Source organism: Bacillus sp. FSL K6-2865, assembly GCF_040311405.1.
GTDB classification, from domain to species: Bacteria; Bacillota; Bacilli; order Bacillales; family Bacillaceae; genus Bacillus; species Bacillus velezensis.
The window spans coordinates 518,529-574,155 of sequence record NZ_CP152036.1; the positions used below are offsets into that span (position 1 = coordinate 518,529).

Below are 55,627 nucleotides of genomic sequence, written 5' to 3' on the forward strand. Positions count from 1 at the left end.
ATGACTGAGCCGGAACACGTAAAAGTAAAAGCGAAAGAAATGACTGTATCAAACATTCAGCAGTTCTACTTGGAAGTGCAGGAGCGCAAAAAATTCGATACGCTGACTCGTCTTCTTGACATTCAGTCTCCGGAACTTGCGATCGTATTCGGACGTACGAAACGCCGTGTCGATGAGCTTGCTGAAGCCCTGAACCTTCGCGGATATGCGGCTGAAGGAATTCACGGCGACTTAACGCAGGCGAAACGTATGGTTGCGCTTCGTAAATTTAAAGAAGGTGCGATCGAAGTGCTTGTAGCGACTGATGTTGCCGCCCGCGGACTTGATATCTCAGGCGTTACCCACGTTTATAACTTTGACGTGCCTCAAGATCCTGAAAGCTACGTTCACCGTATCGGAAGAACGGGCCGTGCAGGAAAAACGGGTATGGCGATGACGTTTATCACACCGCGTGAGAAAAGCATGCTTCGCGCGATTGAACAAACGACAAAACGCAAAATGGACCGCATGAAAGAGCCGACGCTTGACGAAGCATTAGAAGGACAGCAGCAGGTGACGGTTGACCGTCTGCGCACGGCGATCAGCGAAAACAACTTGAACTTCTACATGACGGCAGCTGCGGAATTGTTAGAAGATCATGATGCAGTGACAGTTGTGGCTGCAGCCATTAAAATGGCGACAAAAGAGCCGGACAGCACGCCTGTACGCCTCACTGATGAAGCGCCGATGGTCAGCAAACGCTATAAAAACCAGCGTACTTCTAAGCGCAGAGACGGCCAAGGCGGCGGCTACCGCGGCGGCAAAGGGAAAAACAACAACCGTTCTTCCTACGATAAAAAACGCTCAAGCGACCGCCGTTCTTCAGGTGACAGACGCCAGAAAAAATCATACTAAAACACAGGAAGCGGACCCTTTTACGGGGTCCGCTTTTTTTTGATATGCCGGAAAGTGAATCTTTTTTGCAAATCAGCCGTATTTGTATGTATGATAAAAAATGGGAGGTAGGTATGTTGAGAGCACAGCCAAAAAATCGAATCAGTCCAAGCGGCTTAAAAGTCTGGCGTCTTCAGGAAATCATCCTGTCCGCCTTCTGTCTTCTGGCCGTTATAGCAGCAGCTGTTTTAAGCCATTTCTTCCATTGGCCGTATTGGATCACCGGAGTCCTCGGCATCATTTGGATATTCGGTTCAGTGATATCCGTCTATGCCATACCGAAAATCAGGCACAGGATCTGGCGCTATGAAGTCCATGAAAATGAAATTGATATTCAATCCGGCATTTTTATTGTCAAACGGGTCATTGTGCCGATGGTGAGGGTGCAGCACGTAGATACTTCACAAGGCCCGCTCCTCAGAAGGTACCGTCTGGCCTCAGTCAAAATTTCCACGGCGGCAACCGTTCATTCCATTCCGGCGCTTGATATGGAGGAAGCTGACCGGCTGAGGGATTCCATTTCCCGTCTGGCAAGGGTGACGGAAGATGATGTCTGAGCCGAAACGTCTGCACCCGGCGGCCGTGATTTTGAACTTATTCCATATTATTATCGAAACCATTAAAAACATTATTCTGCCATTTTTTCTCGTCTATATTGTAAACTCCAACCACTTCATCCGCTTTTACGGAGGCATTGCGCTCGCCGTCCTGCTTATCTGGCTGATTACGGCTAGTGTGATCGAGTGGAGAAAATTCACATACCGGATTGAGGACGGAGAATTCAGAATTGAAGAAGGCTTGTTTTTTACGAAAAAGAGATACATCTCCATTGACCGGATTCAATCAATGAATACGAGTGCCGGCATCATTCAGCAGCTTTTTAAGCTTGTTAAGCTTCAAATCGAAACGGCTGGCGACGGGAAAAACGCCGAGGCCGTCTTATCCGCCATTACTGTGGAAGAGGCGGAACGGATCAGAGCGGCTGTTTTTCAGCAAAAAGCGGAACAAGAAGAACGAGGGGAGACCGCAGCGGAGCAGGAGCCGATGCGCGGGGAAGATGTGCAATCCGTTTACCGATTGTCTGTAGGTGAGCTGCTTATGGCCGCCTCAACATCCGGGGGAATCGGTGTCATCATCTCAGCGGTATTCGCCCTCTTTTCTCAGATTGATGAAGTACTTCCGATGGACTGGCTCTATGACAGGTTTTCTTTTCTCAAGCATGCGAGCATCGGTATATACGCCGTGATCATTTTCATAGGATTGTTCATCGCCTGGCTGTTAAGCATCGCCGGTATGATGATCAAGCATGCCAACTTTAAAATAGAAAAAAAGGAACACGAATTGGTCATTACCAGAGGAATTATTGAAAAACATCAAGTGACAATCCCGCTCCGTAAAATCCAAGCCATTAAAATGAAAGAAAATGTGATCAGGCAATTATTCGGATACGCGACGGTGGCGATTGTCAGCGCAGGCAGTGCGGGGAATGAGAAAGAAGGAGCACAGACGATTCTGTTTCCGATCATCCGCAAATCAAAGCTCGGAGTGATGCTGAACGGTTTCACACCGGATTACGTGCTGGAAGAAAACCGGAATCATTTGCCGAAAAGGGCGCTGCGCCGGTATTTATTCCGATCCATAATCTTCTCGGTTTTCGTGATCATCCCGCTTTGTATTCTGTTTAAGCCGTGGGGATATGCATCGCTCCTTGTGCTTCCCGTCGAACTGGTGCTTGGATATGCCTCGTTTAGGACAGCGTCATGGTGCATAAACGGCGGCAGGCTTCAGATTACCACGAGGCTGGTCGGGAAGACGACCACGATTATGCTGAGAAGAAGAATGCAGATGTTTGAAGTCAGCCGCTCCTTTCTGCAAAAAAGAAGGCGGCTCGCATCTGTGGCTACCGCAGTGAAATCAGCTCACCACATGGAGCATGTCATGCTGAAGGATGTCAGCGAGGAAGATGCCGAACGCATCGGGCGCTGGTATTCATATGAAAAAGCGGACGGTTAATACCGCCGCTTTTTTTGCTGCACGCATAAAAAGGAAAGCAAAAATCCGCCTGCCAGTCCGAACAAATGCGCCATAATGTTAATATTAGAGTTGATAAACGTCGACAGCACCGCGATGATAAGCAGGGTCATAATCATTTTCGACTGATCCCGGCCGATCAGCTCCTTGCGGAAAACAGTCAGAAACACATACACGCCGAAAAGTCCGAAGATCGCGCCGGATGCGCCGACATGCACATAATCAAGCGGTTCGGCAAGATACGTGCCGATATTGCCGATGATGCCCGATGCGATGTACACAATCAGAAAACGGACTTTTCCGAGCATCTGCTCAAGCGGGGGCGCGAATAAAAAGAGAGACATGGAGTTAAACAAAAGGTGAGTGAAATTCGCGTGTAAAAACATCGGTGTCACCAGCCGCCACCATTCTCCCGAGGAAACGCCGTAATTATAGCCGGTCACAGCATCTGACCACATCATGACGGAATGAAGCGGCATACTGAAAAACAGCCACAAGAACGCCTGCAGCGCCAAGATACAGCTGACGGCCGGATAACGTCTGATAAAAGTCTGGAAATTTTCCGTTCGTATAAACATCGCAAGCCCCTTTGCATCTGATTTGTTACATATATAGTAACACGTTTATGACATAAACCGTTTTTTAGTACGGACTTTTAGGAGGAATTCACATGATTTTCGGAATCGGAATCGACATCGTTGAACTGCACAGAATTGAAAACATGCTCAGCCGGCAGGCAAGATTTCCGCAAAGAATATTGACGGAGGCTGAATACGCCCGTTTTACATTGCTGTCGGACAAAAGGAAAATTGAATTTCTCGCGGGAAGATTTGCGGCAAAAGAAGCCTTTTCGAAAGCATACGGCACAGGTATCGGCAAAGAGCTCAGCTTTCAGGATATTGAAACTGGAAACGACAAAGCGGGAAAGCCTGTGCTGGCCTGCGCCAAGCTTGACGGCGCGGCGGTTCACGTCTCCATTACCCATACAAAAGAATACGCCGCGGCACAGGTCGTGATTGAAAGGTTGTCACGCTAGTCTGCATATTAGCCGGAACCCCTTCATATATTTGATAGTGCATTAAGGGAGACAAGTTGTTTGAGGCTTTTATGGTACGCGTCCGTCCGTTCAGGGCGTACCGTTAAAGTCAAACAAGCGATTTCTTCCCTTTACATCAATTGAGAAGAAGGGGTTGAAAAAAGGTGAGAAAAAGCTTTGTTTTGCTTTTAACGGGACTGCTTGCCGTCCTTATTCTTTCGGCCTGCGGCCAAAAATCACAGGAAGATATCGTGAACGGTTTAGATAAGAAGGCGAAGGAATACACCTCGTACAAAGCGAAAGCCAAAATGACCATCGAAACGGGGAGTGATCCGCAAGTATACAATGTGGAAATCTGGCATAAAAAACCTTCCCTGTACCGGGTCTATCTGGAAAATCCGAAAAAAGACCAAAACCAAGTCATTTTACGGAACGCCAACGGAGTCTTTGTCCTCACGCCGTCGTTAAATAAGAGCTTCAGATTCCAAAGCGACTGGCCGAATAACAGCAGCCAAGTATATTTGTTTGAGTCACTTGTAAAGGACGTGCAGCATGACAAAGACGCCGTCTATTCCGCCAAAGATAAAAAGTACACGTTTGAAACAAAAACAAACTATCAGCACAACAAAATGCTGCCGACTCAGGAAATCACTTTCAACAAAAAGGACATGAGCCCGTCGCTCGTCAAAGTCATGGATACAGACCGGAAAGTGATGGTAAAAGTCGAATTCAAAAGCTTTGAATTCAACAAGCCGTTTGATAAAGACTCTTTTGACGAGAAGAAAAATATGACGCTTTCCCAGATGGACGTCGCCACAAGTGCCAAGCCGTCTGATTCATTTGCGGTCAAAACACCGCTTCAAGTGCCGGCCGGCGTCAAAAAACTTGAAGAGAAAGATATTTCAACGGCGGACGGCAAACGGATCGTCATGACTTACGGCGGAGAAAAATCTTTCACCCTTATTCAAGAAAAAGCCCATATCGCAAAAGCCGCCTCTGCCGTCACGCTGAAAGGCGAACCGGTTAATCTCGGCTTCACGGTTGCGGCATTATCTGATACGTCTTTAACGTGGACATATGACGGAGTGGATTATCTTCTGTCATCACAGGATCTGACAAAAGATGAAATGGTGGCCGCCGCCAAAAGCATGCAGGGACAGTCGTCAAAATAACGTCAAAAAAGAGGCCGCCGCTGTCGGTCTCTTTTTTGATTCCATTTCACTTTGCAGAATAATTTTAGTATGATAATAACAATATGAATTGAAAATAATGCTAGGAAGTGTATCGAATGACCACAGCATCCTTTTACAGAGAAACGTGGGCGGAAATCAATCTGTCCGCGATTAAAGAAAATGTCACGCATATGAAAAAACACATCGGGCAAAACGTCCATCTCATGGCGGTTGTAAAGGCGAACGCTTACGGACACGGAGATTTGGAAGCCGGTAAAGCCGCGCTTGAAGCGGGTGCCTCTTGTCTTGCCGTAGCCATACTGGATGAAGCGATTTCATTGAGAAAGCGGGGCATTACAGCGCCGATTCTCGTGCTTGGCGCCGTGCCGCCCGAATATGTACAAGCAGCTGCCGAGTATGACGTAACACTCACGGGGTATTCTGTTGAATGGCTTCAGGAAGCTGCGCGCCACCTCGGGAGTGCGACAGTGCCGTTTCATCTGAAAGTCGACACCGGCATGAACAGACTCGGAGTCAAAACGGAGGAAGAAATCCAAAGCGTGTTAAAAATCCTCAGCCAAAATCCCGGTTTAGTCTGTAAAGGCGTATTCACCCACTTTGCTACCGCGGATGAGAAAAACAGAGATTATTTCCTCTGCCAGTTTGACCGCTTTAAAACATTGATCGCTCCGCTTCCTTTAAAAGAATTGATGGTGCACTGCGCGAACAGCGCTGCCGGACTTCGTCTTAAAAAGGGCTTCTTTAACGCGGTTCGTTTCGGCATCAGTATGTACGGGCTTCGTCCTTCTGCTGACATCCAAAGCGAAATTCCGTTTCAATTAAAGCCGGCTTTTGCGCTGCACTCTGTTTTATCCCATGTGAAAAAGATCCGCAAAGGGGAAAGCGTCAGCTACGGCGCAACATATACGGCAGAGAAGGATCAATGGATCGGAACGGTTCCCATCGGCTATGCAGACGGGTGGCTCCGCAAGCTGAGCGGCACGTCTGTGCTGATCGGCGGCAAACGGATGAATATCGCGGGAAGAATCTGCATGGATCAATTGATGGTCGAATTAGATCAATCTTATCCGCCGGGCACCAAAGTCACCCTGATCGGCAGCCAGAAGGAAGAAACGATCACGATGGATGAAATCGCCGGGCGGCTTGGAACGATTAATTACGAGGTCCCTTGTACCATTAGTTCCCGCGTTCCCCGTATGTTTTTGGAAAATGAGAGTATAATGGAAGTAAGAAATCCTTTACTGCAAGATAATACAAGCAAGTAGCCGTCATCCGGAAAAAGAGAATTTATAAAACAGCTTTGCTTGACGTTTGAATAATGGTATCATTATGTCTGGATGGATGAATTGGTCGTATCCGTAAGTTTGGTGGAGGTGTATGTTTTTTGTCTGAATCCAGCGCAAGAACCGAAATGAAAATCAGCTTGCCCGAAAACTTAGTAGCTGAATTGGATGGTGTAGCGATGCGGGAGAAACGAAGCAGAAACGAACTGATATCACAAGCAGTGAGAGCGTATGTCAGCGAACGGACAACTCGCCATAACCGTGATTTGATGAGACGCGGGTATATGGAAATGGCGAAAATCAACTTGAATATCTCTTCTGAGGCTCACTATGCTGAGTGCGAAGCAGAAACGACCGTTGAGCGCTTAGTCAGCGGAGGATAATCATTTTGATTGTAAAGCGCGGCGATGTTTATTTTGCTGATTTATCTCCTGTTGTTGGCTCAGAGCAAGGCGGCGTACGCCCGGTTTTAGTGATCCAGAATGATATCGGAAATCGCTTTAGCCCGACTGCTATTGTTGCAGCCATAACAGCCCAAATACAGAAAGCGAAATTACCAACCCACGTCGAAATTGATGCAAAACGCTACGGTTTTGAAAGAGATTCCGTTATTTTGCTGGAGCAAATTCGGACGATTGACAAGCAAAGATTAACGGATAAAATAACTCATCTGGATGATGAAATGATGGATAAGGTTGATGAAGCCCTGCAAATCAGTTTGGCACTCATTGATTTTTAGTCATATTTTGGTTGCTCATATAGAGCAACTTTTTTTGTTTTCGAAAAACATAAGCGCTATAATAAAGAGATAATCAAACAAAATTTGTTGTTTTGTGTCGGGAGGTCAGTGAAACCCATGTCGAATCAGAAAGTGTATCAGTTCATCATTGATCAGCATGATGAACTGCTTGATACTTGGACAGCCAAACTAAAAGAAGTAGGCAATCAGGAAGACTATCAGCTTACGAATCACATATGTGAAAATATTTGTAAAGACTATATAGACATTCTTTTATTATCGACTAAAAATGACGAGGCTACGGAAGAGCAGATCAGTGAACTCGCACTGCGTGCCGTTCAGCTCGGCCTGTCACTGAAACTTCTTTCAGCCACCCTGTCAGAGTTTTGGAAACTGCTTTACGAAACGATGGTCGACCTTAATATGGCCGATCAGGACAGAGCAGATTTGATTTTGGAAATAGACAGCTTTTTCAATCCGATCAACACGGAAATCTTAAATCAGTATTCTATCTCCTGGGAAAAAACGGTTACTTTGCAAAAAATCGCGCTTCAGGAATTGTCGGCTCCGCTGATCCCGGTATTTGAGCATGTAACGGTCATGCCGCTTGTCGGGACGATTGATACGGAGCGTGCAAAGCATATTATGGAAAATCTGTTAAACGGCGTCGTAAAGCACCGTTCACAGGTTGTATTAATTGATATCACGGGCGTGCCGGTCGTTGATACGATGGTGGCGCACCATATTATTCAGGCATCAGAAGCGGTGCGGCTTGTCGGCGCGAAATGCCTGCTCGTCGGAATCCGTCCGGAGATTGCGCAGACGATCGTTAATCTGGGAATTGATTTGTCGCAGGTTATTACGAAGAATACCCTTCAAAAAGGAATTCAAACAGCGCTTGAAATGACAAATCGAAAAATCGTTTCATTGGGGGAATAACATTGTGAGACATCCAAAAATCCCGATCCTGAAACTGTATAACTGCTTATTGGTATCCATCCAATGGGAACTTGACGACCAGACAGCTTTGCATTTTCAAGAAGATCTGCTGAACAAAATCTATGAAACCGGCGCAAACGGGGTCGTCATTGACCTGACATCCGTTGACATGATCGATTCATTTATCGCGAAAGTGCTCGGCGATGTCATCACCATGTCTAAATTGATGGGCGCAAAGGTCGTATTGACGGGAATTCAGCCGGCTGTGGCGGTCACATTGATTGAACTCGGAATCTCACTTGAGGAAATTGAAACGGCGCTCGATTTAGAGCAAGGGCTTGAGACATTGAAGCGGGAATTGGGGGAATAGCGATGAACGACCAATCCTGTGTGAAAATCATGACAGAATGGGATATCGTAGCCGCCAGACAGCTTGGCCGCAACGTTGCGAAGGAATTAGGCTTCGGTACGGTGGACCAGGCCAGAATCACGACGGCTATCTCAGAATTGGCCAGAAACATTTACTTATATGCAGGCAAAGGCCAGGTCAGCATAGAACAAGTAAACGACAGAGGGAAAAAAGGCCTTAAAATTATAGCAGAAGACAAAGGACCCGGAATCCCCGACATCCGTAAAGTGATGGAAGACGGCTTTTCAACGTCAGGCGGACTGGGAGCGGGACTTCCGGGCGTCAAAAGGCTGATGGACGAATTCAGCCTGCAATCTGTTGCAGAGGAAGGAACAGAGATTCAAGCCGTGAAATGGCTTCGGTAGGAGGTTAGAACGTGGATTTCAGGGAGGTTATAGAGCAGCGGTATCATCAGCTGCTTAGCCGATATATAGCCGAATTAACAGAAACATCTTTATATCAAGCCCAAAAATTCAGCCGAAAAACGATTGAACATCAGGTTCCTCCGGAGGAGATTATCAGTATCCACCGAAAAGTAGTAAAGGAACTGTATCCGGATCTGCCGGAAGATGTTTTTCATTCGCTGGATTTTTTAATAGAAGTCATGATTGGCTACGGGATGGCTTATCAGGAACATCAAAGTCTGAGAGATATCCAGCAGGAGCTTCGTTCAGAAATTGAAATTGCCGCAAATGTTCAGCAGACGCTGCTTGGCACAAAAATTCCTGAAGAAGAAGATCTGGATATCGGGGCGATCAGCGTCCCCGCCAAACAGATGAGCGGGGATTATTATCACTTTGTCAAAGACAAGGAATCGATTAACATCGCGATAGCCGATGTCATCGGAAAAGGAATACCCGCCGCATTGTGCATGTCGATGATCAAGTATGCCATGGACTCTCTTCCGGAGATCGGCATTCACCCCTCCCAAGTGCTGAAAAATCTTAACCGCGTTGTAGAACAGAACGTGGATTCAAGCATGTTTATCACCATGTTTTACGCAAACTACAATACGGAAAATCACCAATTTACATATGCCTCTGCGGGGCATGAACCGGGCTTCTACTACTCTGAAAAAGAAAAAAAGTTTTATGATCTGGAGGCAAAAGGATTGGTGCTGGGAATTTCTCAGGATTTTGATTACAGCCAATATGAACAGCACATGGACGAAGGAGACATGATCGTTCTTTTTTCTGACGGCGTCACCGAATGCCGTACCGAAAACGGTTTCTTAGAACGCAGCGACATTCAGCGCATGCTGGAAGAACATATGGACTGCTCCGCGCAGGATATGGTCAAAAACATTTACGACAGCCTGCTGAGACTCCAGGACTTTCAGCTTCATGACGATTTTACGTTAATTGTTTTAAAAAGAAAGGTTTAAAAAAACAGCAGCACGGGTAAAAAGCCATTAGCACGAGTAAGGATAACTTTCAGAGGTGATACGATGAATTTAACGGTAGATATGAAGGAGAATCTTTCAGATATACAAATCAAAATCGCTGGAGAAATCGATGTATACTCAGCTCCGGTGGTTCGTGAAAAGCTGATGCCCCTGGCAAACGAGGGGAAAGACATGAGAATCTGCTTAAAAGATGTAAATTATATGGACAGTACGGGTTTAGGCGTTTTTGTAGGCGTGTTTAAAACGGTGAGCAAGGAAGGCGGCTCTCTGAAGCTTGAGAATCTTTCCGACCGGCTCGTCCGTCTGTTTGAAATTACGGGGCTTAAGGACATCATCGACATTTCGGCAAAGTCAGAAGGTGGCGTGCAATGAGTACATCAGTTGATTATATAGAGATGAAAATTCCGGCCGAACCGGAATATGTAGGAATCGTCAGGCTTACGTTATCAGGGGTCGCAAGCAGAATGGGCTATACCTATGATGACATTGAAGATTTAAAAATCGCTGTCAGCGAAGCTTGTACAAACGCTGTCCAGCATGCATACAACGATGAAAATAAGGGAGAAGTATCCGTGCGGTTCGGTGTGTTTGAGGATCGGCTGGAGGTCATTGTCGCCGATCAGGGAGACAGCTTTGATTTTGATCAGAAGCAGCAGGATCTCGGGCCGTACACTCCTTCGCACACAGTCGATCAATTGTCAGAAGGAGGGCTCGGTCTGTATTTAATGGAAACGCTCATGGATGAAGTCAAAGTTCAAAGCAACTCTGGCGTAACCGTGGCGATGACAAAGTATTTAAATGGGGAGCGAGTTGATCATGGCACAACCATCAAAAACTACGAAACTAACTAAAGATGAAGTTGATCGGCTCATACGCGACTTTCAAACACATGATAATAAAGAAGCCCAGGAAACACTCGTTGAGGTGTATACCAATCTCGTCGAAATGCTGGCAAAGAAATATTCAAAAGGAAAAAGTTTTCATGAAGACCTCCGCCAGGTCGGGATGATCGGACTTCTCGGAGCCATTAAACGGTATGATCCCGAGGTCGGCAAATCCTTTGAAGCATTTGCGATTCCGACCATCATCGGCGAGATCAAACGCTTCCTCAGAGATAAAACATGGAGCGTACACGTCCCGCGACGGATTAAAGAACTCGGGCCGCGCATTAAAATGGCGGTGGATCAGCTGACGACAGAGACGCAGCGGTCGCCGAAAGTCGAAGAAATCGCAGCCTTTCTCGATGTGTCAGAAGAGGAAGTGCTTGAAACGATGGAGATGGGAAAAAGCTATCAGGCGCTGTCTGTCGATCACAGCATCGAAGCGGATGCGGACGGAAGCACCGTCACGATTTTAGATATCGTCGGTTCGCAGGAGGAAGGATACGAACGCGTCAACCAGCAGATGATGATCAAAAGCGTGCTTCATGTGCTGTCCGACCGCGAAAAACAGATTATCGATCTAACATTTGTGCAAAATAAAAGCCAAAAAGAAACAGGGGACATTCTCGGAATATCTCAAATGCACGTCTCGCGCCTGCAGCGGAAAGCGGTGAAAAAACTGAGAGAGGCCTTGATTGGAGATCCCTCCATGGAGCTAATGTAATGATTCAGGTTGAAGAAAATGAACATGTTCAAACTCTTGTATACCAATTAAATAAAGAAGGCAAGTCCATATGCGGCGACAGCTTTTTTATGAAGGCGAATGAAGAAGAATTAGTTTGCGCGGTAGCGGACGGTCTCGGCAGCGGATCTCTTGCCAACGAATCCTCGTCAGCCATTAAAGACATCGTGGAAACGTATGCGGATGAGGATGTGGAAAGCATCATTGAGCGCTGCAATCAAGCGATGAAAAACAAAAGAGGGGCGACTGCCTCCATCTTAAAAATCAATTTCATCAAAAGGGAATTGACATACTGCTCGATCGGCAATGTCCGTTTCTTCCTGCACTCCCCATCAGGCGAAGTCTTTCATCCGCTGCCGATTTCGGGTTACCTCTCAGGCAAACCGCAAAGATACAAAACGTATACGTCATCATACGAAAAAGGGGCGAGGTTCATCATCTACACGGATGGGCTTGAGGCTCCACATATCCGCACCTGCTTAAAGCAGGGACACTCAATAGAAGATATATCAAAATCACTTCATCCGTACACAACATCCAGACGTGATGATTTGACCTATATTCTAGGGCAGCTTTTATCGTAAGGCTGCTTTTTTTATGTTCCGCCGTTTTTTGATACACTAGAGAAAGAATGAAGAGATGGAGGCTTTTGTGATATGGAAACGTTAGCCCTTTTGAAAAAACAAATTGCTGAAGAAACAGCGTTATCCCAAAAACATGTCGAAAGTGTCATCCGCCTGCTGGAAGACGGCAATACCGTCCCGTTTATTGCGCGGTACCGAAAAGAGCAGACCGGCTCAATGGACGAGGTGCAGATTCAGGCAATTTCCGAGCGGTGGCAATACATACAAAACCTGACGCAGCGGAAAGAAGAAGTCATCAGATTGATCTCTGAGCAGGACAAGCTGACGGAAGGGCTGAAGCAAAAAATCGAACAAGCGGTCAAGCTTCAGGAAGTCGAGGATTTATACCGTCCCTTCAAACAAAAACGGAAAACAAAAGCCACCGTCGCCAAAAACAAAGGTCTTGAACCGCTTGCGGACTATATTCTTTCTCTCCCGAAAGAAAACCGCCTTCACGACATCGCTGATCAATATATCAGTGCAGAAAAAGAAGTCGCTTCAAGAGAGGAAGCCATTGAAGGCGCGAAGCACATCATAGCCGAGCAAATCTCGGATGATCCTCATTTCAGAAAGTGGATTCGCCAGGAAACGTATAAAAAAGGAATTCTCACTTCCGCGGCAGGCAAGTCAGCCGCAGATGACGAGAAAAACGTCTATGAAATGTACTACGAGTACGAAGAGCCGATCCAAAAGGTCGTTCCTCACAGAGTACTTGCGATGAATCGCGGTGAAAAAGAAGGCATTTTAAAGATTGCGATCGAACCGCCAGCCGATCAGATAAAAGCTTATTTAGAAAAGCAAATTATCAAACACCGTGAAACGCCTGTGATAGAAACGCTGAAAGAAGCCATTGAGGACAGTTACAAACGTCTGATCCAGCCGGCTATTGAGCGCGATATCCGCAAAGAGCTGTCAGAAAAAGCAGACGCGCAGGCGATTCATATTTTCGCTGAAAACCTGCGTAAGCTCCTGCTGCAGCCGCCGATGAAGGGGAAAGTTGTGCTCGGCGTCGATCCGGCCTTCCGTACGGGGTGCAAACTGGCAGTTGTTGATGAGACGGGAAAAGTGCTGAAAATCGATGTCATTTACCCGCACGCTCCCGTAAAAAAGACAGCGGAAGCCCGGGAAAAAATCAAACAATTGCTGGATCGGTACGAAGTCGAGGTTGTGGCGATCGGAAACGGCACGGCATCACGGGAGACAGAGCAATTCGTCGTTGATGTGCTGAAAGAAACAGAGCGTGACATTTATTATGTCATCGTCAACGAGGCCGGAGCAAGCGTGTATTCCGCGTCAGAAATCGCCCGTGAAGAATTTCCGGATTTTCAGGTCGAAGAGCGCAGCGCCGTCTCCATCGCGCGGAGGTTGCAGGACCCGCTGGCCGAGCTTGTAAAAATTGATCCTAAATCCGTCGGCGTCGGGCAATACCAGCACGATGTCAGCCAAAAGCAATTAAACGAATCTCTCCGTTTTGTCGTAGAGACCGTCGTCAACCAAGTCGGGGTGAATGTCAATACAGCTTCAGCCGCGCTGCTCCAATATGTAGCCGGGTTATCCAAAACCGTTGCCGGCAATATCGTCAAAAAAAGAGATGAACTAGGCAAATTTACAAATCGCAAAGAACTGAAAGAAATTCCGCGTCTCGGCGCAAAAACATATGAACAGTGCATCGGCTTTTTGAGAGTGCCCGGAGGACAGGAACCGCTCGACCGCACCGGGATACACCCGGAAAGCTATAAAGAGACAAAGGCGCTGCTCAAAAAACTGCAGCTCACTGCGGATCAGATCGGAAGCGCGGACGTAAAAGAGAAAATAAGCGTATTGCCGCTGTCTGAAACGGCTGAAGAGCTCGGTATAGGGGAAATTACGCTTGCGGATATTTGCGGGCAGCTGACAAGGCCGGAGCGCGATCCCCGTGACGAAGTGCCGAAGCCTTTGCTGAAAAAAGACGTTCTGCAGCTTGAGGATTTAAAGGAAGGAATGGAATTGCAGGGCACCGTCCGCAACGTTGTAGACTTCGGCGCTTTCGTCGATATCGGCGTCAAGCAGGACGGGCTTGTGCACATTTCAAAACTGAGCAATCAATTCGTCAAACATCCTCTCGACGTCGTATCGGTCGGAGACATCGTCACCGTATGGGTTGAAGGGGTGGACGTGCAAAAAGGCAGAGTGTCGCTGTCTATGGTAAAATAAAAGCACTGCTTACGAGCAGTGTTTTTTTCTGTAGAAATACCAGCACTGATTCAGCAGTTTGATTTGGTAATTGTCCTTTTCTAAAAACGCTTTTTGCATTTGTTTCATCAGCCAATTCGGCATGGCTCATTCCTCCTCAGCTTTTAGTTAGAGGTCGGTTTTAACTCATTGTATGCGAACGGTGAATTGTCCCGTTCAATGTTTTTAAAGCGGGGTGCACTTATGGATAACGAACAACTTCAAAAGCTGACGGAAGACATCTCTGAACAAGATTTCGGAAAGCCGTTCCGTCACAGAGCCTTCTTCAATGACCGGCTGAAAACGACAGGCGGCCGGTACATGCTGTCTTCCCATAACATTGAATTAAACCGAAAATATCTGCTTGAACACGGACGGAGCGAGCTGGTAGGCATCATCAAACACGAGCTGTGCCATTACCATCTTCACCTTGAAGGAAAAGGGTACAAGCACAGAGACAAAGACTTCAGAGAACTGCTTCAGAAAGTCGGAGCGCCGAGATTCTGCAAGCCGCTCCAAACCAAAAAGACACAAAAGAAAACATATATGTATAGATGCGCGGCTTGCGGCCAACAGTATATAAAGAAGCGGGCAATGAATCCGGAAAGATATGCCTGCGGAAAGTGCAGAGGAAAAATCAAAAGAATTTTTTAAAAAGGCTTGACTCATTTTAATGTTCTATGTTAAATTATAAAAGTCGTTGAGAGACAACGACACTTTCTCAAAAAAATAAATGTTGCTTCTTGACACAATATGTCGCATCATTTATAATGAAGAAAGTCTGATTATTCCACAGTAGCTCAGTGGTAGAGCTATCGGCTGTTAACCGATCGGTCGCAGGTTCGAATCCTGCCTGTGGAGCCATATGGAGAAGTACTCAAGTGGCTGAAGAGGCGCCCCTGCTAAGGGTGTAGGTCGCGTAAGCGGCGCGAGGGTTCAAATCCCTCCTTCTCCGCCAGATAAGTTCTCAACCAGACGGCCCGTTGGTCAAGCGGTTAAGACACCGCCCTTTCACGGCGGTAACACGGGTTCGAATCCCGTACGGGTCACCATTTACCTTCGTTGGGCTATAGCCAAGCGGTAAGGCAACGGACTTTGACTCCGTCATGCGTTGGTTCGAATCCAGCTAGCCCAGCCATTTTATTTAAAATTTTTGAATCACTTTTAGAGCGAGCCATTAGCTCAGTTGGTAGAGCATCTGACTTTTAATCAGAGGGTCGAAGGTTCGAGTCCTTCATGGCTCACCACTTGTCACGCGGGTGTGGCGGAATTGGCAGACGCGCTAGACTTAGGATCTAGTGTCTTACGACGTGGGGGTTCGAGTCCCTTCACCCGCACTTTCTTTTCAAAGTGCTGATCATCATCACTAGCTTATATGCTTAGTGGAAAGACAGCTTCATAGCACGCGGTCGTGGCGGAATGGCAGACGCGCTAGGTTGAGGGCCTAGTGGGTGAATAACCCGTGGAGGTTCAAGTCCTCTCGGCCGCATCAATGATACCAAGGATTATAGAGATCCTTGGTATTTTTTTGTGCTTATTTTTAAATGATCTACTGCCCACAAACTGCCCACTTACCTAAAGTAAGTCATCTGCAGTCGACATCGCACAAATATTTTCATCATTATAGGTAGTTACTAATGCCTTAAGCTCCAATTTGCAAAAGCAGAGAAAGTATTGCTAAGCATGGAGGACCTTGTTATATGATCAGCTATTAGAATTTAGACACGAGATAATAGGGTAGGGGCATAAGGGTACTGAAAAGGCTTAATCTTTTTTAAAAGGTTAAGTCTTTTTTTGGCTATAAATGTAATCGGTGCCCAATTAGTTGCCCTGAATTCATGAAAAAGGATAAAATAGGTGTAAATAAGTTGTTATTTTAAAATTAGAATCAAATCCTTATCACAAAAGCAATAATAACTAATCGGCGAAGAAAGGATAACAGTCAAATGAAAACATTAGTTATCGTTATACACCCTAATTTGGAAACGTCTGTTGTCAACAAAACCTGGATGAATCGTTTAAAGCAAGAGAATGACATTACGGTTCATGACCTGTACGGTGAATACCCTAATTTTATCATTGATGTAGAAAAAGAGCAGCAGCTCCTGTTAGATCATGAGCGTATCGTTTTTCAGTTCCCAATGTATTGGTACAGCAGTCCCGCGTTACTCAAACAATGGGAAGATGATGTGTTAACACATGGCTGGGCTTATGGAACTGGAGGTACTAAATTGCATGGAAAAGAACTGCTCTTAGCTATCTCCTTAGGCGCACAGGAATCTGATTATCAAGCAGGCGGAGAATATAATATCACGATCAGCGAGCTTATCAGACCGTTTCAAGTCACTGCTAACTATATAGGAATGCGTTTTCTTCCTGCCTTTACACAATATGGGACACTTCACCTTTCAAAAGAAGATGTTAAGAACAGTGCGGAGAAATTGGTTAACTATCTTAAAGCTGAGCATTGATCCGGTATTCGCGAGGGAAGCTGAAATAAATGATGTGTTGTGAAAATAAGGATTTGTGATAGATGTTAATTAAACTTTATTTCAAAGTTACATCGACTGAATGCAGGAGGGCATAGAGCGAGGACTTAATTATAAAAAAGAGACAAGCTATTCACCTGGTCTCTCACTATTTCAACTTTTTACTGTTAATTAACGCCAAGCTGACGGAGAATATCATGCACATCCACATGAGATCTATGTTCAATAATTTTACCGTCAACAATACGTAACAACATCATAAGAGAGAATTTAACGCTTTTTCCTAAATTCAATTGTCGGTGATTGGCCTGTTTAAATGCATCCATTATTTCATACCCGGTGCTACTTATTTCTGTTGTAGTCTGTATCCTGATTAATAGGTAAAGAAAGTCGAAAAGGTATACGAAATTCTTCATACAAATTAAAGTTTTGAATGAAAGAGCAGGATTACTCCTGCTCTTTTTCTTTCTAATTGGGCTGGATTAAACGCAGACGGTTATTCCTTGGGAAAAACAAAAAAATTTCTTCTATCCATTGACTAGCTTGGCTTTAGCCGGGTTTCTATCACCCTGTTGGGCTTGTCAGATTTTAAAAAGATATGCTACGTTTATAGTGTTTTGTTTCACCTGATTGTGGGGTAATAAAGATAGAATCAGTAAATAATTCTTAGGAACGACCTCAATCTTATAATAAACATATTGGAAGCCGTAATGGAAGAACTAAAATAAAGGTTTAGGATACTTTGGAGAAAATAAAAGTTTGTTTTCGAATGTGACAATATTCACAATAGAGCTGTATGAAGGGGAATCATTTCTCGAAATAGTCTGCAGAAAATACCAACCACAGCCCAAGGGTATATCACTAACCGCTTTGGCTGGTATTATCTGTTGGATGTTTCTCTTTTTGTTGCTTTTTGTATTATTTTTAGTCCAATCGGCAAAAATAAGTTAAGGAAACCAGCGAAAAAACTGAATTTCATCCTTCTTTCCTGGTTTACAATGTTATTTGGCGCTGATATGGATATTAGTCTAGTCTTTTAAGGTACAGTTGAACCAATCATCCACTATGCCGTTAGCTCTCCATCAGGTGAAACAGAAACCCCCAGACTTTTAGAGAAGCATTACGCTATACATTCTGGGACTGCATGCTTGGACCGTTTATACGCTTGTATAATGTGGATTTGATAATTAAGGAGTCGATATTATTAAATGAAGTTTAACAAGAAAAAAATTAACGTTGTAGACATTCAAAAAGCGAAGAAAAGCGTGTTTGCTACAGGGATAGGAAACGCGATGGAATGGTTTGATTTTGCTTTATATTCTTATTTGGCAGTTATTATTAGTAAAAACTTTTTCAGTCCAGTTCAAAACGATGAATTAAAGTTAATATTTACTTTTGCTACATTTGCAATTGCCTTCTTACTTAGACCGGTAGGTGGAATTATTTTTGGTAAAATGGGTGATAAATTTGGTCGGAAAATAGTATTAACAATTACTATTTTAATGATGGCTTTATCTACTTTAATAATTGGTGTGCTTCCTACCTATGAACAGATTGGTGTATGGGCCCCTATATTATTACTCTTAGCTCGTATTCTGCAAGGTTTTTCTGTGGGTGGAGAGTACGCTGGTGCAATGGTATATATCGCAGAATCTTCTCCAGATAATAAGCGTATAAGGTTAGGCAGCGGTTTAGAAATCGGCACATTATCTGGTTATATAGTAGCTTCTGTTTTAGTTACAGTACTTTTCTGGACTTTATCTGATGTTCAAATGAATAGTTGGGGATGGAGAATTCCTTTCTTCTTAAGTATTCCAATAGGATTATTTGGTTTATATTTGAGAAGTCATTTAGATGAATCACCAATTTTTGAAAATGACATCTCTGAAAGCCAAGAACAACAACCAGGTTTATTAGAAGTCATTAAAACATATAAAAAAGATATCTTTTTATGTATCGTATTTGTGGCATTTTTCAATATAACCAATTACCTATTGTTAGGTTATATGCCTTCTTATTTAGATGAGAACCTTGGTATAAGTGATAATATAAGTACACCGGTTACAGCAATTGTATTGATTATTATGGTACCGTTCGCTTTAACTTTTGGTAAATTGGGAGATAAATTAGGAAATAAAAAAGTTATAACAATTGGATTAGTATTAGGAATTGTATTTTCGATTATCTCTTTTCAATTTCTTAATATGGGGAATATAACATTCTTATTTATAGGACTTTTAATGTTAGGGATTGTATTATCTGTATACGAAGGTACTATGCCAGGATCTTTACCTACGTTGTTCCATACTGACATTAGATATCGTACATTATCCTGGACATTCAACTTATCAGTTTCTATTTTTGGTGGAACAACACCTTTAGTTGCTTCTTGGTTAACCCATGTGACAAGAAACAATTTGGCGCCGGGTTTCTATTTATTGGCAGTTAGTTTAATTGGCTTAATAGTTGTGTTAACCTTATTTAAAGATACTTCAGGTAAATCTTTAAAAGGTTCTTACCCAACAGTTGCTTCTAAAGCTGAGTTTCAAGAAGCTGTTGAAAATCCAAAAGATTCACTGTGGTGGAAAATGGAACAAACAGAAAAGGAATGAAAAAAACATCCATTTAATTGACCGGCTACTCGACATACAGACTCAGAATAAGCTGGGATTATCCGAGCAGCAATGACTGCAGCTCTTTTATATTCTGGAGGGCTTACTGCTTTGCAAAAGCAGCGTTGCTATTCTCGATCGTCATTATTTTATTGGTTGTGTCCTAATAATAAAACGTTGACGCAAGAACGAAGAGAAATTAAAAGGTCCGAGCAATACAGCAAAATAAGAAGCAAGAAGCTTTGTTATGCCAGTTCTTCTCCCGAAGGAGAGCTGGCTTTTTATTTTCTTATGGGGTCCAAAGCAGAAAACGAGAACTTGTACGCTAATCACAGTATTTGGTTCTTCTTGTTTTATGGGAGAAGGAAAAAATATCTGTTAAAGGTTTAGGCGAAGAATTATATCTAGACTCCGGAACATTAACTCCAGTTTTAAAACGACTTGAGGAGCGAGGTCTTATTATAAGAGAGCGTTCAAAAGAGGATGAACGAGTGTAATTATTACGTTAACAACTGAAGGGAATGAGTTTAAAGAAAAAGTCACAATGATACCTAATGCAGTATTTGATAAAACCGGTTGTAATGAAGAAGAAATTAAAAGTTATAACAAGGAAATTCGTAATTTACTTAACATGCTGAAAACTGAGCAATAGTTTTATGAATATAGATGGTGGGCCCAGCGGTGAATAACCCGTGAAGGTTCAAGTCCTTTCGGCCGCATCAATGATACCAAGGGTTTTGACACCCTTGGTATTTTTTGTTTAAAAAAATTCATCTGTTACTGTCCACTTACTTATAGTAGGTCGTATGATTTGTCAGTCACCTTCATCCTTCTGCTGACTGCGTGCACGGTAGTAAATATGATAATGATTAATGAAGTGATGAAGCAGGAGAAGAAAGTCAGAAAAGAAATGCGAGCAGATTCAGATGAGTACAAAAGAGATAACGCCATAATTCGTGTATATGATGACGGGAAATATATTCAACTTGCGTTTTATCAGCCAGAAGAAAGTTCTCGTAGGCTGACTGCTTATTCTTATTATGAGAAGCTTAGAGATTCTTATGAGGAAATGGCACATATGCCGGGTGATGGTGATGGCGACCGCCTTGGTCTTTATAAGAAAACACCTGATTATAAAGAGGTTAAAGGCAAGGAAACAAAAACAATGTGCTTGTTCATACCTGATAGGGGAACAATTGTTTTACCGTTAAGTTGTTGTGTGAGAGCCAGTATGTTAAAATGCTACGTAGATTTAATAATAAAGTTTAGATTCTAGGAGATTTATTTATGAAGTTGGATGAATTCACCATCGGGCAGGTTTTTCAAACTAAATCTTTTGAATTAACAAAAGAGAATATAATGAATTTTGCAGAAGTGTATGACCCACAATACATGCATTTAAATGAAGAAAAAGCAAAAATGGGCAGATTTAATGGAATTATTGCTTCTGGAATACAAACGTTATCTATTACTTTTAAGCTTTGGATTGAAGAAGGGTGTCATGAAGACGATATTATTGCTGGGACAGGAATGAATAATATAAAATTCCTAGCACCCGTTTACCCTAATGATAAACTGAACACTATTGTTAAGGTTATTGATAAAAAACCAAATAAAAGCCAGACGGGGATACTTACTGTATTGTTATCTACCTATAATCAGAAAGAGGAAAAAGTGTTTGAAGGTGAGTTATCAGTATTAATGAAACGCTAAATGACCTTTGCGGCATATCATCGTCACCTTTCAATTTTTATAGGTGTCTGGATGAAATAAGCAATCATCTAAATTAATTGAGTGGACTTTGAGTCTGCTCTTTTTTTATTTGTTCAACCTATGTCGAGAAACAAAGGACTCACAATAACGAAAAAATCATCTCGTAAATACGAATTTAAAAATTGCTGCCTTGAGGTTTTTTGCATATTCCTCTGTATCATTGAGCCGGGTGAATATCTATAATGAGCGTTCTATCCTTCGATGTTATGTTTCCTTTTTACTTTTTGGTTTTGTCAGTTCAAAGCTGTACTTTACCATGTCATGGATTTGGTGCTCTGGGAGTCCCTCATCTAAGGTAAGAGTATTCCAATGCTCCTTGTTCATATGGTATCCGGGCTTGATTTCTTCAAAAAGACCACGTAGAAAATCAGCCCTTTCAGGTTCGCATTTAAGGTTGACACATAAGTGTTCGTCGCGAGTGAAGATAAGTGCAAATATTTTCTTATTCCCTTTGTGCCGAATTGCAGTCCAACCATCTCCAAAAGGATGGTCTTCATAAGAGTTTGGAAAGGTTAGGCAGTAATCTTTTATTTCACCATAATTCATTATCAATTCACTCCATACCTCATTATTTTTATATACAGAACATATTCGTTCAAACTAAGATTTGCGGTTTCTTTTATACCAATCCGAGATTTCCTCAAGTCTTTGTTTGAACTTAGCTTCTGAACCTTGAGTTGTTGGATAGTAATACTCACGTCCTATTAAAGAATCTGGCATCGTCTGCATTGTCGTTAATTTTTCCTTTTTATCATGAGCATATTTATATCCCTTACCGTAATCTAAATCTTTCATCAAAAGGAGCAGACTTTATGTCTGCTCTTTTTTTGTTCATGAAAAAGCCATTTTTTTAATCAAAAAATCAATATCAATTCGGGGCTGGATTCAATATGATAAAAGATTTTCTGTGAAATCATTTAACAATTATTGGTCAAATTTTCTTTTTCAATAATATCCTTTACCACATCCTCAATTGTGATATGCCCAAGAGCTTTTTCCAAGGCAGATTGGGCGATTTCAAATATTGGACCAATTGTACTTTGAATGTTCCGGCCTACAGGACATTGAGGATTGGGATTTTCATGTATACTAAACAATTCTTTATCTTGAACAACATTAACTGCTCTATAAACATCAAGTAAGGTGATTTCAGTTAGATCCTTCGCTAATTCAGCCCCTGCAATACCTGGCCGAACATTTACTAAACCTGCTTTTTTCAGCATCCCCATAATTTTTCTTATGAAGGCGGGATTTGTATTTACACTTCCAGCTAAAAATTCAGAAGTGCTAATTCCGTCTTCATTTATTTCAATAAGAGCCAATATATGAATTCCTACAGCAAAACGGCTGCTAATAGACATGATTTCTTCACCATCCTCATTACTTTACACTCTTTATAGTACACTTGTAACTGAATGTATTACAAGTTCTTTTACTCTAATATGCTCAATTAACAAGATGATAAAAGTATTGACAAATAAATAAGGTGTAACTAAACTTATTACATGTAATTGATATGGTTACATTTAAAATTTTGAATGATTAGGAGGACTTTAAATTGAAAATTGGAATCATTGGTGCAACCGGAAAAGCTGGAAGTCTTATCTTGAAAGAAGCGGTAAGCAGGGGACATGAAGTAACTGCAATTGTAAGAGATGCTGCAAAACTTAAAGAGGAAAAGATTGCAATCATTGAAAAAAATATAATTGATCTTACATCGGATGATCTAAAAAAGTTAGATGTAGCAGTTAATGCCTTCGGTGCTCCATTAGGAGAAGAACAGGCACATGTAGATGCTGGCCGGGCATTAATTAGGGCATTAAAAGGAACGGGTACAAGAGCCGTAATTGTAGGTGGAGCAGGGAGTCTTTATGTAGACGAAAATAAAACTGTCAGTGTAATGGATACACCTGATTTCCCGGAGATTTTTATTCCGACAGCTAAAGGGCAAGGTCGTAACTTGCAAGAACTAAAGGAAACTTCTGATATTAACTGGACATTTATCAGTCCTTCAGCGGTATTTGACCCAGACGGGAAAAGAACTGGATTTTATCAGTCAGGAAAAGATCATCTTCTTGTGAATTCGAAAGGTGAAAGTTATATTAGCTATGCAGACTATGCAATTGCAGTATTGGATGAAATTGAAAATCCAAAACATATAAATGAACGCTTTACAGTTGTTGGAGAAGCTGAATAAGTGATTGAGTAGAAACAAAGGGTACCATTAGTGTCATCGCTAATGGTATCTTCCTTCTAAGAATGGACGGAGACATTGAAAACTTTGCAATCAGAGCAGCTGATTATTTTTTGAAAAAGGGGATTTATCACGTTTAGAGCTTTTGTAAACCCACTCGTTTTCGTGAGTGGGCTTTTTTAAAATACACCTATCAACATGATATTTATTATTAAGTACGGTAAGGGTCCGTCAAAACTTCTAAATTACAGAAGTTTATTTTCATGATAGTTTAATCATAATGTCACTTTCGAATAATATCGATTAAACTTGATTGAATAGATCAAGACATAAATAACGATTAGTGCGGCAAATGTGTTTAGAACAATGGTTTTATAACAGAAAACACAGTTTCACTTTATTGAGGGCCCAGCGGGTGAATAACCCGTGGAGGTTCAAGTCCTCTCGGCCGCATCCTAATGATACCAAAGGTTTTGACACCTTTGGTATTTTTTTGTTGTAAGTGCATTTGGCAATTAAAAAAGTGCTGACCTCTGCACAAAATCTTTGCGCGAGTCTGCACTTTTATTATGCAAGATACACTGCCCATTATCATCGATTATGGGAGTAGTTTATTTAATCCGTTCTTAGCCGAGCTGATACCTGGCTTTTAGAAGTTTTTTTTAAGTGGGTAAAACCAACAAATTTTTTGCCTTCTTCATCCCATAGGCGGAACTTTAACGACTTAATACTTGTTGCCAGTGTGATGGTCGGAACGTTTTGCAATGGTTCAGTGTTGTTATGCACGATTTCAAGCTTATAGTTTGGGACTCTTGGGCTTAAATGATGAACATGATGGAAACCGATATTGCCTGTTAACCATTGCATGACTTTTGGAAGCTTATAAAAAGAGCTTCCTTCAACGGCTGCTTTTACATATTCCCAATGCTCATCTTCTTCGAAATATGAATCCTCAAACGTATGCTGAATATAAAACATCCAAATTCCGAGGGATCCCGATATCATAAAAATTGGTGTCTGGACCAGCAGAAAGTTTTGCCAGCCGATAGCCCAACATAAAAGTGCTGCCAAAGCGACGATCCCCAGGTTCGTTACATATGTATTCATCCGTTCTGTGCGTTTTGCCCCTTTACGATTAAAACGATTGGTAATCCCGAAGACGTAAATCGGTCCGATAATAAACATAACAAACGGATTTCTGTACAAACGGTACATTATTTTTGTCTTAGTTGAGGCTTCCTTATATTCCTCAACAGTCAGTACCCAAATATCGCCCGTACCGCGTTTGTCCAGGTTGCTGCTTGTCGCATGATGGACAGAATGATCGTGTGCCCAATGATCAAACGGATGCAGAGTCAGAATTCCTGTTATTGTTCCAAGGATTCGATTCGCCTTTCTGTTCTTAAAAAAGGAATAGTGGCAGCAATCATGAAAGATGATGAAGGTTCTTACTAAAAAACCTGCTGCAACGACAGAAATGGCTAATGTAAGGAAATAAGAAATGGACAAGCTCTTATATGCCAAATACCATAGCAGGAAAAATGGTACCAATGTGTTAATGATTTGACATATACTTTTTTGTAAATCGGACTTTTCATAAGGTGTAACCAGTTTTCTCAAAGTCCTTAGGTTTTGTTCATTCATTTTTTAAAGATTTCCCCTTCCCTGATGTTCTTCTAAGTATCGAAAACGTTTGTCTTTGAAGTCACAGCGTCATACACCATAGATGATAAGTATCTTTCCCATCCGCCTGTGAAATTATTGGAAATGAGATACTTTTTTCCAGACTGATTAAATCTTTATTAGCAGAACCAGCCGGAATACAAAAGGTGTATGAAGATTATACCCGGCTCTTTATCGGGCCAAACTCTCTCCATGCTCCCCAATGTGAATCGGTTTATTTAGACCGTAAACTTTGATTGTTTGAGGAACAAACATGACAAGTTAATACCGTTAAAATAGAGGTATACCTGAGTGATCGTTTGGAAACATCTGCAGAAACAAAGCTATACCAGTGAACAGCCAAGAATATCTTGTACTTGAACAAGAAACAGCTGAGCTTTTTAAAGAAATCTTTAACAATCAATATGAAGTACTGGGTTTGAAGACACTCGTGATCCATTTTCACGGTGTTTTCACACCATAGTTATTAATAAGCATCTTATTTTGCACTGGTATCGACAGGTTTAACAAATAAAACATGAATGAACATATTATTAATTTGCAGTTATTTCCGTTTCGTGCTATGATAAAGGAGAATTATTTTTGTTCGTGTAAAGGATAGTATGAATATCGACTTTTCGTCTTGATGATACTTTGGGCAAGGATAGTAATACAATGTGTAACACACTAGGAGGCAACAAAAATGGAACAAGGTACAGTTAAATGGTTTAATGCAGAAAAAGGTTTTGGATTTATCGAACGTGAAAATGGAGACGATGTATTCGTACACTTTTCTGCAATCCAAAGTGACGGATTCAAATCTTTAGACGAAGGTCAAAAAGTAACGTTTGACGTTGAGCAAGGTGCTCGTGGAGCTCAAGCTGCTAACGTTCAAAAAACTGCTTAATCTTCAATCGTTTATACAAACAGGCTCTTTATATAGGGCCTGTTTTTTTATGTTCTCTGTATCATACTGAATAAAAAAACCCTACTCAACGTTCGAGTAGGGACAGTTGCTACAAGGTAAGAAAAAGGTTTAAAACCTCAAAGGATTGTTTACAGTATAACATACCGGATTGACGATATGTGGAATATATATAAATGATTTGTTTTTATGTTCTCAATATAACTGTATGTTATTCTTTGTTACATTTCGCATATCTCTTTTATGAAAAGAAGATAAACAACTGCTATTCACTGTGGGAGCAGATGTAAGAAATTCTTAAAGATAAAGAGGAGAGTGGTTGTTTTTTCTTCTGGAAATAATCACTTAGACCTAAAACAATGAAAGCCCTGCCTCTCTTCCATCCTTACGGCTCCATGTCCGTGCCAGTGTGAATCAGGATTACAAAAATCAAGTGACTATTTCATCGAGAATTCAAATGTTCGTTGAAGAAAAAAATAAAACAGATTAGATTGTAGGAATAATAAAAGAGGTTAATGTTCTAAAAGTAAGTTGAAGAAGTTAAGCGTCTTTGAAATATTTTAATCGTAATATTCCGAAAACTCGCGGGTGCTTTTTGGAATGCAAAACATTATTTAAAATTAACCTTAGCAGAAACTTTTTATTTGTTTTTCAGTGATTCCTTTAATGACTTCCAGTTCACTAATCAAAAATTCATAGGCATTATCCAACATTTTTTTTTCGCTTGAATTAAGTGCTTTTTCTTTCTTCATTCGCATTAAATCACGTACAACTTCAACGCCTTCTTGTATTTCACCCGTTTTTATTTTGTTCGTGTTTACTACATACCTTTGCTTCCATGGCAGTAACCTATCTGATTCTCCATGCTGAAAAATGTGTAAAATGTGTTTTAATGCACGTATATCAGTAACTGGCCGTATATTTGAACTCAATATTTTACGCGTTGGAATCATAACTGTCATATTACTGATTGACATTCTTATGACATAATACTGTTGTTTTTCCTCTAAGAATTGTTTTTCTTCTATGGCTTCAATTGTACCTGCTCCGTGCATTGGATAAACAATGTTATCGCCAATTTGAAACATATAATCCACCTCCATATATGGGAACTTAACTTAAGGTTACCATATATGGAGTGAGATATCAAATTTTTAATGATAACATGGTCATTTATTGGTGTCAATAACTTTTTTAAAAAAACAAGAGGGAACCTGTCGGGGTCCTAAAAAAGGAAAGATCAATTGGTCCGTGTATATCTTTGAATCTCGACTAATTAACAGAAATCAGTTTTTCGTTGAAAATGAGTTATTAAATCTCCTTTAGGAGTTCATGACTTGACATCAATGACACTTTACTAATCTATATGGGCACAATTTAATCACCGATTTTTAACCATAATTCATGAAAACATATAGAAGTGATGAAAGTGGAGGATAGAGAGTGTAATGAAAACAAGCTTTCATAACCTTAATGTATCTGCCATTCTTCTGCGTGCGGCGGAATTAGATATGATAATTCGATTAATGAAATGATAAAATAGGAGAAGACAGCCAAAAAGAAATGAGAGCAGATTCAGATGAGAAACACAAGAATAACTCATCGTGATCGTATTCGTACACATTTTTACAGAGGAGGACAATTATGATTGGAATACTGGCAGGAATGGGGCCAAAATCTACTGGGCCATTTGTAGATAAGGTAGTAGACGAGTGCCAAAAAATATATGGAGCAATACATGACATGGATTTTCCTCATATGATGATTTATTCCTGTCCGACTCCTTTCTATATGAATAAACCTCTCAATCATACGGACATGGAAAAGGCAATTATTGAGGGGGCTGTAAAGCTTGAAAAAACGGGTGTTGATTTTATTGCAATCCCATGTAATACCGCACATATCTATTTTAACCAAATAAAAAAATCGATTTCAGTCCCTTTACTAAACATGATTGATGAAACCATAAAAAAATACCTAAAGGCTCCAAAAAAGCAGCTCTTTTAGCCACTGTTCCTACGGTTCAATCTGGAATATTTCAAGAAGCGTTAAACAGAGAAGGTTATGATTTTTTACATCAAGATAGTTGGCAAATCTATGTCGATCACATAATAGAAAAGATTAAACAAGGTCAAATCAATGAGGCTCGTACATTATATGATGAATTACACCGTGACTTAGCAGAAAAGGTTGATACGGTTATCATTGCATGTACGGATTTAAATATGGTCACGGATCAAAAAAGCAGCGAACTTACCTTTGTTGATTCATCAGCTTGTCTCGCTCAAGCCATTGTAAATAAGTATGTATTATTAACAAAATAAGCCGTCTGATTTATCAGCAAATTCAGGGCGCTTTTTTTCCGTTAAAGCGCCCGGATTCGGCAAATACATGATCCTCGATTACTTCTTTGAATGTAACTTCCCCCGCGTTATTGTTCTTTTAACATTGAATACTTTCGATACGCTTTATAGAAACTGCAGCCAAATAGAACAGCCATAAGGGCGGGAAGCGACCTCAAAAGGGCAAATGGAGTTTCAAATAAAAATGCTTTCCAAAACATTGCGCTTTCCATACTCCACAGACCTTCAGTTAAATACAAACCTGAATCCTTGTAAATCAAATAAGAATAAAACAAGCACAGTAACCCAAAACAAGATGAAAAACTCATTAGTCTTTTATAATAATTACTCTTTGATTGGCGATCCGAGAAGATTTCATTTTGATCATCATCTTCTTTTTGCCAATATCGAGTTCCGCTAAGCCATGGGCTGTTTATATAACTCCAGCCGAAGTCTTCATAGATCTCTTTGTAGTCTTTGAACTTTTTCTTTGATAAATAATCTTGATAATCCAGTCGCATTACATATTTTTTGTCGGTTTTTTCGAAAGTGTATATTCCTAATCCGCTGATATTTGTACAGTGATAGCCTTTTTGTAGGTGCTCGTTCAGCCATTGCTCCTCTTTTTCAATATCAAAAAACATCTTACATTTCTTCATTCGATTCACTTCCTTCGTGCAGGGATAAAATATGAAGTAATCTGTTTTGTTCCATTTTCAAAATGGCGCTTCCTTCCGCAGTTATCATATAAACTTTTCTCCGGCCCGATTCTCCGACAGGTTCAATCCAGCCATGCTTATTCAAGTTTTCAATCGCGCCGTATAATGTGCCGGCTGCTAAAATAACAGTTCCGTTACTCATCTTTTCGATCTTCTGCATGGCAGCATAGCCATGAAGCGGCTCCCGCAGAGCTAATAAAATATAATGCATGGTTTCAGACAGCGGTAATAATTTATGTTTCATATCCTCATCCTCTATTCAGTCTGACTATATAGTTAAACTTAATACAGTTCAACTGAATAGTCAATGGTCTTTTCAAAATTTGTCAAAGGAACTTGAAAATCAAATCTAAAAAGTCGCTTTTCTTACGTAATGGAAGCGACTTCTGAGTAGTCCTATTCAATTAAATGGCCCGATTGTTGGTTGTAATGCTTAACTTCAGTGTTTGAAATGCCGGGCGGTAATAAGATTTCACTTTATCGAATGCCCAGCGTATAAATACCCCGTAAAGGTCCAAATCCTCTCAGCCGCATTAAAAATACCAAGGGTTTTGAGTCCCTTGGTATTTTTTGTTCATTGTTTTAAGATGTGAATTTCCTTAGTGGCTGTCGTTCCAGTTTTTCTCTATAAATGTATTCACAGGCTGTAAGTTGGTTTTGTTCGCAATTTCAATGACAGCGGGAACCACGGAAGGGTCTGTTTTGGAGAAGTTAGGAATCCGCGGATCTAACCGGAAAAAGCGATCTCCCAGCAGATTCGCACTGACCATGGATTCATAGTAGCCATTTCCGCCGGAGATCATCTGAAGAAATGGCAGTAATGGTTCATTAGGCGACCTGTCCAAAAGGACTCCCCAATTTGGAGGAAGGTTCTTCAGATTTTCGGGACGTATGTTATCCGCACTTACCATTCCCCACCCCCTCGTATCTCTTCTTAACCGAGTCGGGGCTTCGCCTGTACCGATGGATAGCGCCGCAATTTGATCCAATGGCACGTTGGCTTTACCAACCGCAAACGCGATACTGGCCGTACTGGGGTTCGTTGCCACTACATATCCGTCCACGTAGTTTTGATAGGCGCGCTGCGTTGCGGGAGCACCGCTGCTCCGCAGTATGACATCACTCACTTTCTCATTTAAATAGGGAGAGCCGGGAAAGTTGTGAAATAATACGGGCGTCCAACGATCCAGTGCCGGGGAGTATAATTTGAATGAAGGGACAACAATTCGTTTTCTTAGATCTTTAAGGCGAAGGCCTGGCGGGAAAAAGTTTCGTACCGCTTTAATAAAACCGGAATATGGCAATTGTTGATTGAAAACAGGTCCTCCCGGCCGGGAAGTGCTGAATGCGGGCAGGATTTCATCCTCAAAATACTGAAGTGTTTCCTTCGGAGATCTTCCGCTTGCTAATGCAAGGGCAGTAAATGAACCGATTGAATTTCCCGCAAATACATGGGTTCGGCTTATTAATGCTGGATTTTCTTCAGCTAGTCTGTTCAATAGTTGTAAACTTAAAGCACCTAAGGTACCGCCCCCGTCAAAGGTCATGATCCGATACTTTGCCAAAGCTGATTTCTCCTTTCTAATGAAAACTATCATTTAGTATATGTTCAACCAGAGTCTATTGTATGGATGAATGAATATCTCCTTATCTTAAAAATGGTTTGATTATCAATCCAGCGAGTTGGGAAAGAATATGTTTTTTATTTGAAGAGGTTTTTTCCGGGAAGAAGGAGAATTATTTAAAAATAAAAGGGGGAAAACACTTGAATACAATTGACCTTATTGTTTTACATTTTGAAGAAGTAAGACGGCGAAGCATCAAGTTATGGGCAGCTATACCTGAGGAAAAAATGGACTGGCGCCCGGATTCCGAAGCAATGTCGTGTAAGGAAATGATAAGACATGTATTAGAAGCGGAATTTCTTTATCATCACATTTTACTAAAACAAATGAATGAGTCTTCAGAGGAATCTAAAAATCCGTATGAATCAAAAACGTTTACCACAGTAATCGAAGAATTAGAATTTGCAAAACCGTATCGGGCCGAGTTTTTGACATTCATCAAATCGTTAAACGAAACAGATTTAACAAATATAAAGATTGACAGGTCTGATGTTGGATATATTCGCGAACTAGGAGACATGTTATTAAGAATCGCTTACCATGAGTCAGTACATACCGGTCAGCTTTTAGACTATCTCAGAACTGCTGAAGTGGACAGGCCTTTAATTTGGGACTAGTTAAATATTTGAGTTTTACAAGGAAAGCGGAAAGAATGGAATATAGACCGATTAATTTTCAAGAGAAATTAGCTGCGTTCCAAGATCAATGGTCTCCAAAAGTAATCGCTGAAATGAATGATTATCAATTTAAACTTGTTAAGGTACAAGGGGATTTTGTTTGGCATAAGCATGACGAAACAGATGAAGTCTTCATTGTCATTAAGGGTAATTTAATCATTGAATTTCGTGATGGAGAAGTAACATTAAATGAAGGTGAAATGTTTGTCATTCCGAAAAATGTTGAACATAAACCTTATGCAGAATCAGAGTGTAACATTTTGCTTGTAGAACCTAAAGGTGTTGTGAATACCGGGCAGGAAATAACTGATCAAACAGCTGAAAATGATGTCTGGGTCTAGCCTGTAACAAAAAAATGATCAAAAATCCGAAAGATCGAAGACGATTAGAGAAAATGATCAGGAAAACCAATTAAGAATGATTTAAGGTAAATTATTGAAAAATTTTGTTAATATTATAATACATTGTTTTGAAATGTAATCATTTTATAAGGAGTTTTCTAATTGCGTTGGAGTAAATGGTTCAATATTTTTTGTATAGCAGCATTGGGGTCAATATATGGCTATAAATTATTTACTAACCAAGAAGTCAGTACGACTCGTTTAATCATAGCTGCTGCAATTATCTTGTGGAACGTTGTCGGACTTTTTAGCAAAGAACCAGTAAAACAAACACAGCAAGCAAACTAAAAGCCAAAAAACACTTTCCAATCGTTCAATAAAAAGTTGTACAGAAGGATGCTGCAGCGTGCAGCATCCTTTTTCGTAGTCTCCCTTTTTACGCTGCTTATCATAAACATTTAAGTTTCATCAAGCATCCAGAATCTGTTGTATCGATAAATGAAAATTGCCCTAAAATGTGCCGGTTCATCATAATACCAGTCCAAGCTGCAGTTATTTCTTTACATAGTATGTAAAGATTAAAAGATGAGAGAAGGAGTGGCGTAATGTATTATAACGAAGGTGAAGATCAACAGTACGTTCAGAAGAAAAAGCCATACAACGAAGCCTGTGACCTTGGCCATGATTTTGATATGGCGGAAGACGAAGCAAGAGCAGAAGCAGCAAGAGAAGCAGAAGCGAGAGCCAGAGCGGAAGAGGCGATAGCAAGAGCGGAAGAAGCAAGAGCCAGAGCAGCAGAAGCAAAGGTAGAAGCGGCAAAATTAGCAGCCAAAGCGAAATGTAAAAAACGTCATAAGAAAGAGAAAAAACATGATTGCAAACGTAAGCACAAGAAGAAAAAATAAGATCTTTTCATAACGTAAAAGATAAGATTTTTGACTGAGAAAATCAATACAGGGATGCAAAAACGATAAAGAATAAGATTCTTGTCGGGGGATCAAGCAGAAAGATTGCTCAGCCGGTGTCTCAGCAGAACCACGCATGGCAGGGCAAACATAATTTTCTATGGACTTCCATAGTTTGGTCGGGATATCACGCCAATAAATGTAAGTGCCTATCATGATAAAAAAGGCAGGAGAGACAAGAGTTTCGGCAGCTTGCCGCTCTTGTCTTTTTTTTGTTTTTATATCATCTTCGCGTATATGTATCTATTTTTAAGTTTGCAGAACATCTGTCTAAGAATTTGTCCCATTCCTACATATACTGGTATCGGAATCAAATGCTTATTGGGAGTGAAATAGATGGGATCAGCACAGTTAACAGGACGCGTCATCTTCAAAGGGGACCCCGGCTATACACAGGCGGTTAAGAATTGGAACCCTTATGTTGATGTCTGTCCGCTTGTCTTTGTTTTTGCACAAAATTCATACGATGTAAGTAATGCTATTAAATGGGCTCGTGAGAAGAATGTGCCTATGCGTGTCAGAAGCGGCCGCCATGCTCTGGATAAAAATCTTTCCACGGTAAGTGATGGGATTGTTATTGATGTGAGTGACATGAATAAAGTTTTCTTAGATGAAAAAAACGCGGTAGCAACCGTTCAAACCGGCATTCACGTCGGCCCGCTTGTAAAAGGTTTAGCTCGGGAAGGTTTTATGGCCCCGTTCGGAGACAGTCCAACCGTCGGAATCGGAGGAATCACGATGGGAGGCGGATTTGGAGTGCTTTCACGATCGATCGGCCTGATAAGCGATAACCTTCTCGCACTGAAAATGGTAGATGCCAAAGGCAGGATTATTCAAGCAAATCAATCCCGCAATGAAGATTTACTGTGGGCTTCCAGAGGCGGCGGGGGAGGCAATTTCGGATATAACACCCAATATACGTTCAAAGTTCACCGTGCCCCTAAAACCGCAACCGTCTTTAATATTATTTGGCCGTGGGAACAGTTAGAAACGGTATTTAAAGCGTGGCAAAAATGGGCGCCGTTTACAGACGAACGATTAGGATGCTACCTTGAGATTTACAGCAAAGTAAATGGCTTGTGCCATGCGGAAGGATTGTTCCTCGGTTCAAAACCAGAGCTGATTCAATTATTAAAACCTTTATTAAATGCCGGAACGCCGGCACAAACAGTAATCAAAACATTATACTACCCGGATTGTATAGATTTCTTAGATCCTGACGAACCGATTCCCGGCAGATCTGATCAGAGTGTTAAATTCTCCTCGGCGTGGGCGCTCAATCTTTGGCCGGAAGAACCTATTGCAGTAATGAGACAATTTTTAGAAAAAGCGACTGGGACAGAAACCAATTTCTTTTTTATCAATTGGGGCGGCGCGATAAGCAGAGTACCAAGCAGTGAAACAGCCTTCTATTGGCGCCGTCCGTTGTTTTATACGGAATGGACGGCTAGTTGGAAAAATAAATCACAAGAAGCTTCGAATCTTGCATCAGTTGAAAGAGTGCGTCAGCTGATGAAACCATATGTAACAGGTTCATATGTGAATGTTCCGGATCAAAATATCGAGAACTTCGGAAAAGCATATTATGGCTCAAACTTTGCAAGGCTTCAAAGAATAAAGGCGAAATACGATCCCGAAAATGTATTCCGTTTTCCGCAAAGCATCCCGCCATCGTATAAATAGTTTGATCGTTTTGGGAAACAAATAAAAAACACACCAGAACTTTCAGGTGTGTTTTTATTGTTGCTAAATTTGGTTATTCAATTGCATCCCAGTGCGGATTCCAAACGATTTCCCATAAGTGTCCATCGGGGTCTTGGAAGTGACCGGAGTATCCGCCCCAAAAAGTATCATGAGCGGGATCAGTTATCGTTGCTCCTGCCTGTTTTGCCTGTTCCATGACTTTATCGGCTTCAGCTTTACTGCTGACATTATGTCCTCATGTAAATTCTGCAGGGCTTGGCGCATTTAACGTAACGTTTGTTTCATGTGCGATGTCTTTGCGGTTCCAAATGGCAAGTTTCAGTCCTGTTTGTAAGTCAAAAAAGGCAACTGCGCCATGTTCAAATTCTGTACCGGCTATTCCCTCTGTAGGCAGATCCAAGCCATCTCGATAGAAGTGAAGCGATTTTTCTAAATTGTCTGCGCCTAAAGTAATTACTGTAATCCGCGGCTTCATAGCAATTATTGATCAAGAGCAATATAAAGTATTGGACATTTTCATTGAAAAGATTTTGACATTTCAGTAAAGAACCTATATATTCATATATGAGCATATAATCATATAAGGTTATTTTTTGTCCATGTTAGAATGCTTCATAACAGAAAAGAAATAATAAATGCAGTGTATGAGATAAGGAGGAGATTTTTATGGGTCACAATCACAATCACGCTGGCGGATCCAATAAGAAGGTTTTATTGATCTCTTTTATCATGATTACAGGTTATATGATAATAGAAGCGATAGGCGGTTTTTTAACCAATAGTTTAGCGCTTTTGTCAGATGCAGGTCATATGCTGAGTGACTCGATCTCATTAATGGTTGCTCTGATTGCTTTTAAATTGGCCGAAAAAAAGGCAAGTCATCATAAGACATTCGGCTACAAACGATTTGAGATTCTCGCAGCTGTGATAAACGGTGTTGCATTAATATTGATTTCCCTTTACATCATTTATGAAGCAATCAAACGTTTCTCTCATCCGCCGGAGGTAGCAACAACCGGCATGCTGACGATTAGTATCATCGGGTTAGCTGTAAATATAATGGCCGCTTGGATTATGCTGAACGGCGGAGATACAAAGAATAACCTGAACATAAGAGGGGCTTACTTACATGTGATAAGTGACATGCTCGGATCTGTAGGTGCCATACTGGCTGCGATCCTAATCATCTTTTTCGGGTGGAGCTGGGCAGATCCAGTGGCCAGTGTCATTGTAGCTATTCTTGTTCTGAGAAGCGGTTATCATGTGACGAAAGACTCCATTCACGTATTAATGGAAGGAACTCCGGAAAATATCGATGTCACTGACATCATTCATACAATTGAAGAGACAGAAGGAATTCAAAGCATTCATGATTTGCACATATGGTCTATCACAAGCGGATTGAATGCTCTTTCCTGCCACGCAGTTGTTAACGATCAACTGACCATTTCTGAAAGTGAAAGTATTTTACGCAAAATGGAACATGAACTTGCTGATAAAGGCATTACACATGTAACCATTCAAATGGAAACAGCAGCGCATAATCACGACAATACGATTCTTTGTCAGGCCCAATCTGAGAATCCGCGTGACCATCATCATCATTAAAGGAGGAAATAGGGACTCACTTTGTCTGCTGACAATTAAGATAAAACCGGAGGGGGGATTCATATGTACGACACGATAGTAAGCGGAGCCGGTCAGGCAGGAATCTCAGTAGGATATTATCTAAAGAAGTCGAAACAAAAGTTTATCATTTTGGATAAAAGTCATGAAGTGGGAGAAAGCTGGAACAACCGGTATGACTCATTGGTTTTATTTACTTCTCGAATGTACAGCTCTTTGCCTGGAATGCAGCTTGAAGGAGACAAGCATGGACTCCCTTCAAAAAATGAAATTGCTGCTTATCTGAAAAAATACGTTGAAAGATTTGAAATCCCGATCCAATTACGGACAGAAGTAATAAGTGTCCAAAAATTAAACAACTATCTTCTTAATAAAAACAAACCGGGAAGAATATCAAACGAAGAATCTTGTGATGGCCGCAGGTCCTTTTCATACCCCTAACATTCCATCAATATCAAGGGATGTAGCCGATCATATTCATCAATTACATTCTTCACAATATAAACATTCAAAACAACTGGCGCCTGGGAATGTACTGGTAGTCGGCGGCGGGAATAGCGGGGCTCAGATAGCTGTTGAATTATCCAAAGAAAGAGTTACATATTTGGCTTGCAGTAATAAACCGGTTTATTTCCCTTTATGGATTGGAAAAAGAAGTATCTTTTGGTGGTTTGATAAATTAGGAGTTTTACATGCAAGTCATACATCCATATTAGGCAAGTTCATTCAGAAGAAAGGCGACCCCATATTTGGGTATGAATTAAAACATGCAATAAGACAGAAGAAGATCATCTTAAAACAAAGAGTCATAGCCGGAAAGCAAAATGAAATCATTTTTAAAGATTCATCTTCATTAGAAGTAAACAATATCATTTGGGCAACTGGTTTTAAGAATCCGCTTTGTTGGATGAAAATAGAAGGTGTTTTGGATAAGGAAGGCCGAATTATACATCACCGGGGTGTTTCAGCTGCGGAAGGATTGTATTTTATTGGTTTGCCTTGGCAGCATAGGCGAGGTTCGGCGCTGCTTCAAGGTGTAGGAAATGATGCTGAATACATTGTAAAACAAATGAACGGTGGATAGACTGAGGAGAGCAGTAACTTACGGGTTTCCTGCTCTTTTTTGTGTTGAATAAGTCCATCAGTGCAACTATTTTAGTCCGCGCATATTCAGTTTGAACTAAATGGATTCACATGGAGCGCGTGCTTCACTCCTCGTTCAGACTCTCTAATTTAATTCTTTCAAGTAAAAGTCGAAATAGCTCAAATAACAAGAAGTTAAAAAACTGCAAACCCCGCCGTATACGTATCCGCCCACTATAGAGTTCATTAATTACTTGGGACCATAGAAGAATTGTCAATGTCACTTCCGATAGTTGTAACCAGCCAAAAAAAGAAAATGGGGAGGGTGTGCTTAATTTGCACAATCTTTTATGTAGAAGTGGCCCAAGGAGCCATCCTGCATTTTGCATTCGAATGAACCTGTCGTAAAAAATTGAGAGCAGACTTAAATATCTGCTCAACTCGCTGTTATTTCTCAATGTTGAATCGGTCTTTGATCTTTTCAGGCAGTTTCTCGGCCTTAATAGCTTCAGGTTCTCCGGTATAACCCTCATAGCTCCTCGGAACGCGTACAATGTCACCTTCTTGATAAGGCTTTTCAACAAAGAAAGAAACCATCTTTTTCTTACCTTTCTCGTTATACCCTTCTAAATTGTAAACGTAGTTGCTATTATTTTTGTTTTTTTCCGCTTTTCCGTGAATTTGTACGTAATAATCGCTTTCCAGCACGGCGCCTTGATCAGCGCAGCCTCCTAATATGAAAACCGATAGGCAGCCTAATATAATAATGAAAATGCTCATATTTTTCATTCTTCATCACTCCTTTTATATTTCTTATTCTAGTGAACACTGCATATCGAATAAATGCGGATACCTTACACTCACCTTACTTTTTTGTAAGAATTCCTGATATAAAAGATAATGATTCAGTTGCAGAATAACAAATAATGGGTAAATGCAATCTCGTTTGGAAGGAGACTGATATGATCATTAAAATGACTCCATTTAATATGAAAGAATTCAATAAACCAAACAACCATTTGCTGTTTCAGGGAGAATTGCACCTGCATTTGAAAACAATGTGTGGAATATACCGAGGAACGATTTGCTGAACCTTATGTTAAGAAAAATGAAGATGATGATGTCAGTTACGTTGAAGAAGAGGGGAAAGCGGTCTTTTTTTTATTATGCTGAAAACAACTGCGCCGGCCGGATTAAGATACGTTGCAAATGTAATAGCGATTTTTTGTCTGACCATTTTAATTGATTGGCAGTCAGTGAACATGAATTTGTAATAAATTTATCCTTGCTCCTCCTATAATCGGCTTTAACAGCCAAGTTTCTGTTTCTCTTCAAACCATTTGCGAAGCTGATTAATATGAGCTTGATGATATCTATTATGGTCTGCCATATGCCATATTCCCCATTGAATGGTTGCTTGTTTTTCAGCTTCATAATCTACTGTGTGATTCAGTTGATCGTCAGTTAACTGATAACAAACAGACTTAAACATGCTGAATACTTTTTCATAATCAGTGAGAATTTGTTTTAATGAAACACCGGAAATGAAAGGGATCTTATTGTTCTGATCTAACATTGGTCCATACTTCTCTTCAAGCTGCTTTGGTATCGGTTCACCCTTTATTCTGAATATCCAGTTGAGATCAACATATGCTAAGTGTCTTATTAGCTGAGCTGTACTATTGTATGTTTGATTTGGTCCTTTATAATCGACCTCCTGCTGTGACATGTCTGACACAATGGATATTAAGCGGCTGTAATTTTCATTAACGGCAGAATACAGCATTCCCACAAGATGATCCATGTGCGGTTCACCTTTTAAATCTAAAATCATAAATCCCACCTCATTAGTACAATTTTTATATTTAGTTTGCCTTATTACTCTTATTTGTCAAGCAATCCAGAGAATGAATCGCTATAGGACGAAGCGATGAAGCAGGCTCTCTTTCCTTTTTTGTGTGTCAGCCTTTACATCTGACATGTTGAGTTATCTGAAACTGTACTTTTTTAAATGTCAGACAGTGTTATATGATACTCTGCAGATATTCAAGAATAGTACTTGGTGGTCATTCTCATGCAAATTTTATTGCTATCCCTACGCCTTTTCATGAAGATGAACGTTTATATTCAGCAGGATTTGATCTTATTGTCGAACATTTGAAAAACAGCGGTATCCATTCGTTACTCATATGCGGCACGACTGGTGAACAGCATTCACTCAGCATAGATGAGCGTCTTCAGATCATTGAGTATGTTAATCAGCGAAAATTTGAAGATGTTGAACTGATGTTCGGTGTTTCAGCCGTAAGAACCAGTGATGCCGTCAAACTGATGAAACCCATCGAGAAAACCAATATTGATTCTGTACGGATTGGTTTTCCTCCTGATATAAGACCGACACAGCAGCAAGCCGTTTATTACGTTATTCATTCATCAATTGACTTCATATTATTTCATTTGATAACATAAAATGGTTATCGTCTTAAAAAAAAGGATACCCGTTTTTATAAAAAGGAGTCATAACGTTGCTGAAAAGGCTTTTTCTTGTTTTTCTTACGCTGATAATGTCTATATTTGCTGTATTCGCGGCTGCTGAAGAGTCTCCCGGCGATCGTGTCATTTCTTTTGACGAGCCTATGATTTTATTGATCTCACTCGGAATCATCTTATGTTTGTTCATTCCTCCATTCGTCATGTCCTTTTTTGGCAGTTTGGTTGTGAGAATCATATCCGGAGTCTATCAATGTTTTATCGTCCTCACGTTTGCGGGGCTCATTCCGATTGGATTTCTGATCCCCAATGGCTTTTTGACAATTCTTGCTGCCGTACTGGGGACTTTGGTCAGTTTAGCCAGTGTTGTGGTCACCTTATTCGTTGGCAGGAAAAAAGAGGCCGGAAGGTTTTAAAACTAGTGGGTAAGCTGCAATATTGAAGGGAAAGTCATTGTTTGACTATTTATATGGAATAGCATAGAATTAAAGTAAATATTTATAAAAAGTCACTAGGGGAGCTTTAATAGCTGAGAAGAGACAATACGTCCTGACCCTTTGAACCTGATTTGGTTAATACCAGCGTAGGGAAGTGAAAAATTAGAGAGATTCTTTATCTTATCTATATTTAAGCCACTTTCCATAGAGGAAAGTGGCTTTATTTATTTTGAAAGGGTGATATGAAGTGGCGACTAAAAAAGTTTTTCTGGCAGGGCCTTTTAAAAGTTTAGTAGATGAGAAAACTGGATTGATGAGTACGTATGAGAGGGGAAAGCTGGAATCATTAATTTCCTTTTTTGAGAATGAAGGATGGCTGGTTCATAATGCTCACAAGCGGGAAGGGTGGGGGAAAGATTTCATGACACCCCTTCAATGCACTAAAATTGATTTTGATGAAATAAGTACTTGCGACCTTTTTGCAGCATTTCCCGGATCACCCGCTTCTCCTGGAACACATATAGAGATTGGATGGGCTTCCGCCTTGAAAAAAAAGATCGTGCTATTTCTAGAAAAGGACAAGGATTATGCTTTCTTAATTCAAGGGTTACATGCAGTGGCGGATGTTGAGTACATCAGCTATAAAGATACAGATGATTTATTAGAGAACATTAAAAATATCTTTGCAGCATATAAGGCGGAATCTCAATGAGAAAGAGAACTTTTCATGAAGCATATACGGAAACGCTGTATGACATCTATCACAACCCTGAATTTTTCAATTCACCGCGCGGACAAAAAAGCAGAGAACAATTAAACTACCATCTGACTCTCGAAAATCCAATAGAACGTGTCACGTATTTATCCTCAAGAAAAACCAATATCGTGTTTAATTTTGCTGAAGTGTTATGGTATTTATCAGGGAGTAACGACTTAGATTTTATCAGTTATTACAATAAAAAAATGCCTTTATATTCAATGAATAAAAAAACATTAACAGGCACTGCGTATGGGCCTAAAATATTTGAATTCGGAAATGCAAAACTAAATCAATGGAATAGAATAAAAAATCTTTTGACAAAAGAAGATATTGATTCAAAAAGGGCATTTATTCAAATATTCGATGCTTCGGAACTCTTTGTTTCAGAAAATATAGATGTTTCCTGCACAATCGGTTTGCAGTTTTTTGTGAGGGAAGGCGAATTATACATGTCTTCTGTCATGCGTGCAAATGATGCTTTTCGCGGAATGATCAGTGATCTTTTCTCATTTACCTTCATGCAGGAATTAATGGCCAGAGAACTGCGTGTAGAAGTCGGAGAATATTTTCATAATGCGGGATCAATCCATATTTATGATTCAGATCATGAATGGGCGAAAACGGTGCTTGAAGAAGCTGAAAATCACCATGATATTCCGGAATTTGAATTTCCGAAAATGCCTGAGGGAAATAACTGGCCGTCCATTGAAACAGTCTTAAAGTACGAAGAATTACTTAGGAAAGATCAAATTTCTATGACAAAAAACGATATTGAAATGCTTGATTTACCTGATTACTGGAAACAGATTCTTTTCCTTTTCAGTATATACCAGCATATTGCATATAAACGGGATATGGATCATTCTCTATTTCAAAGTTTACTTCCTGTATATCAATTTTTCGTCAGGAATAAGTGGCTTCATTATTTCTCAACTGAGCAAAAGGAGGAAATTCAATGAAAACTTCATGGAAAGAAGACAGTGTTGCTGGTAAATTCGATGCTTATAACGACGTTTTAGAACAAACGTTAGGTTTTGAGTTTGTTTTTCGTACTTTTGATAAAGCGGAGATTAAAAAGGTGCTCGATTTCGGATGCGGTCCAGGAAAGGTAGCTTATAGGCTGGCTGACAGAATAGGCTGCAATGTGATCGCAGTCGATGAATCAAGGAAGATGTTAGATATAGCAAAGGCAAAAAGACAACATCCTCATGTGGACTATCATTTAATTGAACACGATAATCTTTCCTTCTTACCAGATCACTCAGTTGATGCTGCAATGGCCTGTTATGTTTTTATTAATACGGATAGTGACCAGCGTATCAAAGGTATCATAGATGAAATTTTTCGTGTGTTAAAACCAGGAGCTTCATTTGTCATACTCGATACGAATCCTGATTCAACCGGAATTGAATTTTCAACCTTCCGCAATGGAATACCGGGGAAAGAATATTCTTACGGAGAAGAAAGAAATGAATGGCTCCATGTTCCCGGACAAGCAGATTTAATTTTAAATGATTTTCATTGGCCGAAATCAATGTATTATAAACTATTAACTCATGCAGGTTTTGAAAATGTAACTTTATCAGAACCAACGTTAAACGATATTGACCAAGAGCATGTAAAAGCCATAGAGAAAGAGTTTCAATTTAATAATTGGAAATGTGAAAAGGAATATCCGCCTTTTGTCATTTTTAAAGCAGTGAAACCTGCCTGAAGGAGGAGTGTAAGTTGACGGATATTTATAAAGCGCTTTCGATTGCTGGGACTGATCCTTCCGGAGGGGCGGGAATTCACGCAGATTTAAAAACATTTCAGGAACAAAAGGTATATGGAATGGCAGTTATTACATCAGTTGTTGCACAAAACACACTTGGTGTGAAAAGTTTTGAGGAGATGTCTCTTCAGAATATATCTCAGCAAATAGACTGTGTCATGGATGATATAAAACCGGATGCTGTCAAAACCGGTATGCTTGCAAGTATAGGAATTATTGAATTGCTGGCAGAAAAGTTAAAAGAGGCAAATATTCAATCGTATGTGATGGATCCGGTTATGATTGCTAAAAGCGGACATCATCTGCTCCATAAGGACGCCATTGATCATTTGAAGAAATTATTAATACCCCAAACAACTGTTATTACACCGAACATTCCGGAAGCGGAAGTAATCATCGGCAAATCAATCGAGACTGTACAGCAGATGCGTGATGCGGCGAAAGAAATAGTGGAGGTATACGGGGCAAAAAGTGCTGTCGTAAAAGGGGGGCACCTGAACGGAGAAGCCCGTGATATTTTGTACTTTGACGAGGACTTCGGGGAATTTGTTTCTCCCCGCTTTGACACAAAGCATACTCATGGAACAGGCTGTACGTTTTCAGCTGTGATAACTGCAGAGCTGGCAAAGCAGCACAGCATACCGGAATCAGTGGCAACTGGAAAGGAATTCATTTCAGCAGCCATTAAACATCCCTTAGGAATCGGGAAAGGACAAGGCCCTACAAATCATTTTGCGTATCGCTCAACTATTAACCAAGAGACAACCGCTTAAGGAGTGTTATGATGATCTCCGAGAATTATGATGTATTTTTATTTGATTTAGACGGAGTGATATATATAGGAGATAAAGCTTTACCAGGAGCTGTGGCCTCTTTAAAACGACTCCGTGAAGAAAAGAAAGCCATTCGCTTTTTAACGAATGATCCTTGTGTTACAAGAGAAACGATTGTGAAACGCCTTCATAAACTGGGGATTTCAGCAAGTATTGATGAAGTGTTTACTGCGGGGTGGGCAACAGCTGATTACCTTGTCAGTGAAGGAATAAAGAAGGCATATATATTGGGAAATGACCAACTTAAAAGTGAAATTCAAAAGGCCGGTATTGATCTTACGGAAGATCAGGCGGAGGCTGTTGTCATTGGATGGGATCAAAATATTACATTTCAGGATGTGCATAAGGCAGTAAACCTCATCCGCTGCGGGGCTTCATTTATCGCTGCAAACGGGGATAAAACATTTCCTGCCGCTAACGGACCAGCTCCCGCGACAGGCGCTATAGTCGCGGCTGTTAAAACAGCAGCTGCTAAAGAGCCGATTATAATTGGAAAACCGGCGTCTTCAATATTTGAAAAAGTACTCGAGTCTTTTGAAGATAAAGAGAGATGCGTTATGATTGGGGATACGCCTGAAACAGATATTGTCGGAGCAAACCAAATAGGCATCACTTCCGTATTAGTTTCTGAACAAAATACTTTATTTCCTGCAAAACATGATTTTAGAAATCCGGATGTTGTGATCCGCGATCTGAAAGACTTGTTCGATAATGAAATAAAGGCAGAAGTACGGAAAAAACCGGATTTCCAATGGACAGAACAAGTGAAAGCCGGAGTCGCTGGAATTATAATTAAAGAATCAAGTTCCGTTTTATTAATGAAGCGTGCTGATAATGGTTTATGGGGCATTCCTTCAGGACATGTGGAACCTGGTGAAACAGTTGAACAAGCAATTATAAGAGAAATAGAAGAGGAAACTGGATTAGTGGTGAAAGTCTCTAAAATGATAGGCGTTTATTCTGATCCGAGTTCACAAACCTTTATATACCCTGACGGCAGAGTCAGCCATTTTATTACCAATTGTTTTCAATGTGACGTCATCGGCGGCACTTTGAAAAAGTCCACAGAGGAAGCTATGGAAATCAGATATTTTGATATCCATGAATTACCTGAACATCTCTTGCCGATGCACCCGAGATGGCTGGATGATGCTTTGGAAATGAAAGAGAATGCTTTTATTCGATAAGGAACAGTATGTCAAAAATACTTTTTGGGGGTTATTTACAAGGATTAACGGTTTTCAACCTGTTTTTCTCGGCCGCGTTCCAAAAACACCAAGTGTCACAGACCCTTGGTGTTTTTTAATTCCGGCAGAACCATAATGCAAGAGCGGCAGAAAAGAAGGTATAATGGGCGGGGAAGAGGTGTCAGCCAATGAAAATAACCAGAGAGACATTAGAAAAACAGCAAATTTGGATATATGGTGTGACTCTTGTAATCGGCGGAATAGCGGGGATCGCCGGAAAAGATTCAGGACTTCGCTGGGGATGGACGATATCACCGCTTATCGCTGTTCTCATGTATGCCATGTTTGCCCAAATCCCATTCTTGAAGCTGAAGGAAGCCATGTCAAACCTCAAATTTATGGCGGCTTTATTGATCGGTAATTTCTTAGCTGTACCTGTCGTTGTATGGGTGTTAACCGCCATTTTTCCTCAATCTCCTCCTATATTATTAGGGGTTTGTTTGGTATTGCTTACACCTTGTATTGATTACGTCATCGTCTTTACTCAGCTCGGCAAAGGAAATGAGAGATTAATACTGGCTTCCACGCCGGTTTTGTTCGCCGTTCAGATGGTATTGCTTCCGTTATACCTGTGGCTGTTTATCGGGAAAGAAGTGATAGGGGCTGTTCATGCGGGACCGTTTCTGGAAGCATTCTTATTGTTAATAGCAGTGCCGCTGCTGGCGGCGGTGATGACTCAATTATGGGCTGATAAGAAGCCGGCGGGAGAAAAGATGTTAGAGTGGACGGCGTGGCTGCCTGTTCCTTTTATGGCTCTGCTCTTACTGGCGGTCGTCGCCACACAAATCGGAAAGGTCATCAGTGATGCTGGCATCATTATACGTGTGATTCCGATCTATCTGTTATTCCTGCTCATTATGCCGTTTGTCTCCCGGTTTATTGCATATGCGTTCCGTCTGGATACAGGTGAAGGAAGAGCATTGATCTTCAGCACGGGCACAAGAAATTCTCTCGCAGTCCTTCCGTTGGCGCTGGCTCTGCCGGATGCTTGGGCCTCATTAGCCGCCGCTGTTATCGTCACACAGACGATCGTTGAATTGATAGGCGAATTGGTTTACATAAAAGCGGTGCCCGGATGGCTGCTGAAATAAAAAATAATTTGAACTGAAAAAAACATACCAACAAATATTGGTATGTTTTTTATGTCGATTATAAAGTTGAAATATCAATGACGAAACGGTAGCGGACATCGCTTTGGAGAACCCGTTCGTACGCTTCGTCAACTTGATTGGCCGGTATCACCTCAATTTTAGGAGCAATGCCGTGCTCGGCGGCGAAATCAAGCATCTCCTGAGTCTGCGGAATACCGCCGACGAGTGAACCCGCAATGCTGCGGCGGCCCGTGATTAAGGAGAACACACTGTATGAGTCCGGCTTAGCGGGCGCTCCCACATTTACCAATGTACCGTCAATGCGAATCAGGGATAAGTAGGCATCTACGTCAAGGTTCGCGGATACTGTATTTAAAATAAGATCAAATCGTCCGGCCAGCTCAGTAAATGTATCCGGATCGCTTGTTGCAAAGTAATGATCGGCTCCAAATTCAAGCGCTTCGTCTTTTTTGTTCATTGAGCGGCTGAGGACGGTGACCTCTGCGCCTAAAGCGTGCGCAAATTGAACGGCTAAATGTCCGAGCCCGCCCATTCCGACAATTGCCACTTTTTTGCCGGGGCCGGCATTCCAGTGTTTCAGCGGAGAATAGGTGGTAATGCCCGCGCACAATAGCGGGCTGGCAGCATCCAAATCCAGCTGATCCGGAATCCGGACAACGAATCTGTCAGTGACAACTATTTTCTGGCTGTAGCCGCCATACGTAGGGTTTCCGTCGTAGTCCAGGTTATTATAAGTCTGAACAACGCCTTTTGTGCAATATTGTTCGTCTCCGTTCAGGCAGTATTCACATTCCCCGCAGGAGTCTACAAAACAGCCGACACCCACACGGTCGCCGACGGCAAATGTGGTGACTTCTTCACCCACGGCTTCCACAACTCCGGCAATTTCGTGTCCGGGAACCATCGGAAAGATTCCGCCGCCCCATTCATCGAATGCACTGTGGATGTCTGAGTGACAAATCCCGCTGTACTTAATATCAATCAGGATATCGTGCGGCCGTAATGCTCTTCTCTCAATCGTTGTCCGCTCAAATTTAGCTTTTGCATGCGGAGCGCTTAATACACGAGTCGGATGATTATTGCACATGGTTATCTTCCTTTCCAAGATAAAGTGATGAATCCTCTGTTCGATTTTACTTTAAATGTTAAAGCGGACTTTAAGTCAAGGAGTTTGGTTTATTTTTTTATGAAATGATATTCTATAATGGCACGCTTATGAAAGGTATGAAGGACGGGTGGTAAAAATATGAAGATTGCGCAGGCTGCAAAGCAGGTTGAGTTATCAGCCGCAACGCTTAGGTATTATGAAAGTATAGGACTGATTCCTCCGGTAAAACGCGATGAAAGCGGCATCCGCAATTATGACGAAGATGATGTGAATTGGATTCAATTTATAAAATGCATGAGAAGTGCCGGGCTGTCGATTGAGGAGGCGCTGATTGAATATACCGCTTTATTTATTGAAGGAGCCGATCATACGATCGAACCCCGAAAAAACATCCTGATAAATGAAAGGAAAAGGCTGACGGAGAAACAGAGGGAAATTGATGAAACCATAAAACGATTAAACAGGAAGATTGAGGATTACGAAGATATCCTTGAAAATGAAGCGAAACTTAAAAACAGATTGAAAGCTGAATGTATTTCTGAATGAAGAGAAGGTGTCCCGGACGCGGGGCCGCATGAAATGTACCAAGGGAAACGAGCCTTGGTTTTTTTATTTTCTAAAGAGTGGAAACAAAACAGCCTTTTCTATCTTATCAATCATTACTTATCCTTTTTTCAGCTTGACTTTTTTACTGCAGACTTTTAAAGTGTGAAATGTTGCTTAGACTGTGATTAGCGACTTTAATGCTGAAAAGAGGTGGTTTACCCAGATGAACAATAAAAAGAACCCTTGGGCGTTATTGCCTTTAGTCTTATTCGTAGGGCTTTTTGTCGGCTCTGGTCTGGTGACCGGAGATTTTTATAAATTGCCGATCTTGATTGCCGCGATCATTGCGTCAGCTTTTGCGCTGTTATTTAACCGGAAGAAATCGCTCAATCAAAAAATAGAATGGTTCGCTTCCGGTGCGGGACATCCTGATATTATCATTATGGTTTTGATTTTTATATTGGCAGGTGCCTTTGCTTCGGCGGCTGAAGCGATGGGGGCGGTGCATTCAACTGTCAATCTTGCTTTGAGCGTTATTCCGCAGCAGTTTTTGCTGCCGGGGCTGTTTATCATTGCTTGTTTTATTTCTATATCGATGGGAACATCAATGGGCACGATTGCGGCGGTTGCGCCGATCAGCGCGGGTTTGAGCGGAGAGCTTGGCATCTCCGGCGCGATTACGATGGCGGCTGTGGTCGGCGGAGCTATGTTCGGAGATAATCTTTCTTTTATTTCTGATACGACCATCGCGTCAGTCCGGACGCAAAAAACACAAATGATGGATAAATTCAAAACGAACTTTCTGATTGTTTTGCCTGCTGCCATTGTGACTGTTATTATCTTATTTTTTATTCCGGCAGGCCACGCCGGCCATACGGGTGCTGAATCTTACAACTGGATTAAGGTGCTTCCTTATGTCGCCGTGTTGGTTTTTGCGTTAATCGGTATTAATGTGATGGCTGTCATATTCGGCGGATTGGTTTTGACGGGAATCATCGGATTAGCGGGCGGCAGCCTGACGCTTGACTCTTATTTTAAGGCGATTACGGATGGAATTGCCGGAATGAGCGATCTGATCATCCTGTCCATGCTGATCGGCGGGATGGTCGGCGTGATGAAACAAAACGGCGGGATCGACTTTTTACTGGAGTTCATCACGAAACGAATCCGTTCGAAAAAAGGCGCCGAAGCCGGCATTGCCGGACTGGTCAGCGTGACGAATCTGGCTGCGGCCAATAATACGATCTCCATTATCGCAGCCGGGCCGATTGCAAAGAATATCGCTGATAAATTCAACATCGACAACAGAAAATCGGCAAGTATTCTGGATATCTTTTCGTGTATGATACAAGGATTGATTCCTTACGGCGCGCAGCTGTTATCAGCCGGAAAATTCGGGAATATTTCACCAGTCAGCATCCTGCCATACTCTTTCTATCCCGTTTTAATCGGAATCTGTGGCATCGCCGCCATCATATTTGGACTGCCGAAATTCACAAGAAATACGAAATAAAAAAAGGCGCCGTTCGGCGCCTTTTTTCTTTCATGACAGCCAAGCATTTCTCAAAAGCTGTACGCCCTGTGTGATCTGATCAGTATCGAGATGAGCGAAACCTAGCTTTATGATCGGCGGTTCGGGTTTTTCGGCAACGAAATAAACGGCGGTAGGATATACCTTCACTCCGTACTGAAAAGCGCGTTCGATTAATGTTTCTTCTGTATAGTTCAGGTGAACTCTCACCAATATATACAATCCCGACTGCTCGCCGATGATCGTCACATGATCGCCGAACTGCTGCTTTACATGTGAAATCAAGTGCTGCATTTTTCGCCTGTAAACAATGCGCATGCGCTTAATATGGCGGGTCCATTCACCGGCCTTCATCAATTCAGCCATGGTCAGCTGGTTAAGCGAAGAAGCGGTGCTTTCGAAATGAATAAACCGTTCTTTATACCGGCGCAAAAGGCGCTGCGGCAAAACCATATAGCTTATGCGGATGCCCGGAAGAAAGGATTTTGAGAAATTCCCTAAATAAATCACCCGGTCTGATTGAATGGAAGCAAGAGCGGGAAACGGCTGCTGTGTATAACGGAATTCACTGTCATAATCATCCTCAAGAATATAACCCTCTCTATGATTCACCCAATTGATCAGCGTTTGGCGCTGCTGAATGGACATGCTTACGCCGTAAGGGCTGTGATGGGATGGGGTCACATAGATTAATTTTTCTTTCATTGCATGTAATTGAGAAAAATCAGCTCCGTTTTCATAGACAGGCATCGTTTCCAGAGAAAGCCCGTGAAATTGAAAAGCCGCTCTGGCACCCTCAAATCCGGGGTCTTCAACGATCATTCCCGAAAAATCTTCTTTCAGAATCCGGCTGAGATATATCAGCATCTGCTGCGTGCTGCTGCCGATGATAATGGAATCCGCATCTGTTTTCACTCCGCGGGATTCCAAGAGATAAGCGGCAATTTGTTCACGCAGGTCTCTCTCGCCGAACGGTTCACCGTACAGGAAGCTTTTCTCTGATGTCAAAACTTGATTGTATAATTTTCTCCATGTTTTCAGAGGAAAATGCTTTTGATCGACGGCTCCGGCGCGAAAGTCAATCAGGACCGGCTGAGTTGATTCGGTTTTTTCAGCGTGGACAACATCGTTTTCTTTTTGAAATAAAGAAGGTTCTACTTCATTTACAAAATAACCTTTGCGTGTTTCTCCGCGAATGTATCCCTCCGCTAAAAGAAGATCATAAGCCATCAGCGTTGTATTACGGCTTACCCGCAGGGAATCTGCCAGCTCCCGAATCGAAGGCAGCCGCTCATCTGCCTGAATATTTCCCTGCTCAATCAATGTTTTAAATTGTTCGTAAATTTGTTTGTATTTCGGGGTGTCGCTTTCGAAAGCGAAAATCATATTTTTCATCAGATGTTCTCCTCTGACATGTGTATTTATTTGAAACTGTATCTTTTTAAATGTCAGTTGATATCTTATTATAGCGGAAAGCGCTTTATCAATCCATTTCAGAGAGGAGAGTTTTGTATGTATATTCCGGCTCCATTTCAGCTGAGTGAAGCTGAAGCGTGCGATGTCATCAAAGAGTATGGTTTCGCAGCATTGTTTTCAACGGCGGGAGGCATGCCGTATGCAACCCACCTGCCATTGATGATGAGTAAGGATAACGAATGCTTATACGGTCATTTTGCATTGCCGAACCCCCAATGGAAAGAGATTGATGGCCAAAACGTGTTAGCCGTTTTTCAAGGGCCTCATTGTTATATCTCGCCTAAATGGTATGAGACGAATCAGGCTGTTCCCACATGGAATTATGTGGCGGTTCATGTTTACGGAGAGGCGGAGCTTTTGGATGAGGAAGAAACCGTGCAGTCGATGAGTGATCTCGTATTGAAATACGAAAGCCCCGACAGCCCGTACAAATTAGAGGATGTCGATGCGAAATTGCTGGCAGGCATGAACAAAGGGGTAAAAGGCTTTAAAATCAAAATCAGCAAAATAGAGGGGAAAGCAAAGCTGAGTCAAAATCATTCAGCTGCAAGACAAGGGCTGGTCGTACAACAGCTCAAACAGATTCCTCATACAAACGAACAGCTCATTTCCGGCTTGATGGAAGAAAACATCAAACGGATCACTGCGAACAACTGACAAGCATGTTAAAAACATACCGGCAGCATGCGCAGGTTATGAAGCTTTTCTCAGGATGAATAACGACTCAAACAGCACATAAATCAATGGCGCCATTAAAATGAAGAAAGAATGAAAAATAGCATACGGTATGAGTAAGTAAACGATAAGTTTCAATAGAATGGTAGACGGTTTATTGAATGTCCAGCGGTTCTTCAAGATATCAGTCATACAAGCTAAAACAAGGCCGACCGTCAAATATCCGGCTGCGATGTAAAGATAAATAAAAAGGTAAAACGGGTAAGAAGACAACGGCGGTGTGTCTTCCTGTGTCAATTTTAAACCCACATAAAAGACCAATAAAAAGCAAACGGACGAAACGAGAGCTAACAAAAGGTGTTTATATAAATACTTCTTCATGTGTTTCACCTGCCTATGGCGCAATTATTTCTTAACATATTATGACATGGTTTTACCGTTTCTGCTATGTGAGCGGGGCGTAAAGAATCAATATCATCTTTTTATGAATCCGGATTTTTTGTTCGGATGGATGTAAAGAAGAATACATCAAAAAAAGCTGTCAGCTTGGTTCTGACGGCTTATTTTTGGTGAATGGCTTATTTCTCCGTGGTGAAATAAAGCAATGCGATGACCGGAAAAGCGATTCCAATCCATAAGGTGATACTCCACCCGCCTGAGGCGTATGCCCATCCTCCGATTGATGATCCTACAGCGCCGCCCAGAAAGAAGATGGCCATAAATAATCCGTTTAATCGGCTGCGAAATTCAGGTGCCAACGAAAAAATAGCACGCTGACTGAGTACCAGATTGGCAGATACACCCATATCCAACAGGATAGCTGCGGCCACCAGAACTGCTATGCCGACGTGGGAGCTGCTTTGAATCATGAGCGGGAGTAATAAAGAAACGATGACAGCACCGAGAGCGATTCCGGTGGCAAGCCGGGTCAGGCCGCGATCAGCCAGACGGCCGCCTATCGGTGCAGCCGCTGCACCTGCAATGCCCGCTAATGCGTACAGCGCGATTGCCTTTTGAGAAAAATGAAAAGCAGGACCGGACAATAATAAAGGTACAGTCGTCCAGAACAGGCTGAAAGCGCCAAATACAAACGCATGATAAATGGCACGGCGGCGTAAGACCGGAGTCGTGCGCAGCAGCTTCCACATTGAGCCGAGTAAGACGGTATAGCTTGTGTTTGCTGTTGGTTTTCTGACAGGAAGCACTTTTGATAAGACGATTGCCAGGACAACACTTAACGCGGCGGATAAAGCAAATATGGCATTCCACCCCCATATATCAGCGACCAGACTGGATATCGGACGGGAAAGCATAATACCGAGCAGCAGGCCGCTCATGACATTGCCGACAACCCGGCCGCGTGCGGCGTCCGGTGCAAGGTATGATGCGAACGGAACTAGCACTTGGGCTGCGATGGATCCCAGTCCGATGAAAAACGCAGCGGCTAAAAACAGTGTTCCATGCTTCGCAAATGCTGTCAGTGTCAAAGCGGCTGCGCTTAGAAGGAGCGATACAACGACAAGTTTTTTGTTTTCGATAATGTCTCCCAAAGGGACGAGAAACAGTAAGCCGGCAACGTATCCGATTTGAGTCAGTGTGACAATCAGTCCGGCGCTGCTTGGAGAAAGCCCGATTGCCGCACTAATGATTCCTGCCAAGGGCTGTGCATAATAAAGATTAGCGACAATGATTCCGCATGCAGTTGCGAGTAGAAGGGTTAAACCAGCTGAAATTCCCTGATCTGCTGTCTGTTTGTTTTCTTTAGCCATATGAATGAACTCCTTTTTAAGTGGTTTTTATGATGCTTGATAAATGATTTGCTGATTCATCTCCTTTACGCAGAGGCTTTAGGAGTCTGCATTTCATCATGACTTCCCTCAGGTTACTTTGTAAACTAAACGTTTAGTTTTATTATAAACAAATAATATACTAAACGTTCAGTTTTGTAAATGGGTTTCTGTTTTCTTTTTTTATACAGGTTAAGTATACTGAACGTATCGTTTATAATTCGGGAAGGAATGATTCATGTGCAGAGTAAACGAGGACGGCCGCGCGATGAAGGAACACATAAGGCGATTCTTTCTGCAGCCTATGATCTATTGTTGGAAAATGGCTTTGACGCGGTGACAGTCGATAAAATTGCTGAGCGTGCCAAAGTAAGTAAGGCAACGATTTATAAATGGTGGTCAAACAAGGCTGCCGTTATCATGGACAGCTTTCTTTCGACCGCTACGGACAGACTGCCTGTGCCCGATACAGGATCAACAGTGCAAGATATATTGACCCACGCCACGAATTTAGCAAGGTTTTTGACGAGCCGGGAAGGAACCGTTATTAAGGAATTAATCGGTGCGGGGCAGCTGGATGCAAAATTGGCGGAAGAATATCGCACGCGATTTTTCCAGCCCCGCCGCCTCCAAGCGAAAGGCCTTCTGGAAAAGGGAATTCAAAAAGGTGAATTAAGAGAGAATCTTGATATTGACGTAAGCATCGATCTCATTTACGGACCGATTTTCTATCGTCTGTTGATCACAGGTGATGAGGTGAATGATTCCTATGTGCATGATCTGGTGATGAGTGCGTTTAAGGGAGTTCAGCCTGCCTGAAAAATACCCGGATCATGTGAAAGAGATACAGACTTCTGCTCCCTATGGGCGGAATATAATGAAAAGGCCGAACAAGTTCATTGTTCGGCCTTTTCTGATTGATTTGCGAACCGCCGGGCGGCCGCCACGCAAGCGATAACGCCGGCATTCACCGCCGCAAGTTCCCATCCTGCTTTTTCATGGAGAATCATGGCGGCCAGTAACAGTCCGAAGAAAGGCTGCAGAAGCTGCAGCTGTCCGACCGCGGCGATGCCTCCCTGGGCGAGTCCGCGATACCAGAATACGAAGCCGATCAGCATGCTGAATATTGAGACATATGCAAGACTGAGCAGTGCGGGCGCGCCGATGTTTGACCATGAGTCCGGCATGAAGCAGAAAGACAGGATGAACATAAGGGGAAGCGATAAAACGAGTGCCCAAGAGATCACCTGCCAGTTGCCAAGCCGCCGGGAGAGGCGGGCGCCTTCAGCATAACCGAGACCGCACACGATAATCGAAGCGATCATGTACGTATCACCGAGCGGAGAGGATTCTCCTCCTTGCAGCAGAGCATATCCGGCTACGAGGATGCTGCCGGCAGCCGAGAAAATCCAAAAGACCGGCCTGGGCCGTTCGCCTCCTCGCAGTACGCCGAAGATCGCCGTCGCAAGCGGGAGAAGCCCGATGTAGACAATGGCATGAGCGGATGTGACATGCTGAAGCGCTAAGGCTGTAAGCAGCGGGAAACCGATCACGACGCCGAGCGCTACTGTTATTAGTGAAATGATGTCGCTTTTAGCAGGGCGTTTCTCCTGAAAAATGAGGAGCAGAGCGCCTGCCAATATACCGGCTATCGCGGCGCGGCATACGGTGAGAAAAACCGGGTCAAAGTCCGCTACAGCCAAGCGGGTCGCAGGAAGCGAGCCGCTGAAAATGAGCACGCCGATAAATCCGTTAATCCAGCCGTTTGCGGCTTTCTTCATTCCAATCACTCCAATATATATTTCTAAACCCATTTTCAAAGTTTATAATGACTATAAACTGAAATTGGCCTTATACAAATGGCCAGTTTTTATAAAAAGAAGAATGCCAGTTTGGAGGGAGTAAAAATGGATATCACGCCATTTTTAAATAGAGATCTGAATATTCCGATTTATCAGCAGCTTTATCGGCATTTTAAGGAAAATATGCATCAGGGCCGTCTTCCTAAAGGACTGAAGCTTCCTTCAAAAAGGCTTTTGTCAAGTCAGCTTTCCATCAGTCAGACGACTGTGGAGCGGGCCTATGAACAGCTTGCCGCCGAAGGCTATATTGTCAGTAAGCCGAGAAGCGGATGGTTTGCCGATTATGACTCGGACGCCGTCTATGTGAAAAAGCCGGGCGCTTCGCCTGTTCAAACAAAGGCGAAGGAAGACTGCCAATGGATTGATTTTCACTACGGCACTGTGGATGCCGCTCATTTTCCCTTTTCGGCATGGCGCAAAAGCATGGTTGCAAGCTTAGATCAATACGGGCATGAGCTGTATCGGCCCGGGGATGATTTGGGCGAGCTTGAATTGAGAACGCTCATTTCGGAGTACTTATATCAGTCGCGCGGCGTGAATTGTCTTCCTGAACAAGTGATAGTCGGCGCCGGGAACCCTGCTCTTTTGCAAATGCTGTGCAAAATATTTGAAGTAAATCTATCCATCGGATATGAAGATCCGGGTTATCCGAGAGCGAGGGAGATTTTTAAAGTCAATCACATGAAGATCATTCCGATACCCGTCGATGATGAAGGAGTCTGTATCCGGAAGCTGAATGAAGAGCGGCCGCGTCTTGTATATGTCACGCCTTCTCATCAATTTACGTTAGGAACGATTATGCCGGTAAACAGAAGGATTCAGCTGCT

General features: G+C 41.9%; 62 protein-coding genes, 7 tRNA genes, 6 pseudogenes and 1 riboswitch (2 of these 76 only partly in view). Of the genes and pseudogenes, 56 read left to right on the forward strand and 19 right to left on the reverse strand.

From position 1 onward, the window contains the following. The 3 genes from cshA to NYE42_RS02495 form a co-directional block, all read left to right on the forward strand. On the forward strand, nt 1-894 hold the 3' portion of the coding sequence (gene cshA, locus NYE42_RS02485) for an ATP-dependent RNA helicase CshA (RefSeq protein WP_352426737.1). 591 nt of this gene lie to the left of the window's left edge; the window shows 894 of its 1,485 coding nt (coding positions 592-1,485); its start codon lies off the left edge, out of view; the stop codon is at nt 892-894. 116 nt (nt 895-1,010) lie between these two features. Next, nucleotides 1,011-1,490: a PH domain-containing protein gene (locus tag NYE42_RS02490; RefSeq protein ID WP_007410226.1), complete on the forward strand. Its 480-nt coding sequence runs from the start codon at nt 1,011-1,013 to the stop codon at nt 1,488-1,490. Continuing rightward, nucleotides 1,480-2,946 (forward strand): PH domain-containing protein, encoded by a 1,467-nt coding sequence (locus NYE42_RS02495; protein WP_031378638.1) that lies wholly within the window; start codon nt 1,480-1,482, stop codon nt 2,944-2,946. The genes NYE42_RS02490 and NYE42_RS02495 overlap by 11 nt, the downstream gene beginning before the upstream one ends. On the opposite strand, the gene NYE42_RS02500 is transcribed toward NYE42_RS02495, so the two are convergent. Next, on the reverse strand, nt 2,943-3,542 hold the full coding sequence (locus tag NYE42_RS02500; protein ID WP_003156193.1) for a rhomboid family intramembrane serine protease: 600 nt from the start codon (nt 3,540-3,542) through the stop codon (nt 2,943-2,945). The two genes, NYE42_RS02495 and NYE42_RS02500, sit on opposite strands and share 4 nt — an antisense overlap. A gap of 92 nt (nt 3,543-3,634) precedes the next feature. On the opposite strand from NYE42_RS02500, the gene acpS reads away from it, so the two are divergent. The 14 genes from acpS (at nt 3,635) to NYE42_RS02570 (ending at nt 14,407) form a co-directional block, all read left to right on the forward strand. Next, on the forward strand, nt 3,635-4,000 hold the full coding sequence (acpS, locus tag NYE42_RS02505; RefSeq protein WP_007410229.1) for a holo-ACP synthase: 366 nt from the start codon (nt 3,635-3,637) through the stop codon (nt 3,998-4,000). Between the two features lie 164 nt (nt 4,001-4,164). After that, complete coding sequence (locus tag NYE42_RS02510; RefSeq protein WP_007410230.1) at nt 4,165-5,172, forward strand: outer membrane lipoprotein carrier protein LolA; 1,008 nt, start codon at nt 4,165-4,167, stop codon at nt 5,170-5,172. A gap of 116 nt (nt 5,173-5,288) precedes the next feature. Then, nucleotides 5,289-6,458 (forward strand): alanine racemase, encoded by a 1,170-nt coding sequence (gene alr / locus NYE42_RS02515; RefSeq protein ID WP_039252648.1) that lies wholly within the window; start codon nt 5,289-5,291, stop codon nt 6,456-6,458. A gap of 119 nt (nt 6,459-6,577) precedes the next feature. Further along, nucleotides 6,578-6,859 (forward strand): type II toxin-antitoxin system antitoxin EndoAI, encoded by a 282-nt coding sequence (gene endB / locus NYE42_RS02520; protein ID WP_003156188.1) that lies wholly within the window; start codon nt 6,578-6,580, stop codon nt 6,857-6,859. 5 nt (nt 6,860-6,864) lie between these two features. After that, on the forward strand, nt 6,865-7,215 hold the full coding sequence (gene ndoA, locus NYE42_RS02525; protein WP_003156187.1) for a type II toxin-antitoxin system endoribonuclease NdoA: 351 nt from the start codon (nt 6,865-6,867) through the stop codon (nt 7,213-7,215). A 117-nt stretch (nt 7,216-7,332) separates the two neighbouring features. Continuing rightward, entirely contained in the window at nt 7,333-8,154 is an 822-nt protein-coding gene (locus NYE42_RS02530; protein ID WP_003156182.1) for an STAS domain-containing protein, read from the forward strand. 4 nt (nt 8,155-8,158) lie between these two features. Continuing rightward, nucleotides 8,159-8,524, forward strand: coding sequence for an RsbT antagonist protein RsbS (gene rsbS / locus NYE42_RS02535; RefSeq protein WP_003156180.1), 366 nt, complete (start codon nt 8,159-8,161; stop codon nt 8,522-8,524). A gap of 2 nt (nt 8,525-8,526) precedes the next feature. After that, nucleotides 8,527-8,928 (forward strand): anti-sigma regulatory factor, encoded by a 402-nt coding sequence (locus NYE42_RS02540; protein WP_003156178.1) that lies wholly within the window; start codon nt 8,527-8,529, stop codon nt 8,926-8,928. Nucleotides 8,929-8,939: 11 nt separating this feature from the next. Beyond that, nucleotides 8,940-9,947 (forward strand): PP2C family protein-serine/threonine phosphatase, encoded by a 1,008-nt coding sequence (locus NYE42_RS02545; RefSeq protein WP_039252645.1) that lies wholly within the window; start codon nt 8,940-8,942, stop codon nt 9,945-9,947. 63 nt (nt 9,948-10,010) lie between these two features. Next, nucleotides 10,011-10,340: an anti-sigma factor antagonist gene (locus NYE42_RS02550; protein WP_031378636.1), complete on the forward strand. Its 330-nt coding sequence runs from the start codon at nt 10,011-10,013 to the stop codon at nt 10,338-10,340. Then, on the forward strand, nt 10,337-10,819 hold the full coding sequence (rsbW, locus tag NYE42_RS02555) for an anti-sigma B factor RsbW (RefSeq protein WP_007609591.1): 483 nt from the start codon (nt 10,337-10,339) through the stop codon (nt 10,817-10,819). The genes NYE42_RS02550 and rsbW overlap by 4 nt, the downstream gene beginning before the upstream one ends. After that, entirely contained in the window at nt 10,785-11,573 is a 789-nt protein-coding gene (gene sigB / locus NYE42_RS02560) for an RNA polymerase sigma factor SigB (RefSeq protein WP_003156171.1), read from the forward strand. Before rsbW ends, sigB begins: the two co-directional genes overlap by 35 nt. Further along, nucleotides 11,573-12,175, forward strand: coding sequence for a PP2C family serine/threonine-protein phosphatase (locus NYE42_RS02565; protein ID WP_039252641.1), 603 nt, complete (start codon nt 11,573-11,575; stop codon nt 12,173-12,175). The genes sigB and NYE42_RS02565 overlap by 1 nt, the downstream gene beginning before the upstream one ends. A gap of 72 nt (nt 12,176-12,247) precedes the next feature. Then, on the forward strand, nt 12,248-14,407 hold the full coding sequence (locus NYE42_RS02570; RefSeq protein ID WP_352426738.1) for a Tex family protein: 2,160 nt from the start codon (nt 12,248-12,250) through the stop codon (nt 14,405-14,407). A gap of 9 nt (nt 14,408-14,416) precedes the next feature. Here NYE42_RS02570 and cmpA read toward each other — a convergent pair whose 3' ends face one another. Continuing rightward, nucleotides 14,417-14,530, reverse strand: a complete 114-nt coding sequence (gene cmpA / locus NYE42_RS02575; protein WP_003156164.1) for a cortex morphogenetic protein CmpA — start codon at nt 14,528-14,530, stop codon at nt 14,417-14,419. A gap of 99 nt (nt 14,531-14,629) precedes the next feature. Here cmpA and NYE42_RS02580 point away from each other — a divergent pair, with 99 nt between their 5' ends. The 9 genes from NYE42_RS02580 (at nt 14,630) to NYE42_RS02620 (ending at nt 16,896) form a co-directional block, all read left to right on the forward strand. Continuing rightward, a complete protein-coding gene (locus NYE42_RS02580) occupies nt 14,630-15,079 on the forward strand; it encodes a SprT family protein (protein WP_061861178.1) in 450 nt (149 codons plus the stop codon). Nucleotides 15,080-15,214: 135 nt separating this feature from the next. Next, nucleotides 15,215-15,289: transfer RNA gene (locus NYE42_RS02585), tRNA-Asn, on the forward strand. Nucleotides 15,290-15,292: 3 nt separating this feature from the next. Then, a tRNA-Ser gene (locus tag NYE42_RS02590) sits at nt 15,293-15,383 on the forward strand. A gap of 19 nt (nt 15,384-15,402) precedes the next feature. Beyond that, a tRNA-Glu gene (locus NYE42_RS02595) sits at nt 15,403-15,477 on the forward strand. Nucleotides 15,478-15,488: 11 nt separating this feature from the next. Beyond that, nucleotides 15,489-15,563: transfer RNA gene (locus NYE42_RS02600), tRNA-Gln, on the forward strand. Between the two features lie 33 nt (nt 15,564-15,596). Further along, a tRNA-Lys gene (locus tag NYE42_RS02605) sits at nt 15,597-15,672 on the forward strand. 8 nt (nt 15,673-15,680) lie between these two features. Then, nucleotides 15,681-15,762: transfer RNA gene (locus tag NYE42_RS02610), tRNA-Leu, on the forward strand. Nucleotides 15,763-15,830: 68 nt separating this feature from the next. Then, nucleotides 15,831-15,914 (forward strand) — tRNA-Leu (locus NYE42_RS02615). A gap of 457 nt (nt 15,915-16,371) precedes the next feature. Continuing rightward, nucleotides 16,372-16,896, forward strand: coding sequence for an NAD(P)H-dependent oxidoreductase (locus tag NYE42_RS02620; RefSeq protein WP_015416878.1), 525 nt, complete (start codon nt 16,372-16,374; stop codon nt 16,894-16,896). Between the two features lie 185 nt (nt 16,897-17,081). Here the strand turns inward: NYE42_RS02620 and NYE42_RS02625 are convergent, their stop codons facing one another. Then, nucleotides 17,082-17,240 (reverse strand): ester cyclase, encoded by a 159-nt coding sequence (locus tag NYE42_RS02625; RefSeq protein WP_076982829.1) that lies wholly within the window; start codon nt 17,238-17,240, stop codon nt 17,082-17,084. A gap of 453 nt (nt 17,241-17,693) precedes the next feature. Here NYE42_RS02625 and NYE42_RS02630 point away from each other — a divergent pair. From NYE42_RS02630 to NYE42_RS02650, 5 genes and pseudogenes are all read left to right on the forward strand, one after another. Continuing rightward, nucleotides 17,694-18,084: pseudogene (locus tag NYE42_RS02630) on the forward strand (BCCT family transporter); the annotation flags it as partial. Between the two features lie 38 nt (nt 18,085-18,122). Next, nucleotides 18,123-19,526, forward strand: coding sequence for an MFS transporter (locus NYE42_RS02635; RefSeq protein ID WP_007409580.1), 1,404 nt, complete (start codon nt 18,123-18,125; stop codon nt 19,524-19,526). Nucleotides 19,527-19,858: 332 nt separating this feature from the next. Then, nucleotides 19,859-20,178, forward strand: a pseudogene (locus NYE42_RS02640) (MarR family transcriptional regulator); the annotation flags it as partial. Between the two features lie 159 nt (nt 20,179-20,337). Next, nucleotides 20,338-20,802, forward strand: a complete 465-nt coding sequence (locus NYE42_RS02645) for a cystatin-like fold lipoprotein (protein WP_352426739.1) — start codon at nt 20,338-20,340, stop codon at nt 20,800-20,802. Nucleotides 20,803-20,813: 11 nt separating this feature from the next. Beyond that, the gene (locus tag NYE42_RS02650; RefSeq protein ID WP_040238524.1) at nt 20,814-21,239 is read left to right on the forward strand and encodes a MaoC family dehydratase; all 426 of its coding nucleotides are present in this window, start codon (nt 20,814-20,816) and stop codon (nt 21,237-21,239) included. Nucleotides 21,240-21,503: 264 nt separating this feature from the next. On the opposite strand, the gene NYE42_RS02655 is transcribed toward NYE42_RS02650, so the two are convergent. From NYE42_RS02655 to NYE42_RS02665, 3 genes are all read right to left on the reverse strand, one after another. Beyond that, on the reverse strand, nt 21,504-21,845 hold the full coding sequence (locus NYE42_RS02655; RefSeq protein ID WP_032870349.1) for an MmcQ/YjbR family DNA-binding protein: 342 nt from the start codon (nt 21,843-21,845) through the stop codon (nt 21,504-21,506). A 54-nt stretch (nt 21,846-21,899) separates the two neighbouring features. Further along, the gene (locus tag NYE42_RS02660) at nt 21,900-22,094 is read right to left on the reverse strand and encodes a recombination factor protein RarA (RefSeq protein WP_007409575.1); all 195 of its coding nucleotides are present in this window, start codon (nt 22,092-22,094) and stop codon (nt 21,900-21,902) included. Between the two features lie 122 nt (nt 22,095-22,216). Continuing rightward, on the reverse strand, nt 22,217-22,660 hold the full coding sequence (locus NYE42_RS02665) for an Rrf2 family transcriptional regulator (RefSeq protein WP_040238522.1): 444 nt from the start codon (nt 22,658-22,660) through the stop codon (nt 22,217-22,219). A 197-nt stretch (nt 22,661-22,857) separates the two neighbouring features. On the opposite strand from NYE42_RS02665, the gene NYE42_RS02670 reads away from it, so the two are divergent. After that, complete coding sequence (locus tag NYE42_RS02670; RefSeq protein ID WP_032870355.1) at nt 22,858-23,496, forward strand: NAD(P)-dependent oxidoreductase; 639 nt, start codon at nt 22,858-22,860, stop codon at nt 23,494-23,496. A gap of 612 nt (nt 23,497-24,108) precedes the next feature. Here NYE42_RS02670 and NYE42_RS02675 read toward each other — a convergent pair. Continuing rightward, nucleotides 24,109-25,137 (reverse strand): fatty acid desaturase, encoded by a 1,029-nt coding sequence (locus NYE42_RS02675; RefSeq protein ID WP_136803580.1) that lies wholly within the window; start codon nt 25,135-25,137, stop codon nt 24,109-24,111. A 146-nt stretch (nt 25,138-25,283) separates the two neighbouring features. Between NYE42_RS02675 and NYE42_RS02680 the strand changes: the two genes are divergently transcribed. Further along, nucleotides 25,284-25,412, forward strand: coding sequence for a molecular chaperone TorD family protein (locus NYE42_RS02680; protein WP_223255339.1), 129 nt, complete (start codon nt 25,284-25,286; stop codon nt 25,410-25,412). Nucleotides 25,413-25,858: 446 nt separating this feature from the next. Next, on the forward strand, nt 25,859-26,062 hold the full coding sequence (cspC, locus tag NYE42_RS02685; protein ID WP_003156143.1) for a cold shock protein CspC: 204 nt from the start codon (nt 25,859-25,861) through the stop codon (nt 26,060-26,062). Nucleotides 26,063-26,706: 644 nt separating this feature from the next. Here cspC and NYE42_RS02690 read toward each other — a convergent pair. After that, on the reverse strand, nt 26,707-27,168 hold the full coding sequence (locus tag NYE42_RS02690; RefSeq protein WP_032870361.1) for a CarD family transcriptional regulator: 462 nt from the start codon (nt 27,166-27,168) through the stop codon (nt 26,707-26,709). Between the two features lie 556 nt (nt 27,169-27,724). On the opposite strand from NYE42_RS02690, the pseudogene NYE42_RS02695 reads away from it, so the two are divergent. Next, nucleotides 27,725-28,404: pseudogene (locus NYE42_RS02695) on the forward strand (amino acid racemase). A gap of 107 nt (nt 28,405-28,511) precedes the next feature. On the opposite strand, the gene NYE42_RS02700 reads toward NYE42_RS02695, so the two are convergent. The 3 genes from NYE42_RS02700 to cotR form a co-directional block, all read right to left on the reverse strand. Then, nucleotides 28,512-29,081 (reverse strand): DUF2812 domain-containing protein, encoded by a 570-nt coding sequence (locus tag NYE42_RS02700; protein ID WP_007409565.1) that lies wholly within the window; start codon nt 29,079-29,081, stop codon nt 28,512-28,514. Then, nucleotides 29,068-29,385, reverse strand: a complete 318-nt coding sequence (locus NYE42_RS02705) for a helix-turn-helix transcriptional regulator (RefSeq protein ID WP_007409564.1) — start codon at nt 29,383-29,385, stop codon at nt 29,068-29,070. Before NYE42_RS02705 ends, NYE42_RS02700 begins: the two co-directional genes overlap by 14 nt. A gap of 355 nt (nt 29,386-29,740) precedes the next feature. Next, nucleotides 29,741-30,706, reverse strand: a complete 966-nt coding sequence (gene cotR, locus NYE42_RS02710) for a sporulation hydrolase CotR (RefSeq protein ID WP_064107249.1) — start codon at nt 30,704-30,706, stop codon at nt 29,741-29,743. A 200-nt stretch (nt 30,707-30,906) separates the two neighbouring features. Between cotR and NYE42_RS02715 the strand changes: the two genes are divergently transcribed. The 5 genes from NYE42_RS02715 (at nt 30,907) to NYE42_RS02735 (ending at nt 34,432) form a co-directional block, all read left to right on the forward strand. Further along, nucleotides 30,907-31,383, forward strand: a complete 477-nt coding sequence (locus tag NYE42_RS02715; protein ID WP_342497214.1) for a DinB family protein — start codon at nt 30,907-30,909, stop codon at nt 31,381-31,383. A 35-nt stretch (nt 31,384-31,418) separates the two neighbouring features. Beyond that, on the forward strand, nt 31,419-31,784 hold the full coding sequence (locus NYE42_RS02720) for a cupin domain-containing protein (protein ID WP_106080079.1): 366 nt from the start codon (nt 31,419-31,421) through the stop codon (nt 31,782-31,784). A gap of 162 nt (nt 31,785-31,946) precedes the next feature. After that, the gene (locus NYE42_RS02725) at nt 31,947-32,132 is read left to right on the forward strand and encodes a hypothetical protein (protein WP_043021445.1); all 186 of its coding nucleotides are present in this window, start codon (nt 31,947-31,949) and stop codon (nt 32,130-32,132) included. A gap of 257 nt (nt 32,133-32,389) precedes the next feature. Then, on the forward strand, nt 32,390-32,689 hold the full coding sequence (locus NYE42_RS02730; protein WP_060675357.1) for a hypothetical protein: 300 nt from the start codon (nt 32,390-32,392) through the stop codon (nt 32,687-32,689). A gap of 396 nt (nt 32,690-33,085) precedes the next feature. Then, complete coding sequence (locus tag NYE42_RS02735; protein WP_060563153.1) at nt 33,086-34,432, forward strand: FAD-binding oxidoreductase; 1,347 nt, start codon at nt 33,086-33,088, stop codon at nt 34,430-34,432. A 73-nt stretch (nt 34,433-34,505) separates the two neighbouring features. On the opposite strand, the pseudogene NYE42_RS02740 reads toward NYE42_RS02735, so the two are convergent. Then, a pseudogene (locus tag NYE42_RS02740) lies at nt 34,506-34,928 on the reverse strand (VOC family protein). 191 nt (nt 34,929-35,119) lie between these two features. Between NYE42_RS02740 and NYE42_RS02745 the strand changes: the two are divergent. Both NYE42_RS02745 and NYE42_RS02750 read left to right on the forward strand, forming a co-directional pair. Next, nucleotides 35,120-36,061: a cation diffusion facilitator family transporter gene (locus tag NYE42_RS02745; protein WP_352426740.1), complete on the forward strand. Its 942-nt coding sequence runs from the start codon at nt 35,120-35,122 to the stop codon at nt 36,059-36,061. Between the two features lie 63 nt (nt 36,062-36,124). Continuing rightward, nucleotides 36,125-37,163: pseudogene (locus NYE42_RS02750) on the forward strand (NAD(P)/FAD-dependent oxidoreductase). A gap of 446 nt (nt 37,164-37,609) precedes the next feature. On the opposite strand, the gene NYE42_RS02755 reads toward NYE42_RS02750, so the two are convergent. After that, nucleotides 37,610-37,951, reverse strand: a complete 342-nt coding sequence (locus NYE42_RS02755; protein ID WP_061861892.1) for a YxeA family protein — start codon at nt 37,949-37,951, stop codon at nt 37,610-37,612. Nucleotides 37,952-38,124: 173 nt separating this feature from the next. On the opposite strand from NYE42_RS02755, the pseudogene NYE42_RS02760 reads away from it, so the two are divergent. Beyond that, a pseudogene (locus NYE42_RS02760) lies at nt 38,125-38,366 on the forward strand (GNAT family N-acetyltransferase); the annotation flags it as partial. A gap of 102 nt (nt 38,367-38,468) precedes the next feature. Here the strand turns inward: NYE42_RS02760 and NYE42_RS02765 are convergent. Further along, the gene (locus NYE42_RS02765; protein ID WP_233162018.1) at nt 38,469-38,996 is read right to left on the reverse strand and encodes a DinB family protein; all 528 of its coding nucleotides are present in this window, start codon (nt 38,994-38,996) and stop codon (nt 38,469-38,471) included. Nucleotides 38,997-39,190: 194 nt separating this feature from the next. Here NYE42_RS02765 and NYE42_RS02770 point away from each other — a divergent pair, with 194 nt between their 5' ends. The 8 genes from NYE42_RS02770 to NYE42_RS02805 all read left to right on the forward strand — a co-directional run bounded on the left by NYE42_RS02770 (nt 39,191) and on the right by NYE42_RS02805 (nt 45,794). Continuing rightward, nucleotides 39,191-39,631, forward strand: coding sequence for a dihydrodipicolinate synthase family protein (locus NYE42_RS02770; RefSeq protein WP_352426741.1), 441 nt, complete (start codon nt 39,191-39,193; stop codon nt 39,629-39,631). Between the two features lie 56 nt (nt 39,632-39,687). Then, entirely contained in the window at nt 39,688-40,068 is a 381-nt protein-coding gene (locus tag NYE42_RS02775) for a hypothetical protein (protein ID WP_040238516.1), read from the forward strand. 87 nt (nt 40,069-40,155) lie between these two features. After that, a riboswitch (TPP riboswitch) is annotated at nt 40,156-40,259 on the forward strand. A 77-nt stretch (nt 40,260-40,336) separates the two neighbouring features. Next, on the forward strand, nt 40,337-40,801 hold the full coding sequence (locus NYE42_RS02780) for a hypothetical protein (protein ID WP_012116917.1): 465 nt from the start codon (nt 40,337-40,339) through the stop codon (nt 40,799-40,801). Beyond that, on the forward strand, nt 40,798-41,808 hold the full coding sequence (locus NYE42_RS02785; protein ID WP_040238515.1) for a thymidylate synthase: 1,011 nt from the start codon (nt 40,798-40,800) through the stop codon (nt 41,806-41,808). Before NYE42_RS02780 ends, NYE42_RS02785 begins: the two co-directional genes overlap by 4 nt. After that, complete coding sequence (locus tag NYE42_RS02790) at nt 41,805-42,563, forward strand: class I SAM-dependent methyltransferase (protein ID WP_007409545.1); 759 nt, start codon at nt 41,805-41,807, stop codon at nt 42,561-42,563. The genes NYE42_RS02785 and NYE42_RS02790 overlap by 4 nt, the downstream gene beginning before the upstream one ends. A gap of 14 nt (nt 42,564-42,577) precedes the next feature. Further along, a complete protein-coding gene (thiD, locus tag NYE42_RS02795) occupies nt 42,578-43,396 on the forward strand; it encodes a bifunctional hydroxymethylpyrimidine kinase/phosphomethylpyrimidine kinase (protein ID WP_040238514.1) in 819 nt (272 codons plus the stop codon). An 8-nt stretch (nt 43,397-43,404) separates the two neighbouring features. Then, the gene (locus NYE42_RS02800; RefSeq protein WP_015416907.1) at nt 43,405-44,643 is read left to right on the forward strand and encodes an HAD-IIA family hydrolase; all 1,239 of its coding nucleotides are present in this window, start codon (nt 43,405-43,407) and stop codon (nt 44,641-44,643) included. A 188-nt stretch (nt 44,644-44,831) separates the two neighbouring features. Beyond that, nucleotides 44,832-45,794 (forward strand): arsenic resistance protein, encoded by a 963-nt coding sequence (locus tag NYE42_RS02805; protein ID WP_342497218.1) that lies wholly within the window; start codon nt 44,832-44,834, stop codon nt 45,792-45,794. A 58-nt stretch (nt 45,795-45,852) separates the two neighbouring features. Here the strand turns inward: NYE42_RS02805 and NYE42_RS02810 are convergent, their stop codons facing one another. After that, nucleotides 45,853-46,902 carry an NAD(P)-dependent alcohol dehydrogenase gene (locus NYE42_RS02810; protein ID WP_251257293.1) on the reverse strand — a complete coding sequence of 350 codons (1,050 nt, stop codon included), beginning with the start codon at nt 46,900-46,902 and terminating at the stop codon, nt 45,853-45,855. Nucleotides 46,903-47,061: 159 nt separating this feature from the next. Between NYE42_RS02810 and NYE42_RS02815 the strand changes: the two genes are divergently transcribed. Beyond that, a complete protein-coding gene (locus NYE42_RS02815) occupies nt 47,062-47,469 on the forward strand; it encodes a MerR family transcriptional regulator (protein WP_352426742.1) in 408 nt (135 codons plus the stop codon). Between the two features lie 223 nt (nt 47,470-47,692). Continuing rightward, on the forward strand, nt 47,693-48,982 hold the full coding sequence (locus NYE42_RS02820; RefSeq protein ID WP_199022385.1) for a Na+/H+ antiporter NhaC family protein: 1,290 nt from the start codon (nt 47,693-47,695) through the stop codon (nt 48,980-48,982). A 30-nt stretch (nt 48,983-49,012) separates the two neighbouring features. On the opposite strand, the gene NYE42_RS02825 is transcribed toward NYE42_RS02820, so the two are convergent. After that, the gene (locus NYE42_RS02825) at nt 49,013-50,395 is read right to left on the reverse strand and encodes a PLP-dependent aminotransferase family protein (protein ID WP_352426743.1); all 1,383 of its coding nucleotides are present in this window, start codon (nt 50,393-50,395) and stop codon (nt 49,013-49,015) included. Between the two features lie 117 nt (nt 50,396-50,512). On the opposite strand from NYE42_RS02825, the gene NYE42_RS02830 reads away from it, so the two are divergent. Then, nucleotides 50,513-51,133, forward strand: a complete 621-nt coding sequence (locus NYE42_RS02830; RefSeq protein WP_020955398.1) for an FMN-binding negative transcriptional regulator — start codon at nt 50,513-50,515, stop codon at nt 51,131-51,133. A 36-nt stretch (nt 51,134-51,169) separates the two neighbouring features. Here the strand turns inward: NYE42_RS02830 and NYE42_RS02835 are convergent, their stop codons facing one another. Together NYE42_RS02835 and NYE42_RS02840 are read right to left on the reverse strand one after the other, a co-directional pair. Further along, complete coding sequence (locus NYE42_RS02835) at nt 51,170-51,532, reverse strand: hypothetical protein (RefSeq protein ID WP_040238506.1); 363 nt, start codon at nt 51,530-51,532, stop codon at nt 51,170-51,172. Nucleotides 51,533-51,729: 197 nt separating this feature from the next. Next, on the reverse strand, nt 51,730-52,920 hold the full coding sequence (locus NYE42_RS02840; protein WP_040238504.1) for an MFS transporter: 1,191 nt from the start codon (nt 52,918-52,920) through the stop codon (nt 51,730-51,732). Nucleotides 52,921-53,178: 258 nt separating this feature from the next. Between NYE42_RS02840 and NYE42_RS02845 the strand changes: the two genes are divergently transcribed. Continuing rightward, nucleotides 53,179-53,757, forward strand: coding sequence for a TetR/AcrR family transcriptional regulator (locus NYE42_RS02845; protein WP_021495037.1), 579 nt, complete (start codon nt 53,179-53,181; stop codon nt 53,755-53,757). Nucleotides 53,758-53,834: 77 nt separating this feature from the next. Here the strand turns inward: NYE42_RS02845 and NYE42_RS02850 are convergent, their stop codons facing one another. Next, nucleotides 53,835-54,719, reverse strand: coding sequence for a DMT family transporter (locus NYE42_RS02850; RefSeq protein ID WP_015416914.1), 885 nt, complete (start codon nt 54,717-54,719; stop codon nt 53,835-53,837). Between the two features lie 126 nt (nt 54,720-54,845). Here NYE42_RS02850 and NYE42_RS02855 point away from each other — a divergent pair, with 126 nt between their 5' ends. Next, nucleotides 54,846-55,627, forward strand: partial view of a PLP-dependent aminotransferase family protein gene (locus tag NYE42_RS02855; protein WP_241457930.1) — the 5' portion only. 607 nt of this gene lie beyond the right edge of the window; only the first 782 of its 1,389 coding nucleotides appear in the window; it begins with the start codon at nt 54,846-54,848; its stop codon lies beyond the right edge, outside the window.

What these genes read in the sequence shown, in the direction of transcription:
- NYE42_RS02540 (WP_003156178.1), top strand. Translation starts at nt 8,527, where the DNA reads ATGAACGACCAATCCTGTGTGAAAATCATGACAGAATGGGATATCGTA.
- alr (WP_039252648.1), top strand. Translation starts at nt 5,289, where the DNA reads ATGACCACAGCATCCTTTTACAGAGAAACGTGGGCGGAAATCAATCTG.
- NYE42_RS02765 (WP_233162018.1), bottom strand. Translation starts at nt 38,996, where the DNA reads ATGATTTTAGATTTAAAAGGTGAACCGCACATGGATCATCTTGTGGGA.
- NYE42_RS02705 (WP_007409564.1), bottom strand. Translation starts at nt 29,385, where the DNA reads ATGAAACATAAATTATTACCGCTGTCTGAAACCATGCATTATATTTTA.
- NYE42_RS02810 (WP_251257293.1), bottom strand. Translation starts at nt 46,902, where the DNA reads ATGTGCAATAATCATCCGACTCGTGTATTAAGCGCTCCGCATGCAAAA.
- NYE42_RS02830 (WP_020955398.1), top strand. Translation starts at nt 50,513, where the DNA reads ATGTATATTCCGGCTCCATTTCAGCTGAGTGAAGCTGAAGCGTGCGAT.
- NYE42_RS02570 (WP_352426738.1), top strand. Translation starts at nt 12,248, where the DNA reads ATGGAAACGTTAGCCCTTTTGAAAAAACAAATTGCTGAAGAAACAGCG.
- NYE42_RS02785 (WP_040238515.1), top strand. Translation starts at nt 40,798, where the DNA reads ATGAGAAAGAGAACTTTTCATGAAGCATATACGGAAACGCTGTATGAC.
- NYE42_RS02580 (WP_061861178.1), top strand. Translation starts at nt 14,630, where the DNA reads ATGGATAACGAACAACTTCAAAAGCTGACGGAAGACATCTCTGAACAA.
- NYE42_RS02620 (WP_015416878.1), top strand. Translation starts at nt 16,372, where the DNA reads ATGAAAACATTAGTTATCGTTATACACCCTAATTTGGAAACGTCTGTT.
- NYE42_RS02495 (WP_031378638.1), top strand. Translation starts at nt 1,480, where the DNA reads ATGATGTCTGAGCCGAAACGTCTGCACCCGGCGGCCGTGATTTTGAAC.
- NYE42_RS02720 (WP_106080079.1), top strand. Translation starts at nt 31,419, where the DNA reads ATGGAATATAGACCGATTAATTTTCAAGAGAAATTAGCTGCGTTCCAA.
- cmpA (WP_003156164.1), bottom strand. Translation starts at nt 14,530, where the DNA reads ATGCCGAATTGGCTGATGAAACAAATGCAAAAAGCGTTTTTAGAAAAG.
- NYE42_RS02565 (WP_039252641.1), top strand. Translation starts at nt 11,573, where the DNA reads ATGATTCAGGTTGAAGAAAATGAACATGTTCAAACTCTTGTATACCAA.
- NYE42_RS02625 (WP_076982829.1), bottom strand. Translation starts at nt 17,240, where the DNA reads ATGGATGCATTTAAACAGGCCAATCACCGACAATTGAATTTAGGAAAA.
- sigB (WP_003156171.1), top strand. Translation starts at nt 10,785, where the DNA reads ATGGCACAACCATCAAAAACTACGAAACTAACTAAAGATGAAGTTGAT.
- NYE42_RS02755 (WP_061861892.1), bottom strand. Translation starts at nt 37,951, where the DNA reads ATGAAAAATATGAGCATTTTCATTATTATATTAGGCTGCCTATCGGTT.
- rsbW (WP_007609591.1), top strand. Translation starts at nt 10,337, where the DNA reads ATGAGTACATCAGTTGATTATATAGAGATGAAAATTCCGGCCGAACCG.
- NYE42_RS02530 (WP_003156182.1), top strand. Translation starts at nt 7,333, where the DNA reads ATGTCGAATCAGAAAGTGTATCAGTTCATCATTGATCAGCATGATGAA.
- NYE42_RS02550 (WP_031378636.1), top strand. Translation starts at nt 10,011, where the DNA reads ATGAATTTAACGGTAGATATGAAGGAGAATCTTTCAGATATACAAATC.
- NYE42_RS02790 (WP_007409545.1), top strand. Translation starts at nt 41,805, where the DNA reads ATGAAAACTTCATGGAAAGAAGACAGTGTTGCTGGTAAATTCGATGCT.
- NYE42_RS02655 (WP_032870349.1), bottom strand. Translation starts at nt 21,845, where the DNA reads ATGAATTATGGTGAAATAAAAGATTACTGCCTAACCTTTCCAAACTCT.
- NYE42_RS02805 (WP_342497218.1), top strand. Translation starts at nt 44,832, where the DNA reads ATGAAAATAACCAGAGAGACATTAGAAAAACAGCAAATTTGGATATAT.
- NYE42_RS02650 (WP_040238524.1), top strand. Translation starts at nt 20,814, where the DNA reads ATGAAGTTGGATGAATTCACCATCGGGCAGGTTTTTCAAACTAAATCT.
- NYE42_RS02690 (WP_032870361.1), bottom strand. Translation starts at nt 27,168, where the DNA reads ATGTTTCAAATTGGCGATAACATTGTTTATCCAATGCACGGAGCAGGT.
- NYE42_RS02815 (WP_352426742.1), top strand. Translation starts at nt 47,062, where the DNA reads ATGAAGATTGCGCAGGCTGCAAAGCAGGTTGAGTTATCAGCCGCAACG.
- NYE42_RS02835 (WP_040238506.1), bottom strand. Translation starts at nt 51,532, where the DNA reads ATGAAGAAGTATTTATATAAACACCTTTTGTTAGCTCTCGTTTCGTCC.
- NYE42_RS02675 (WP_136803580.1), bottom strand. Translation starts at nt 25,137, where the DNA reads ATGAATGAACAAAACCTAAGGACTTTGAGAAAACTGGTTACACCTTAT.
- NYE42_RS02735 (WP_060563153.1), top strand. Translation starts at nt 33,086, where the DNA reads ATGGGATCAGCACAGTTAACAGGACGCGTCATCTTCAAAGGGGACCCC.
- NYE42_RS02840 (WP_040238504.1), bottom strand. Translation starts at nt 52,920, where the DNA reads ATGGCTAAAGAAAACAAACAGACAGCAGATCAGGGAATTTCAGCTGGT.
- NYE42_RS02800 (WP_015416907.1), top strand. Translation starts at nt 43,405, where the DNA reads ATGATGATCTCCGAGAATTATGATGTATTTTTATTTGATTTAGACGGA.
- NYE42_RS02660 (WP_007409575.1), bottom strand. Translation starts at nt 22,094, where the DNA reads ATGAAAGATTTAGATTACGGTAAGGGATATAAATATGCTCATGATAAA.
- NYE42_RS02825 (WP_352426743.1), bottom strand. Translation starts at nt 50,395, where the DNA reads ATGAAAAATATGATTTTCGCTTTCGAAAGCGACACCCCGAAATACAAA.
- NYE42_RS02770 (WP_352426741.1), top strand. Translation starts at nt 39,191, where the DNA reads ATGATACTCTGCAGATATTCAAGAATAGTACTTGGTGGTCATTCTCAT.
- NYE42_RS02665 (WP_040238522.1), bottom strand. Translation starts at nt 22,660, where the DNA reads ATGTCTATTAGCAGCCGTTTTGCTGTAGGAATTCATATATTGGCTCTT.
- NYE42_RS02700 (WP_007409565.1), bottom strand. Translation starts at nt 29,081, where the DNA reads ATGAAGAAATGTAAGATGTTTTTTGATATTGAAAAAGAGGAGCAATGG.
- acpS (WP_007410229.1), top strand. Translation starts at nt 3,635, where the DNA reads ATGATTTTCGGAATCGGAATCGACATCGTTGAACTGCACAGAATTGAA.
- NYE42_RS02500 (WP_003156193.1), bottom strand. Translation starts at nt 3,542, where the DNA reads ATGTTTATACGAACGGAAAATTTCCAGACTTTTATCAGACGTTATCCG.
- NYE42_RS02730 (WP_060675357.1), top strand. Translation starts at nt 32,390, where the DNA reads ATGTATTATAACGAAGGTGAAGATCAACAGTACGTTCAGAAGAAAAAG.
- cspC (WP_003156143.1), top strand. Translation starts at nt 25,859, where the DNA reads ATGGAACAAGGTACAGTTAAATGGTTTAATGCAGAAAAAGGTTTTGGA.
- NYE42_RS02635 (WP_007409580.1), top strand. Translation starts at nt 18,123, where the DNA reads ATGAAGTTTAACAAGAAAAAAATTAACGTTGTAGACATTCAAAAAGCG.
- NYE42_RS02850 (WP_015416914.1), bottom strand. Translation starts at nt 54,719, where the DNA reads ATGAAGAAAGCCGCAAACGGCTGGATTAACGGATTTATCGGCGTGCTC.
- NYE42_RS02820 (WP_199022385.1), top strand. Translation starts at nt 47,693, where the DNA reads ATGAACAATAAAAAGAACCCTTGGGCGTTATTGCCTTTAGTCTTATTC.
- NYE42_RS02745 (WP_352426740.1), top strand. Translation starts at nt 35,120, where the DNA reads ATGGGTCACAATCACAATCACGCTGGCGGATCCAATAAGAAGGTTTTA.